Source organism: Streptomyces sp. NPDC015127, assembly GCF_043080095.1.
Classification (GTDB): domain Bacteria; phylum Actinomycetota; class Actinomycetes; order Streptomycetales; family Streptomycetaceae; genus Streptomyces.
This window is the reverse complement of sequence record NZ_JBIBVE010000003.1, coordinates 110,563-167,639: the sequence shown is the minus strand read 5'-3', so window position 1 is coordinate 167,639 and position 57,077 is coordinate 110,563. Positions and strand designations below refer to the sequence as shown.

The 57,077-nt window shown below is 71.8% G+C and carries 49 protein-coding genes and 1 pseudogene (2 of these 50 only partly in view); 19 read left to right on the top strand and 31 right to left on the bottom strand.

Going from position 1 to position 57,077, the window contains the following annotated elements:
- Positions 1-758, top strand: the 3' portion of a protein-coding gene (locus ACF08N_RS07060) for an NlpC/P60 family protein (protein WP_392323556.1). Its footprint begins 391 nt before the window's first position; the window shows 758 of its 1,149 coding nt (coding positions 392-1,149); the start codon falls outside the window, past its left edge; the stop codon is at positions 756-758.
- Positions 759-828: 70 nt separating this feature from the next.
- Here ACF08N_RS07060 and ACF08N_RS07055 read toward each other — a convergent pair whose 3' ends face one another.
- Complete coding sequence (locus tag ACF08N_RS07055; protein WP_392323555.1) at positions 829-1,182, bottom strand: hypothetical protein; 354 nt, start codon at positions 1,180-1,182, stop codon at positions 829-831.
- A gap of 322 nt (positions 1,183-1,504) precedes the next feature.
- Here ACF08N_RS07055 and ACF08N_RS07050 point away from each other — a divergent pair, with 322 nt between their 5' ends.
- Positions 1,505-2,548, top strand: coding sequence for an NlpC/P60 family protein (locus ACF08N_RS07050; protein WP_392323554.1), 1,044 nt, complete (start codon positions 1,505-1,507; stop codon positions 2,546-2,548).
- Between the two features lie 45 nt (positions 2,549-2,593).
- Here ACF08N_RS07050 and ACF08N_RS07045 read toward each other — a convergent pair whose 3' ends face one another.
- Together ACF08N_RS07045 and ACF08N_RS07040 are read right to left on the bottom strand one after the other, a co-directional pair.
- On the bottom strand, positions 2,594-3,283 hold the full coding sequence (locus ACF08N_RS07045) for a LuxR C-terminal-related transcriptional regulator (protein WP_392323553.1): 690 nt from the start codon (positions 3,281-3,283) through the stop codon (positions 2,594-2,596).
- Complete coding sequence (locus tag ACF08N_RS07040; protein ID WP_392323552.1) at positions 3,280-4,557, bottom strand: PspC domain-containing protein; 1,278 nt, start codon at positions 4,555-4,557, stop codon at positions 3,280-3,282. The genes ACF08N_RS07045 and ACF08N_RS07040 overlap by 4 nt, the downstream gene beginning before the upstream one ends.
- A gap of 151 nt (positions 4,558-4,708) precedes the next feature.
- Here ACF08N_RS07040 and ACF08N_RS07035 point away from each other — a divergent pair, with 151 nt between their 5' ends.
- Positions 4,709-6,019 (top strand): PspC domain-containing protein, encoded by a 1,311-nt coding sequence (locus ACF08N_RS07035; protein ID WP_392323551.1) that lies wholly within the window; start codon positions 4,709-4,711, stop codon positions 6,017-6,019.
- 168 nt (positions 6,020-6,187) lie between these two features.
- Here ACF08N_RS07035 and ACF08N_RS07030 read toward each other — a convergent pair whose 3' ends face one another.
- The 4 genes from ACF08N_RS07030 to guaA form a co-directional block, all read right to left on the bottom strand.
- Positions 6,188-6,709, bottom strand: a complete 522-nt coding sequence (locus ACF08N_RS07030) for a DoxX family membrane protein (RefSeq protein WP_392323550.1) — start codon at positions 6,707-6,709, stop codon at positions 6,188-6,190.
- Between the two features lie 114 nt (positions 6,710-6,823).
- A complete protein-coding gene (locus tag ACF08N_RS07025; RefSeq protein WP_392323549.1) occupies positions 6,824-8,116 on the bottom strand; it encodes a hypothetical protein in 1,293 nt (430 codons plus the stop codon).
- 165 nt (positions 8,117-8,281) lie between these two features.
- A complete protein-coding gene (locus ACF08N_RS07020; RefSeq protein ID WP_392323548.1) occupies positions 8,282-9,070 on the bottom strand; it encodes a class II aldolase/adducin family protein in 789 nt (262 codons plus the stop codon).
- Between the two features lie 123 nt (positions 9,071-9,193).
- A complete protein-coding gene (gene guaA, locus ACF08N_RS07015) occupies positions 9,194-10,789 on the bottom strand; it encodes a glutamine-hydrolyzing GMP synthase (protein ID WP_392323547.1) in 1,596 nt (531 codons plus the stop codon).
- 268 nt (positions 10,790-11,057) lie between these two features.
- On the opposite strand from guaA, the gene ACF08N_RS07010 reads away from it, so the two are divergent.
- Positions 11,058-11,381, top strand: a complete 324-nt coding sequence (locus ACF08N_RS07010; protein WP_392323546.1) for a chorismate mutase — start codon at positions 11,058-11,060, stop codon at positions 11,379-11,381.
- A gap of 742 nt (positions 11,382-12,123) precedes the next feature.
- Here the strand turns inward: ACF08N_RS07010 and ACF08N_RS07005 are convergent.
- From ACF08N_RS07005 to ACF08N_RS06980, 6 genes are all read right to left on the bottom strand, one after another.
- On the bottom strand, positions 12,124-13,935 hold the full coding sequence (locus ACF08N_RS07005; RefSeq protein ID WP_392323545.1) for a GMC oxidoreductase: 1,812 nt from the start codon (positions 13,933-13,935) through the stop codon (positions 12,124-12,126).
- Between the two features lie 48 nt (positions 13,936-13,983).
- The gene (locus ACF08N_RS07000) at positions 13,984-15,600 is read right to left on the bottom strand and encodes a succinic semialdehyde dehydrogenase (RefSeq protein ID WP_392323544.1); all 1,617 of its coding nucleotides are present in this window, start codon (positions 15,598-15,600) and stop codon (positions 13,984-13,986) included.
- Positions 15,601-15,783: 183 nt separating this feature from the next.
- Entirely contained in the window at positions 15,784-17,379 is a 1,596-nt protein-coding gene (locus tag ACF08N_RS06995; protein ID WP_392323543.1) for a serine/threonine-protein kinase, read from the bottom strand.
- Positions 17,380-17,571: 192 nt separating this feature from the next.
- Positions 17,572-20,403, bottom strand: coding sequence for a protein kinase (locus tag ACF08N_RS06990; RefSeq protein ID WP_392323542.1), 2,832 nt, complete (start codon positions 20,401-20,403; stop codon positions 17,572-17,574).
- A gap of 140 nt (positions 20,404-20,543) precedes the next feature.
- On the bottom strand, positions 20,544-23,210 hold the full coding sequence (locus tag ACF08N_RS06985) for a protein kinase (protein ID WP_392323541.1): 2,667 nt from the start codon (positions 23,208-23,210) through the stop codon (positions 20,544-20,546).
- 322 nt (positions 23,211-23,532) lie between these two features.
- Positions 23,533-25,239 (bottom strand): glycerol-3-phosphate dehydrogenase/oxidase, encoded by a 1,707-nt coding sequence (locus tag ACF08N_RS06980; protein ID WP_392323540.1) that lies wholly within the window; start codon positions 25,237-25,239, stop codon positions 23,533-23,535.
- Between the two features lie 229 nt (positions 25,240-25,468).
- On the opposite strand from ACF08N_RS06980, the gene ACF08N_RS06975 reads away from it, so the two are divergent.
- Together ACF08N_RS06975 and ACF08N_RS06970 are read left to right on the top strand one after the other, a co-directional pair.
- Positions 25,469-26,698, top strand: coding sequence for a nucleotide sugar dehydrogenase (locus tag ACF08N_RS06975; RefSeq protein WP_392323539.1), 1,230 nt, complete (start codon positions 25,469-25,471; stop codon positions 26,696-26,698).
- A gap of 116 nt (positions 26,699-26,814) precedes the next feature.
- Entirely contained in the window at positions 26,815-27,207 is a 393-nt protein-coding gene (locus tag ACF08N_RS06970) for a hypothetical protein (protein ID WP_392323538.1), read from the top strand.
- A gap of 126 nt (positions 27,208-27,333) precedes the next feature.
- Here ACF08N_RS06970 and ACF08N_RS06965 read toward each other — a convergent pair whose 3' ends face one another.
- From ACF08N_RS06965 to ACF08N_RS06950, 4 genes are all read right to left on the bottom strand, one after another.
- Positions 27,334-28,458 (bottom strand): GuaB3 family IMP dehydrogenase-related protein, encoded by a 1,125-nt coding sequence (locus ACF08N_RS06965; protein ID WP_392323537.1) that lies wholly within the window; start codon positions 28,456-28,458, stop codon positions 27,334-27,336.
- 113 nt (positions 28,459-28,571) lie between these two features.
- Positions 28,572-30,074: an IMP dehydrogenase gene (gene guaB / locus ACF08N_RS06960; RefSeq protein ID WP_392323536.1), complete on the bottom strand. Its 1,503-nt coding sequence runs from the start codon at positions 30,072-30,074 to the stop codon at positions 28,572-28,574.
- A 126-nt stretch (positions 30,075-30,200) separates the two neighbouring features.
- Complete coding sequence (locus tag ACF08N_RS06955; protein WP_215183563.1) at positions 30,201-30,788, bottom strand: sigma-70 family RNA polymerase sigma factor; 588 nt, start codon at positions 30,786-30,788, stop codon at positions 30,201-30,203.
- Between the two features lie 210 nt (positions 30,789-30,998).
- A complete protein-coding gene (locus ACF08N_RS06950) occupies positions 30,999-31,610 on the bottom strand; it encodes a response regulator transcription factor (RefSeq protein WP_003948568.1) in 612 nt (203 codons plus the stop codon).
- A 452-nt stretch (positions 31,611-32,062) separates the two neighbouring features.
- Between ACF08N_RS06950 and ACF08N_RS06945 the strand changes: the two genes are divergently transcribed.
- Positions 32,063-32,386 carry a WhiB family transcriptional regulator gene (locus tag ACF08N_RS06945; protein ID WP_177148662.1) on the top strand — a complete coding sequence of 108 codons (324 nt, stop codon included), beginning with the start codon at positions 32,063-32,065 and terminating at the stop codon, positions 32,384-32,386.
- Between the two features lie 231 nt (positions 32,387-32,617).
- On the opposite strand, the gene ACF08N_RS06940 is transcribed toward ACF08N_RS06945, so the two are convergent.
- Positions 32,618-33,508 carry a LysR family transcriptional regulator gene (locus ACF08N_RS06940; RefSeq protein ID WP_392323535.1) on the bottom strand — a complete coding sequence of 297 codons (891 nt, stop codon included), beginning with the start codon at positions 33,506-33,508 and terminating at the stop codon, positions 32,618-32,620.
- An 82-nt stretch (positions 33,509-33,590) separates the two neighbouring features.
- On the opposite strand from ACF08N_RS06940, the gene ACF08N_RS06935 reads away from it, so the two are divergent.
- The 3 genes from ACF08N_RS06935 (at position 33,591) to ACF08N_RS06925 (ending at position 36,693) form a co-directional block, all read left to right on the top strand.
- Positions 33,591-34,307 (top strand): MOSC domain-containing protein, encoded by a 717-nt coding sequence (locus ACF08N_RS06935; protein WP_392323534.1) that lies wholly within the window; start codon positions 33,591-33,593, stop codon positions 34,305-34,307.
- Between the two features lie 93 nt (positions 34,308-34,400).
- Positions 34,401-35,909, top strand: coding sequence for a multicopper oxidase family protein (locus tag ACF08N_RS06930; RefSeq protein ID WP_392323533.1), 1,509 nt, complete (start codon positions 34,401-34,403; stop codon positions 35,907-35,909).
- Positions 35,910-35,919: 10 nt separating this feature from the next.
- Positions 35,920-36,693 (top strand): SDR family NAD(P)-dependent oxidoreductase, encoded by a 774-nt coding sequence (locus tag ACF08N_RS06925; RefSeq protein ID WP_392323532.1) that lies wholly within the window; start codon positions 35,920-35,922, stop codon positions 36,691-36,693.
- Positions 36,694-36,910: 217 nt separating this feature from the next.
- On the opposite strand, the pseudogene ACF08N_RS06920 reads toward ACF08N_RS06925, so the two are convergent.
- A pseudogene (locus tag ACF08N_RS06920) lies at positions 36,911-38,011 on the bottom strand (RNA-guided endonuclease InsQ/TnpB family protein); the annotation flags it as partial.
- Here ACF08N_RS06920 and ACF08N_RS06915 point away from each other — a divergent pair.
- The gene (locus ACF08N_RS06915; RefSeq protein WP_392323926.1) at positions 37,964-38,203 is read left to right on the top strand and encodes a hypothetical protein; all 240 of its coding nucleotides are present in this window, start codon (positions 37,964-37,966) and stop codon (positions 38,201-38,203) included. The pseudogene ACF08N_RS06920 and the gene ACF08N_RS06915 sit on opposite strands and share 48 nt — an antisense overlap.
- On the opposite strand, the gene ACF08N_RS06910 is transcribed toward ACF08N_RS06915, so the two are convergent.
- Positions 38,171-39,979: a DUF2264 domain-containing protein gene (locus ACF08N_RS06910; RefSeq protein ID WP_392323531.1), complete on the bottom strand. Its 1,809-nt coding sequence runs from the start codon at positions 39,977-39,979 to the stop codon at positions 38,171-38,173. The two genes, ACF08N_RS06915 and ACF08N_RS06910, sit on opposite strands and share 33 nt — an antisense overlap.
- Positions 39,980-40,141: 162 nt before the next feature.
- Here ACF08N_RS06910 and ACF08N_RS06905 point away from each other — a divergent pair, with 162 nt between their 5' ends.
- The 6 genes from ACF08N_RS06905 (at position 40,142) to ACF08N_RS06880 (ending at position 46,308) form a co-directional block, all read left to right on the top strand.
- Positions 40,142-41,299 (top strand): substrate-binding domain-containing protein, encoded by a 1,158-nt coding sequence (locus ACF08N_RS06905; RefSeq protein ID WP_392323530.1) that lies wholly within the window; start codon positions 40,142-40,144, stop codon positions 41,297-41,299.
- Between the two features lie 99 nt (positions 41,300-41,398).
- Entirely contained in the window at positions 41,399-42,739 is a 1,341-nt protein-coding gene (locus ACF08N_RS06900; RefSeq protein ID WP_392323529.1) for an ABC transporter substrate-binding protein, read from the top strand.
- 8 nt (positions 42,740-42,747) lie between these two features.
- Complete coding sequence (locus ACF08N_RS06895; RefSeq protein WP_392323528.1) at positions 42,748-43,644, top strand: carbohydrate ABC transporter permease; 897 nt, start codon at positions 42,748-42,750, stop codon at positions 43,642-43,644.
- A complete protein-coding gene (locus tag ACF08N_RS06890) occupies positions 43,641-44,489 on the top strand; it encodes a carbohydrate ABC transporter permease (RefSeq protein WP_392323527.1) in 849 nt (282 codons plus the stop codon). The genes ACF08N_RS06895 and ACF08N_RS06890 overlap by 4 nt, the downstream gene beginning before the upstream one ends.
- A 33-nt stretch (positions 44,490-44,522) precedes the next feature.
- Positions 44,523-45,551, top strand: a complete 1,029-nt coding sequence (locus ACF08N_RS06885; RefSeq protein ID WP_392323526.1) for a hydroxyacid dehydrogenase — start codon at positions 44,523-44,525, stop codon at positions 45,549-45,551.
- A gap of 64 nt (positions 45,552-45,615) precedes the next feature.
- Complete coding sequence (locus ACF08N_RS06880) at positions 45,616-46,308, top strand: ester cyclase (RefSeq protein WP_392323525.1); 693 nt, start codon at positions 45,616-45,618, stop codon at positions 46,306-46,308.
- Positions 46,309-46,425: 117 nt separating this feature from the next.
- Here ACF08N_RS06880 and groL read toward each other — a convergent pair whose 3' ends face one another.
- From groL to ACF08N_RS06865, 3 genes are all read right to left on the bottom strand, one after another.
- Positions 46,426-48,054, bottom strand: coding sequence for a chaperonin GroEL (gene groL / locus ACF08N_RS06875; RefSeq protein ID WP_392323524.1), 1,629 nt, complete (start codon positions 48,052-48,054; stop codon positions 46,426-46,428).
- Between the two features lie 117 nt (positions 48,055-48,171).
- Positions 48,172-48,480 (bottom strand): co-chaperone GroES, encoded by a 309-nt coding sequence (groES, locus tag ACF08N_RS06870; RefSeq protein WP_177148652.1) that lies wholly within the window; start codon positions 48,478-48,480, stop codon positions 48,172-48,174.
- A 226-nt stretch (positions 48,481-48,706) separates the two neighbouring features.
- Positions 48,707-49,654, bottom strand: coding sequence for a polysaccharide deacetylase family protein (locus tag ACF08N_RS06865; RefSeq protein ID WP_392323523.1), 948 nt, complete (start codon positions 49,652-49,654; stop codon positions 48,707-48,709).
- 48 nt (positions 49,655-49,702) lie between these two features.
- Here ACF08N_RS06865 and ACF08N_RS06860 point away from each other — a divergent pair, with 48 nt between their 5' ends.
- The gene (locus ACF08N_RS06860) at positions 49,703-50,926 is read left to right on the top strand and encodes a methyltransferase domain-containing protein (RefSeq protein ID WP_392323903.1); all 1,224 of its coding nucleotides are present in this window, start codon (positions 49,703-49,705) and stop codon (positions 50,924-50,926) included.
- 60 nt (positions 50,927-50,986) lie between these two features.
- Here ACF08N_RS06860 and ACF08N_RS06855 read toward each other — a convergent pair whose 3' ends face one another.
- The 6 genes from ACF08N_RS06855 to tsaB all read right to left on the bottom strand — a co-directional run bounded on the left by ACF08N_RS06855 (position 50,987) and on the right by tsaB (position 55,546).
- A complete protein-coding gene (locus ACF08N_RS06855) occupies positions 50,987-52,255 on the bottom strand; it encodes an RNA polymerase sigma factor (RefSeq protein WP_392323522.1) in 1,269 nt (422 codons plus the stop codon).
- A 243-nt stretch (positions 52,256-52,498) separates the two neighbouring features.
- Positions 52,499-52,849, bottom strand: coding sequence for a YciI family protein (locus tag ACF08N_RS06850; RefSeq protein ID WP_392323521.1), 351 nt, complete (start codon positions 52,847-52,849; stop codon positions 52,499-52,501).
- 182 nt (positions 52,850-53,031) lie between these two features.
- Entirely contained in the window at positions 53,032-53,298 is a 267-nt protein-coding gene (locus ACF08N_RS06845) for a hypothetical protein (RefSeq protein ID WP_392323520.1), read from the bottom strand.
- Positions 53,295-54,401 (bottom strand): tRNA (adenosine(37)-N6)-threonylcarbamoyltransferase complex transferase subunit TsaD, encoded by a 1,107-nt coding sequence (tsaD, locus tag ACF08N_RS06840; RefSeq protein WP_392323519.1) that lies wholly within the window; start codon positions 54,399-54,401, stop codon positions 53,295-53,297. Before tsaD ends, ACF08N_RS06845 begins: the two co-directional genes overlap by 4 nt.
- A 27-nt stretch (positions 54,402-54,428) precedes the next feature.
- Complete coding sequence (gene rimI / locus ACF08N_RS06835) at positions 54,429-54,896, bottom strand: ribosomal protein S18-alanine N-acetyltransferase (protein ID WP_392323518.1); 468 nt, start codon at positions 54,894-54,896, stop codon at positions 54,429-54,431.
- Positions 54,893-55,546: a tRNA (adenosine(37)-N6)-threonylcarbamoyltransferase complex dimerization subunit type 1 TsaB gene (gene tsaB, locus ACF08N_RS06830; RefSeq protein WP_392323517.1), complete on the bottom strand. Its 654-nt coding sequence runs from the start codon at positions 55,544-55,546 to the stop codon at positions 54,893-54,895. Before tsaB ends, rimI begins: the two co-directional genes overlap by 4 nt.
- A 128-nt stretch (positions 55,547-55,674) precedes the next feature.
- Between tsaB and ACF08N_RS06825 the strand changes: the two genes are divergently transcribed.
- Positions 55,675-56,208 carry a hypothetical protein gene (locus ACF08N_RS06825; protein WP_392323902.1) on the top strand — a complete coding sequence of 178 codons (534 nt, stop codon included), beginning with the start codon at positions 55,675-55,677 and terminating at the stop codon, positions 56,206-56,208.
- A gap of 76 nt (positions 56,209-56,284) precedes the next feature.
- Here the strand turns inward: ACF08N_RS06825 and ACF08N_RS06820 are convergent, their stop codons facing one another.
- Positions 56,285-56,890, bottom strand: a complete 606-nt coding sequence (locus ACF08N_RS06820) for a response regulator (protein WP_392323516.1) — start codon at positions 56,888-56,890, stop codon at positions 56,285-56,287.
- On the bottom strand, positions 56,887-57,077 hold the final stretch of the coding sequence (locus tag ACF08N_RS06815; protein ID WP_392323515.1) for a sensor histidine kinase. The gene runs 1,012 nt beyond the window's last position; only the last 191 of its 1,203 coding nucleotides appear in the window; its start codon lies beyond the right edge, outside the window; it ends in the stop codon at positions 56,887-56,889. Before ACF08N_RS06815 ends, ACF08N_RS06820 begins: the two co-directional genes overlap by 4 nt.

The window sequence follows — 57,077 nt, the reverse complement described above, 5'->3', positions numbered from 1 at the left end:
CTCAGGCGTACTTCGACCAGACGCAGCTGATGGACCGGATGACCGACCAGCAGCGGACGGCCGTCAACGACTACGAGACGCAGCGCGCGGCGGCCGCGAAGCAGCGGGCCCGGGCGACGAAGCGGCTGGAGTCGCTGACCGAGTCCCAGCAGGCCCTGCGCATCAGCAAGCAAAGCGTCCAGACGAAGCTGGCCGAGGCGCGCACCCTCCTGTCGGAGCTGACGGCCGAGGAGAAGGCCCGGCTCGCCGCGATCGAGCGCGAGAAGGAGGCGGAGGCGCGGCGCAAGGCGAAGGCGAAGGCCGAGGAGGAGGCCAGGGCCCGCGCCGAGGCGGAGCGGCAGCGCCAGGAAGGCGACCGGACCTCGCCGGAGACGGGCACCGGGACCGGGACGGACGACGGCACGTACGCGGCCAAGGCCGACAAGGTGCTCGCCTTCGCCCGCGCCCAGATCGGCAAGCCGTACGTGTGGGGGGCGACGGGCCCGTCCTCGTACGACTGCTCGGGGCTCACCCAGGGGGCCTGGAAGGCGGCCGGGGTGGACCTGCCGCGCACCACCTGGGACCAGGTGAAGGTGGGGCAGCGCGTCGCGACGGCGGACCTGCTCCCCGGCGATCTCGTCTTCTTCTACGACGACATCAGCCACGTCGGCATCTACATCGGCGGCGGCAAGATGATCCACGCGCCGAAGCCGGGCGACAGCGTCCGCGAGGAGTCCATCTACTACATGCCGATCTACGGGAGCGTCCGCCCGGTCTGATCCACCCCACCGGCAGGCGCGTGCCCGGACGGTCCCGCCCGTCCGGGCACGCGTGCGTCCGGGACGCGCATCAGGTCCAGAGCGTCGCGATGAAGATGTTCGCGACCGTCAGGCCCCCGACGGCGCCGAAGAGCGCCTTGTCGATCCGCTCCTCGTCCCGCTTGACGTAGACCAGGCCCAGGATCACCACCAGCACCGCCAGCTTGATGCCGATCTTGAGGTTGTTCACGCTCTGATCGTCGGCCTGGTTGAGGCCCACCAGCGCGACGCCGGTGATCAGCATCGTCAGCGCACCGTGCAGCATCGCCGGGGTGAAGCGCGCCGTGCCCGCACCCATCGCCTTCATCTGGGTCAGGAAGCCGCCCAGCAGGGCGGCGATGCCGATGATGTGCAGAGCGACGAAGACATTGATGAGTACGTCCATGGGGCGGAGCCTAATCGGCGCCATACCACCGTCCGGCGGCCGGGGGAGCTCGGTCGCGGGGTTCGGTCGGTGCCGCGCCGCAATGCGGCCGGGCCCGTGCGCCGCGGCGCACAGAAAGCGGACATCACCGTCCAGGTTCGGACACTTACCGTCCTTCCGTCACGTGTCCGTGACCGCCAGGTTTAGCGTCAGCGCCCAGGTGGCCGACTCCCCACCGCCGTCGCAGCCGGACGGCACCGGCCGCCACCGCCGAAAGAGCCGGCGGCGCACCGCTCCCCCTGTGCGGTGCGCCGCCGGACCGCAGGAAGGACGTGTACGCCCCGTGGCAGCGCACCGGAAACCGAAGCAGCATCCGCTCACCGGGCCGGCCGCCCGTACCGCAGCCACCCTGGCGCTCGCAGGCGCGGCGACGTCGACCGCGCTCGACGGCTCGGCCCACGCGGAGCCGCGCCTCACCCCCGCCCAGCTGAAGGCCCGCGTCGACAAGCTGTACCAGGAGGCCGAGGAGGCGACCGAGAAGTACAACGGCGCCAAGGAGCGGACGGAGCGGGCCCGCGCGTCGCTCGACGCGCTGCGCGACGAGGCGGCCCGCAGGACCGAGCGGCTGAACACCGCCCGCAACGCCCTCGGCTCCGTCGCCACCGCGCAGTACCGTTCCGGCAGCCTCGATCCCGGCGTGCAGCTCGCGCTGACCTCGGACCCCGACGAGTTCCTGGCGCGCTCCTCGCTCGCCGAGCGGGTCGGGGAACGGCACGCGGCCGCTGTCGCCGGTGTGCACCGCCGGCTCGTGGAGATCGGCCGGCTCCGGGCACGGGCCGACGAGCGGACGGCCGAACTGGAGCAGCACCGCCGCGCTCTGGAACGGCACAAGACGGCCGTGCGCGGCAAACTGGCCGCCGCCGAGCGGCTGCTGGCCCGGCTGACCGCCGAGGAGCGCGCCGCCTACGACGCCGGACCGGCCGAGCCCGCCCGCGCCGGCCGCTCCACCGCACCGCGAGGCCCGCTCAAGGCCCCCAACGGCCGGGCCGCACAGGCGATCGCCTACGCGTACGGCGCGCTCGGCAAGCCCTACGTGTGGGGCGCGACGGGGCCGTCCTCGTACGACTGCTCCGGGCTCACCCAGGCCGCCTGGCGCTCGGCCGGGGTCTCGCTGCCGCGCACCACGTACACCCAGATCAACGCCGGACAGCGCGTCTCGCGCTCCCAACTCGCCCCCGGGGACCTGGTCTTCTTCTACTCCGGCGTCTCGCACGTCGGCCTCTACATCGGCGGCGGACGCATGATCCACGCACCGCGGCCGGGTGCGCCCGTGCGGATCGCGCCGATCGACGACATGCCCTTCGCCGGGGCGACCCGGGTCTCGTAGCGTCCGCGGGACCCGGGCCGGACCCGGCCGGACAGCCGCCGGACGTCAGACCAGGCGCCGGGCCGTCGCCCACCGTGTGAGCTCGTGGCGGTTGGACAGTTGCAGCTTCCGCAGCACCGCCGAGACATGCGACTCGACCGTCTTCACCGAGATGAACAGCTGCTTGGCGATCTCCTTGTACGCGTACCCGCGCGCGATCAGCCGCAGGACCTCGCGCTCCCGCTGGGTGAGCCGGTCGAGGTCCTCGTCGACCGGCGGCGCGTCCGTCGAGGCGAACGCGTCCAGCACGAAGCCCGCGAGCCGCGGCGAGAACACCGCGTCGCCCTCCTGCACCCGGAAGATCGAGTCGACCAGGTCCGTGCCGGTGATGGTCTTGGTGACATAGCCGCGGGCGCCGCCGCGGATCACGCCGATGACGTCCTCGGCCGCGTCCGACACCGACAACGCCAGGAAGCGCACCGGGTGGTGCGCCGATGCCATCAGCGGCGCGCAGCGGCGCAGCACCTCCACGCCTCCGCCGCCGGGCAGATGCACGTCCAGGAGGACGACCTCCGGCCGGGTCGCCGTGATCACGGTGACCGCCTGGTCCACGTCGGCGGCCTCGCCGACGACCTCGACCCCGGTGCGCTCGGTCTGCCCGATCTCGGCCTGCACACCGGCGCGGAACATCCGGTGGTCGTCGACGAGCACGACCCGCACCCGCCGCTCGACGCTCTCTTCCGCAGACTCGGTCATCCGTCAGCCCTCTCCATCTCGAGCTCCACCTCGGTGCCCCCACCGGGCACCGTGCGCAGCCGTGCCGTGCCGCCGTTGCGCTGCATCCGGCCGATGATCGATTCTCTTACGCCCATTCTGTCGCCGGGGACGGCATCGAGGTCGAAACCCGGCCCCCGGTCCCGCACGGAGACGAAGACCGTGCGCCCCTCGACCTCCGCGAAGACCTGGACCGCCCCTCCCGCGCCACCGTACTTGGCGGCATTGACCATCGCCTCGCGCGCGGCCTGCATCTGTGCGGCCAGTTTCTCGTCGAGCGGGCAGTCGCCGACGACCACGACCTCCAGCGGCACCCCGTGCTTGTCCTCGACCTCGGCCGCGGTCCTCTTGACCGCCTCGGCCAGGGTGTCGGGCTCCTCGTCCTCGTCCTTTCCGTTGCCCTCCGGCCGGTAGAGCCAGTTGCGCAGCTCGCGCTCCTGGGCGCGGGCGAGCCTGCGCACCTCGCCGGGGTCGTCGGCGTTGCGCTGGATCAGGGTGAGGGTGTGCAGGACGGAGTCATGGACGTGGGCGGCGACCTCGGCGCGCTCCTGCGCGCGGATGCGCATGGTCCGCTCCTCGGAGAGGTCCTGGGTCATCCGCACCAGCCAGGGGCCCGCGAGCAGGGCGACACCGGCGATGACGGCGATGGCCGCCGTCAGCACGTTGCCCAGCTGGGCCGCCGAGCCGCGCACCACCATGAACACGGTCAGACCCATGCCGACGAGCGCCACCCCGGCGAGGGCACGCGCCAGTTGGACCAGGCGGCGGCGCCTGCTGTCCGCGAGACTGGCCCAGCGGGCGCGCCGGGCGTTGTCCGCCTGCCGCCACACCAGCACCACACCGGCACCGATCAGCAGGGTCGGCCACACGTAGCGGTTGGCGGCGCCGTTGGTGTCGACGTTGCCGACGAAGATCGCGGCGCCGACGAGCAGCGCGACGAGGGCGAACAGCTGGCCCTTGTCGGGCTTGCGCAGCCGGCGGCGGCCGTCGGGCGTGGTCTCGAAGACGGAGCGCGGCTCGGCGGCCCGGCCGCCGACGCCGAGCGGGACGACGATCCAGAACACCGCGTAGAGCAGGGCGCCGAGGCCGTCCGCCAGGAACAGGGCGAGGAAGACGAGGCGCACCCAGGCGACCGGCAGCCCGAGGTGCCCGGCCAGGCCACGCGCCACACCGCCGAGCAGGCGTCCGTCGGCGCTGCGGTACAGCTTGCGGACGGCAGGCTCTTCGGTCTCGGGCGGACGGGCGGCGACGGGCATGCCCCGATCGTCACACGTCCCGGCCGGGCGGGGCATCAGGGCCGTCCCTTAATCCGACCCTGAGAAGTCCCGGTCCCTCAGGGGCAATATCAGGGGACGGCCAGGGTCGGGGCGGCTGCCACCACGGCGCCGGGCCCGTCACCATGGAGTCATGACCCAGCCGACCACCGCGCCGCCCCAGCCGCCGCAGGAGCCGCCGCCGACTCCGCCGCGGCTGCGCCGCGCGCCGCGCCACAAGGTCGTTGCCGGTGTCTGCGCCGGGCTGGGCCGGCACTGCGACATAGACCCGGTGATCTTCCGGATCGTGATCGGCGTGCTGTCGGTGACCGGCGGCATCGGTCTGATCTTCTACGGCTTCGCCTGGCTGCTGATCCCGGCCGACGACGAGGAGGAGAACGAGTTCCGCAGGATGCTGTCGGGCCGCGTCGACGGCGCCTCGCTGAGTGCCGTGCTGCTCGCCCTGCTCGGCTGCGGCCTCCTCCTGACGATGCTGGGCGACGGGAACATGCTCGGCTTCGTCACCATGCTCTCGATCGCGGTGACCGGTGCGGCCGTGTGGTCCCAGCGGCGTACGCACGCCCCGCCCGGCGGGGCGCACGTGGACACGGCCGCGGCGCAGGCGGCCGCCGAGGCGCCGCCCGAGACGAAGGCCCCGCCCGTCCCGGACAGACCCTCCTGGTGGCGCGACCCGATCGTCAAGGACGGTACGACCGGGCCGGTGCCCACCGGATACCTGTGGGGTCCCGAGTCGGCGCTCGACGAGAGCGCCGTCGCTCCGCCGCGTCCGGACGGGCGCCCGTCCGAGGCCGTGGTGGTGCCGCAGCCGCGCGGCCCGCGCGGTATCGGTGGCGCCGTGTTCCTGCTGGCGCTCGTGGCGGGCGGCCTGGGCACGGGCCTGAGCTGGGACAGCCGTCCGCTCGGGACGGCCCTGCAGATCGGCCTGGTCGCCGCGCTTGCCGTGTTCGGCCTGGGCCTCGTGGTGAGCACCGTGCTGGGGCGCACCGGTTTCGGCACGGTGCTCTTGACGATGGTGACGGCGGCTTCGCTGGCGGGCGCGGCGGCACTGCCCGCGGACATCAGCACGAAGTTCGGCGACAGGACGTGGACGCCGACGTCGGCGGCCGCCGTCCAGCAGCGCTACGAGATGGGCTCGGGGCAGGGCACCCTCGACCTCTCCGCCGTCGACGTGCCGGCCGGGCAGACGCTGTCGACGAGGGCGCAGATGGGACTGGGCCACCTCACCGTCGTCGTGCCGAAGGACGCCGTGGTGCGGCTGGAGGCCGAGGTGGGGGTCGGCGACATCAGACTGCCCGGCGACGCGCCGGACGACGTCGACGTCGGCCCGGGCCAGGACCGGCGCAGGACACTGCCCGCGCCGCCGGGCGCGACACCGGGCGGGACGCTGGTCCTCGACCTGGAGCTGGGCATCGGACAGGTGGAGGTGACCCGTGCCGCGTCGTGAATTCCGGCACCCGTTCCGTCCGGGCAGGCTGATCGCCGGACTGTCCGTCCTGGCCACAGCCCTGCTGTACGGGGGTGATGCGGCGGGCGCCTGGCACACCCCCTGGTTCACGGCGTTCCCGGTCGTCTTCGGCGGTCTGTTCCTCGCCGGTGCCGTCGCCGCCCTGCACTACGGGGTCCGGCGCCGCCGGGCCCGCAGAAGCGCGTCGAGGGAGAACACGGACGCCCCGGCGAGCACGAGCGGCAGCCAGGCCATGAGGTAGGCGAGGTCGTTGCCGTAGTAGTACGGGTCGGTCTGCCAGCTCACGGTCAGCCACAGGCTGAGTGAGATGAGCGCGCCGCCGAGGGCGGCCAGCCGGGCGAGCAGCCCGGCCAGGGTGCCGAGGCCGACGGCGATTTCGCCCATGGCGATGGCGTGGCCGAAGGCCTCCGGGTTCTTCAGCGCCAGGTCGACGAGCCAGGGCGCGGCGGAGCCGTCGCGCACGGAGTTCATCACCTCCCCGATGGAGCCGGTGCCGCTCGCCGCCATGAAGCGGCTGTCGGTGAGTTTGTCGAGGCCCGCGTAGACGAACGTCACGCCGAGGAACAGCCGCAGCGGCAGCAGCGCGTACCGGGTGGTCTGCTCCCTCCAGCTGCGCGGCCGGTCGCCGTCCGTCATGTAGGCCGATGTCGTCCGGTAGGTGTGTGTCATCGCTGGTCCCGCCTTCGGTTGACCCGTCAACCGACCATACGTACGGCGAAGCCGCCTCGCTCACCAGGCATGCGGCACGGACTGTGACACAGCGGTCACAAGCCCGCTAACGGGTCAGTCGGTGACCTCGATGAGGCAGCGGTTGCTCGACACGCCGGCGGCCGTCACCACCTGCACGTCGACCTGGCCGGGCTCGACCTCCACGGGTACGGGCACCGTGAGCACCGTGTCGGCCGGATTGGCGAAGCCGCCGGGCACCGGGATCAGCGGCACGTGCACATGGACCGCACCGAAGCGGACGACCAGCCGCGCGAGCAGGTCCGGCCGGTCCGCGCCCGGCGGCACGAAGCCGGTGCCGCGGATCTCGACGTCGTCACCGGTACGGATGGGCCCGTCCAGGTCACCGGCCTCGCGGGCCCGCACCACCGACATCACGACCGGACGGCCGCCCTCCGCGTACTTCCCGGCGAGATACGTCCCGGCCGACAGCGCCACCAGCAGCACGAGCCCCCACGGGAGGTGGGGCAGCCGCTCCGGGGCGCGGGCGAGTCCGGTCAGGGCGAGGGCGAGGACGGCCGCGTTCACCAGTACGTACTGCGCGTCGGCGAAGGCGGCCCGCCCCGAGTCGTCGCAGAACAGGTCGGCCACGTGCGGGCGGTCGGCGCGCACCTTCTGCAGTCGCAGCCCGGCCACCCGTACGGCCACGATCCTGCGCACCCCGACGGCGATCGCGGACACCAGCGCGAGGACGCACAGCAGGCCGCCTCCGGCGGCGAGGCCCAGCCCGTCGGTGAGCCGGTCGCGCCGGGCGCCCGACGAGGCGCCGGCCAGCAGGAAGGCGAGATGCAGCAGCGTGCCGCACACGACGAGCAGCCAGGCGGCGGCGACCGTACGGGAAGTGGACAGGCGATGGTCCTCGCCGGTCAGGACCGCGAGCAGCCCACCCCGGTTCCGGTGCCCGTAGGCCGCCCCGGTGAGGGCGCCGGCGACGACGAAGGCGGCGAGCAGCCCCGCCGTACGGGTCGCGGTCCAGCCCGCACCGATCGCGGTCGCCGTCTGGGCGACGACGAGCGCCGTGAAGCACCCCCAGACCACGGCCAGGGTGCGCAGGCAGGCCCCGCGCAGCCGGGACGCGGCCACGACCCGGTCGAGACCCGCGACGGTGCGGGCCGACTGGGTCAGCTCGTCGGACACCCACTGCCGCGAGGCGCCCGGTGAGTGGGCGACGCCCGCGGGCAGCCCTTCACCCGCCGCGAACTCGTCCCGCTTGGCGAGGAATTCGGCCACCGCGCGCCGATGACCTTCGCGCGCCCCATGCGCGCATGTGTCGCACTGTCCCGCTTCTTGCACCGCCACGACCGAACGCCACCTCTCCGCATCGCACGGGCCAACCGCCCTGTGATGCATGCGAATTGTGCCGTACGCAAACCGCCGCCACCCCGATGGCCGAGGCCAGGGAGGGTGAACCTGTCGGCGCCCTGTTGACCGCGGCTGGTCCTGTCCGGTCGATCAGGCCGGATCAGTGAGGGGGGACCCCCACTCCCTCATCCGGCCTGATCGACAAGACACCCCCTAGTGCAGGAGGTCCGGTTCGGCGCGGCTGATCTGCTGCCACAGCGGCTGGAAACTGATCCAGGCGACAAGGTCGCCGCCCAGCTGCTCGCGGGTGGCCAGCGCCTCCCGGCGCCCGATGGGCACGGCCTTGCCCGCGGCCCGCGCCGCCAGCTGCACCTGGGCGCAGCGCTCCATGGAGTGGAACCACCAGGCGGCCGCGTCGACCGAGTCGCCGACGGTCAGCAGCCCGTGGTTGCGCAGCACGAGCGCCTTGCGCGGCCCGAGGGCCTCCGCGATCCGCCGCCCCTCGTCCTCGTCCACGTTCACCCCCGTGTACGCGTCGACCACCGCGTGGTCCTCGTAGAAGGCGCACGCCTCCTGGGTGAGGGGCTCGACCGGATCGCCGAGCGCGGCCAGCGCCCGCCCGTGCACGGTGTGGGTGTGGGCGACGGCGACGACGTCGGGGCGGGCCAGGTGCACCTGGGCGTGCACGGTGAACGCGGCCTGGTTGACGCGGTGCCGCCCGACGACGGTCCGGCCCCACCGGTCGGCGAGGACCAGGTCCCCGGCCGAGACATGGGCGAACGGCACGCCGAAGGGGTTCACCCAGAAGCAGTCAGTGAACTCCGGGTCCCGCGCGGTGATGTGCCCCGACACCCCGTCCTCGTACCCGAAGCGCCCGAACAGCCGCAGCGCGCCGGCCAGCCGCTCCTTGCGGTACGCGCGCTCCTCGACCACGGACTCGTGCACGGGCGGCATCGCGAACCGCAACTGCTCCACGGGCAAGGGCTCCGGCGTGTAGGTCATGGCCCGGAAGGTAACGCCGTGGAGGTCAACTGACCAGAGCGGCTCGGCACTTGGCGCGCGCATACGGCGACGCCGCCGCCCGCACCAGGCGGGCGACGGCGTCGCGAAGGGTTGCGGGGAGGCTCACTCCCACTCGATGGTGCCCGGCGGCTTGCTCGTCACGTCGAGGACGACGCGGTTGACGTCGGCGACCTCGTTGGTGATCCGGGTGGAGATCTTCGCGAGCACGTCGTACGGCATGCGCGTCCAGTCGGCCGTCATGGCGTCCTCGGACGAGACGGGACGCAGCACGATCGGGTGGCCGTAGGTGCGGCCGTCGCCCTGGACGCCGACGCTGCGGACGTCGGCGAGCAGCACGACCGGGCACTGCCAGATGTCGCGGTCGAGGCCGGCCGCCGTGAGCTCCTCGCGGGCGATGGCGTCCGCCTCGCGCAGCAGGTCCAGGCGCTCCTTGGTGACCTCGCCGACGATGCGGATGCCGAGGCCGGGGCCGGGGAACGGCTGGCGCTGGACGATCTCGTCGGGCAGGCCGAGCTCCTGGCCGACCATGCGGACCTCGTCCTTGAACAGCTTGCGCAGCGGCTCGATGAGCTCGAACTCGAGGTCCTCGGGCAGGCCGCCCACGTTGTGGTGCGACTTGATGTTGGCGGTGCCGGTGCCGCCGCCGGACTCGACGACGTCCGGGTAGAGCGTGCCCTGCACGAGGAAGGCGACGTCCTCGCCGCCCGCGGCCTCCGCCACGATCTCGGCCTGCGCCTGCTCGAAGACCCGGATGAACTCCCGGCCGATGATCTTGCGCTTCTCCTCGGGGTCGGAGACGCCCGCGAGCGCGTCGAGGAACCGCTTCTCCGCGTCGACGACCTTCAGCTGGACGCCGGTGGCGGCCACGAAGTCCTTCTCGACCTGCTCGGTCTCGCCCTTGCGCATCAGGCCGTGGTCGACGTAGACGCAGGTCAGCTGGGAGCCGATGGCCTTCTGGACGAGGGCGGCGGCGACCGCCGAGTCCACGCCGCCGGACAGACCGCAGATGGCGCGCCTGGTGCCGACCTGCTCGCGGATCGCGGCGATCTGCTCCTCGATCACGTTGCCCGTGGTCCAGCTCGGCTGGATGCCGGCGCCGCGGTAGAGGAAGTGCTCCAGGACCTGCTGGCCGTAGGTGGAGTGCATCACCTCGGGGTGGTGCTGCACGCCGTAGAGCTTCTTCTCGTCGTTCTCGAAGGCGGCGACCGGGACCACGTCGGTGGACGCGGTGACGGTGAAGCCCTCGGGGGCCGCCGAGCAGGCGTCGCCGTGCGACATCCACACCGACTGCTCGTCGGGCGTGCCCTCGAAGAGGGTGGAGCCGGGCTTGGTGACATGCAGCGGCGTACGGCCGTACTCACGCGCGCCGGTGTTGTCGACGGTGCCGCCGAGGGTCGTGGCCATCAGCTGGAAGCCGTAGCACATGCCGAAGACGGGGACACCGGCCTCGAAGATCTCGCGGTCCAGGCGCGGGGCGCTCTCCGCGTACACCGACGAGGGGCCGCCGGAAAGGATGATCGCCTTCGGGTTCTTGGCCAGCATCTCCGCCACGGGCATCGTGGACGGGACGATCTCGCTGTAGACCCGGGCCTCACGGACGCGGCGGGCGATGAGCTGGGCGTACTGGGCGCCGAAATCGACAACCAGGACGACGTCCGGGTTGGATGCGGGCGCGGCAGCGGGGGACGCTGATGACACTGGCGGCCTTCCGGCGGTGGGAGAGGGTCGGTATTTGTCGATTCTACCGGGACGGCCGGCCATACCTTCGTCTCACCATCCGAACCGGGCTTTGGCCCGGGGCGGGGGCGGGGTCCATACTGTCCGCATGCACAAGCAGCTGACCTTCGTCTTTACCTATGGCACCGGCCCGTCCGGCTGCCATGGTCGTGCTGCTTAGCTTCTGACAGCGACTTCCCAGGCGCCCCGGGCCGACAAGGCCCGGGGCGTCTGCCGTTTCCTCCGGGCCATGCCGGTCCGGGGCCCCTCCGAACACCAGGAGAGCCCCATGACCGAGGTACTCGACAAGACCGGCGCCCGCACCGACGACGCCGCGAACGTGATCACCGGCGCCCGTGAGCGCATCGACGCGCTCGACGACCGGATCATCGGCCTGATCCAGGAGCGCATGGCCGTCTCCGCCGTCATCCAGGACGCCCGGATCACCTCCGGCGGGCGCCGGGTGAACCTGGCACGCGAGATGGAGATCCTCGGCCACTACAGGGACGCGCTCGGCAAGCCCGGCACGGCGCTCGCCATGACGATGCTGGAGCTGTGCCGGGGCCGCATCTGAGCCGCGGGCGTACGCCTGCGCACCTGCGTTCGGGCGCATCCTCACCCGTACGGCGCGTGACGCACCCGTCCGGCCTTCGTTGGTCCCGATGTCCGTGCCAGCCAGGGGCGGGCCTCGAAGGAAACCACGCGTGGCTCCGCTGGAGCGTGTGACGCACCCACAGGTGCGTCGTGGGACCTCGCCCCAGCGCGCGTGACCGGTCGGCAGGGGACAGCAGCCCGGTCACCCCAAGGGCGGTCGGCTCCGGGGACGCCCGGCGCCGACCGCATCCGGTCCGACGGCCTGCGGGCCGCGAACCCGTCCCGCAGACACGAGTACGAGCACGTCCCGCTCTGCGCAACCACACTGTCACAGGCCGACCCCTCAGGCGCCCCGAGAGCGCCGGGCCGACGGCCTCCCCTACGCGGCGCAACCCCCGGCGCCGCGCCAAAGGCACCGCCGCCGCCCTGACGCCGGTGCCGACGGCGAAGGGCCCCGCGGACTCCTTGTCCGCGGGGCCCTTCGTCATGCGGTGCGGTCTTCCGGCACACGGAGTTTCAGCCATGAGCGACGGGTGTGATCCACCTCACATAAGGATTCTGCGAAACGAGGACAACCATCCCCACTGGTCACAGGTCATGCATGCGTAACAACGGCCTCACCTGCGCCCCGGCGCGGCGGCCGCGAAAAGCCAGGAGGCCGCTGCACTCGGAGGGGGGTGCAGCGGCCTTCGTCGTGCGGGGGTCGGTTCCGGACAGCGGAGCTACTTCTTGGGCGGGACAGCCGGGATGCCGAGGAACGGCAGCTTCAGCGCGCCGAACGCCTCCGCCGGGACCGCCGGGGACTTCGGGGCCACCGGGGACAGCCGCTCGTAGGCGGCGCCCTGGGCCGGGCGCGGGTCCTCGTCACCGTTGTTGGGCCAGAACGACATCGCGCGCTCGGCCTGGGCCGTGATCGTCAGCGACGGGTTGACTCCCAGGTTCGCCGAGACCGCGGCACCGTCGACGACCGAGATGCCCGGATGACCGTACAGCCGGTGGTACGGGTCGAGCACGCCCTCCTCGGCCGAAGCGCCGATCGGGCAGCCGCCCAGGAAGTGCGCGGTGAGCGGGGTGCCCATCAGTTCACCGATGTTGGACCCGGCGAAGCCGTTGATCTCCTCCGCGAGCAGGGACGCGGCGCGGGTGGCCTCGGGGATCTGGTTCGGGTTCGGGGCGCCGTGGCCCTGGCGGGCGGTGAGCAGTCCCTTCCCGATGCCGCCGGGCTTGCGGTACGTGGTCAGCGAGTTGTCCAGGGACTGCATGACCAGCCCGATGATCGTCCGCTCCGACCAGCGCCGGTTGGACAGCGCGCGGACCGCGAGCCACGGATGGCGGGCCATGTTGCCCAGCCAGCCGGCGACCCGGCCCTTGACCCGGTAGGGCACCTGGAGGACCGTCATGCCGCCCATGGCGTTCGAGCCGCGGCCGTAGCGGACCGGCTCGATGTGGGTGTTCTCGTCCGGGTGGATCGAGGACGTGATCGCGACACCGCGCGTGAAGTCGACCCGGTCCGCGCCGTGGCGCTTGCGGTAGCGGCGGTTGTCGGTCTGGGCGCCGACGAGCGCCTCGGAGTTGGTCCGGGTCAGCTCGCCGAGGCGCGCGGACAGCCGCGGCAGCAGCCCGCTGTCCTTCATCCGGTGCAGCAGGGTCTGCGTGCCGTACGTGCCGGCCGCGACGACGACACGGCGGGCCCGGAACGTACGCCCCTGCCCCTTGCGCTTGTTGTCGCTGGGCAGCGTCTTGACCGCGAAGCCGCCGCGCGAGTCCTCGGTGACCGCGACGACGGACGTCATCGGGTGGACGACCGCGCCCGCCTTCTCGGCCAGGTAGAGGTAGTTCTCGTTGAGGGTGTTCTTCGCGCCGTGCCGGCAGCCCGTCATGCACTCGCCGCACTCGGTGCACGCCTTGCGCGAGGGGCCCACGCCGCCGAAGTACGGGTCGGCGACCTCCTGTCCGGGCCGTGCCCGCACCGATCCGTCGGCGTCCTCGCCGTCCCCGAAGAACACGCCGACCGGGGCCATGTGGAAGGTGTCGCCCACGCCCATCGCCTCGGCGGTCGCCTTCAGGTGGACGTCCGAGGGCGTCATGGTCGGGTTGAGCCGTACGCCGAGCATGCGCCGGGCCTGGTCGTAGTACGGCTCCAGCTCGTCCTGCCAGTCCGTGATGTCCTTCCACTGCGGGTCGTTGAAGAACGGCGCGGGCGGCACGTACAGCGTGTTGGCGTAGTTGAGCGAGCCGCCGCCGACACCCGCCCCCGCGAGCACCATCACGTTGCCGAGCAGGTGGATGCGCTGGATGCCGAACAGGCCGAGCGCGGGCGCCCAGAGGTAGTTGCGCAGGTCCCAGGAGTTCTTCGGCAGCGTCTCCCGGGTGAACCGGCGGCCGGCCTCCAGGACGCCGACCCGGTAACCCTTCTCGGACAGCCGGAGGGCGGAGACCGAGCCGCCGAAGCCGGAGCCCACGACGATCACGTCGTAGTCGTACACGACGCCGTCCGCCGCGTCCTCATTTCGGGCAGGGGGTACCTCGGACATGGCTCTCCTCGTGAAATGTGCGGGCGTACGGGTGCGGGCGGGCGGCGGTCACCGCAGGCGCAGGGTCTTCATCGCCTTCAGGCTGAAGCTCATGAACGCGGCGTACTGCGCGTCGTCCATGCCGAACGACGGGGCGAGCGGCAGCAGCCGCTGCTGGGCGACTGTCTGCGCCTCCGTGTACTTGAGGATGCCCTCGGAGCCGTGCCGCCTGCCGAGCCCGGAGTCCTTCATACCGCCCATGGGCGACTGGACGCTGCCGTACGCCGGGGCGTATCCCTCGTTGATGTTGACCGTGCCGGTGCGCAGCTTCGCGGCGACGGCGTGACCGCGCCTGCCGTCCTTGGTCCACACGCTCGAATTGAGCCCGTACGCGGTCGCGTTGGCCAGCTCGATCACCTTCTCCTCGTCCGAGAAGCGGTAGATCGACACGACCGGGCCGAAGGTCTCCTCGCCGCACACGGCCATCGGCGCGTCGACGCCGTCGAGGATGGTGGGCTCGTAGAAGTACGGGCCGATGTCGGGGCGGGCGACGCCGCCGGCGACGAGCTTCGCGCCCTTGGCGACGGCCTCCTCGACATGGCGGGTGACGGTCTCCAGCTGGCGCGGGCCGACGAGGGAGCCCATGTCGGCGCCGTACGCGAGGGAGTTGCCGAGCCGCATCGCCTTGGTGCGCGCGGCGAAGCGCTCGACGAACTCGTCCGCGACGGACTCGTGCACGTACAGCCGCTCGATGGAGATGCACAGCTGGCCCGCCGAGGAGAAGCAGGCGCGGACGGCACCTGCCGCGGCCTTCTCCACATCGGCGTCGTGCAGCACCAGCATGGCGTTCTTGCCGCCGAGTTCGAGGGAGACGCCGACCAGGCGGGCGGCCGCGCCCTGGGCGACCTCACGGCCGGTGCGCGTCGAACCGGTGAAGGAGACGTAGTCGGCGTGCCGGACGACCTCGGGGCCGACGACCGGGCCCTCGCCGATGACGACCTGGAACACCTCGGCGGGCAGGCCCGCCTCGATCAGCAGGTCGCGCGCCCACAGCGCGGTGAGCGCGGTCTCGGTGTCGGGCTTCATGACGACCGCGTTGCCGGAGACGAAGGCCGGCAGGGCGTCGCCGACGGACAGCTCCAGCGGGTAGTTCCAGGGCGCGATCTGGCCCACGACACCGCGCGGCTGGCGCAGCTCGGTGGTCTTGGTGAGCACGGGCACGACGCCCGTGTGGTGCTTGGGCCTCAGGTACGCGGGGGCCTTGCGCCCGTAGTGGCGGGCCGCGACGGCGACGGCCTGCACCTCCTCGTGCGCGTGCAGCCGGGCCTTGCCGGTCTCCAGCTGGATCAGGTCGAGCACCTCGGCCTGGCGCTCGAGGACCAGGTCGTGGAAGCGCAGCAGCACGGCGGCGCGGGCGCGCACCGGGGTGGCCTCCCACACGCGCTGGGCGGCGCGGGCCCGCTCGAAGGCGGCCGCGACGTCGTCGGGGGTCGACTCGGGCAGGTCCGCCAGCTTCTCGCCGGTGAACGGTGTGTGGTTCACCGTGCGGCCGGAACCCGCCACGCCCTTGGTGAGCTGGGCGACCAGTTCGGGGGTGACCACGTCGGCTGCGGTGCGCACACCGGCCGGCGAGGCGGCGATGGGGTTGGTGCCGAGGGCGGTTGCGGTGGCCTGCGAGTCCGTCATGGGGGCGAGAGTATGCGGCGGCGAGCACTTTGGGTACCCGTCGGTAACAGCTTTTCACCGGGCCCCCACGATTACGCCAGCGATCACTGGCGGATAAGCCCTGATCAGGGGCTTGTCATGGTGCGGCGGCGGCGAGGACTGTGATGAAGCCGTTGCGGATCTCCACCGGCACGCGGCCGGACGTCAGTTCTGGGGCGGCCGCCAGCCTCTGAGCATCGTGTCGAACTGCTCGCGCGTCACGGCCCAGTCCTTCGCAGGACCGGACATGTAGAGGGCGTACTCCGTGCCGTCGTCCTCGTAGTACATCTGGTCGATGGCACGCCGAGGGCCGGGATGCTCCTTGCGCTCGGTCCAGGTGAACTCCCAGAGCGCGGACTGCGTCTGGTCGCGGAACGTGTTCGGCCGCAGCTTCAGCCGCCGGTAGTCCGGCAGCCGCTCCTCCAGCCCCTGCTGCATGTCGAGCATGTGCATGTAGGGGTTCTCGAAGTCCGGGGACGGGTCGACGCTGATCCGGATGCGATGGCGGCCGTTGTCCGGTGTGTAGTCGACCTGGTCGCCGTCCGCCTGGCGCTTCCAGCCCTCCGGCACCCAGAGGCTGAACCCCTTCGGGTCCTGGACACGCCGCCAGCCGTCCGGAACGTCCGACACCTGGCCCGACGTCGTCGGGCGGCTCGCCGTGTCCCTGCCCTGACCGCCGCCCGGGTCCGCGTACCTCATGGCGGCGAGCCCCGCGCCGCCGCCGATCAGGGCCGCGAGGACCACGACGACGGCGAGCGTCCGCAGCCGCGGGCCACGCCGCGGCCGCGCGATGTCCGCGGCGGGCGCCGTGGACAGGAGCGTGCCGGAGTGAGCCGCGCCCGTGGCAGCGCGGGAGTCCGGTACTCCGCCCAGCGGCAGCCGCTGCGTCGCCCGCTCCGCGGGCACCCGCGCCGTCACGGCGGGCTCCCGGCCCTCCATGGCCTCCGTCAGCATGTGCTCGGCCTCGGCCGCCGAGGGGCGGGCCGCCGGGTCCTTGTGGAGCAACGCCATGATCACGGGTGTGAGGCGGCCCGCTCGCCGGGGCACGGGCGGCTCGTCGTCCACCACCGCCTGCATGGTCGCCAGCGGCGACGAACGGCGGAACGGCGACTGCCCCTCCAGCGCCGTGTACAGCGTCGCGCCCAACGACCACAGGTCGGACGCCGGTCCCGGGTCGTGGCCGCGGACCCGTTCGGGCGCCAGGTAGTCGATCGAACCGACGATCTCGCCCGTCCTGGTGATCGTCGAGTCGCCCTCGATCGCGGCGATCCCGAAGTCCGTGATGAGCGCCCGGCCGTCACGGCCCAGCAGGACGTTGGCGGGCTTGATGTCCCGGTGGAGCACCCCGGCGGCGTGCGCGGCACCGAGCGCCCCCAGGACGTGCAGCCCGATCCGGGCCGCCTCCCTCTCGTCGATACGGCCGGGCTCCTTGGCGGCGTCGGCGAGCGCGGGACCGTCGACGTACTGCATGACGATCCACGGCCGGGCGTCGTGCTCCAGCACGTCATGGACCGTGACGACGCCGGGATGGCTGATGCGCGCCGCCGCGCGGGCTTCCTTCTGCGTCCGGGCGTGCAGGACGATCCGGTCGGCCTCGGAGACGTACAGACCCGCCGTCAGTTCCTTGACGGCGACTACTCTGTGCAACACCTCGTCATGGGCGCGCCAGACCTTGCCCATGCCGCCGCGTCCGATGGTCTCGCCGAGCCGGTAGCGCCCGGCGAGCAGCAGACCGACGCCTGTGCTGTGAGTGTGTTCCACGTACCCGCCCCGTTCTTCGGAATGACAGGTTACGGAGCGGATGGACGCACACGGAACCGAGGCTCGCTCAAGTGACCGCACTGTGATGCGTGGTGAGCTGCGGAGCCGCCACGCTCGGTGACACGGCGGCCGCTTCGCGGTGGTTCGGGCGGAACCTGCCTACGGGCCCGTCCCGTTGACGGCTGCCGCGGTTCAGCGCGTGACGCGATACGTGGCCGTGGCCTGCTGGTGGATCTCGGTGACCCGCTCGCGCCGGTCGGCCGGTCCGATCACCTGGATCACGTGGTAGTGGTCGCCGACGATCAGCGCGAGGTTGCGGACGAACACGTCGCGGCCCGTGCTGTCCCGCCACGTGAACTGGCCCTCGGCCATGGACTGCTGGCCCACGTCGATGCGGCGCAGCCCGCTCGCGCCGGCCCACGACGAGTCCCGGAACGGCTGCAGCTCCCGCTCCTTGTCACTCTGGTAGACCAGCGGATCGTCGCCGTTGGTGCTCACCGGGTCCCGGCCCGGCACCACGATCAGCGTGAAGTCGCCATCCGTGTAGCGCACTTGGCCCGCGTCGTTGATGGGCCTGCGCTGCCAGTCCTTGTCGACGGCGAGCCGGAATCCCTCGGGATCCTCGCGCAGCACATAGCCGTCGGGCAGGTTCGCGGCCGGTGCCGACGTCTGCGGCTGCTGCGCACCCGGGCTCCCGCTCGGCGAGGGGTCCTGGCCGCCCGTCCTGCCGGGGCTCGGCCCCGCCCCCGCCGAAGGACCGGCGCCCCGGTCCGGCTGACCGGAGTCGGCCTTGGGCATGAACAGGACCGCGTACGCCACGGCCGCCGACACGGCGAGCAGGATCAGCAGCAGCAAGGTGCGCCCGAGGGCACGCGGCGCGCGCCCCTGACCGCCGTACGACTGCCGCTCCGGACGCACGGGGCGGTCCCGGCGCTCGGTCCGGCCGGGACGGGCGCCGCCCCTGGGCCCCTTGTGCCGGTGCCGGCCGTGCGCCACCTCCCGGGCGCCGGACCGGCGCCTGCGCACCAGCTCGCCCCGCCGCCGTACGACCGGCAGGCGCGACGCGTCCACCGGGCCCGCAGGCAGCGGGACGACGTCCATGCCGGCCTCGGGCTCCGGCGCGGACCGCACGAGGGAGCGCAGCCAGCCGCGCAGCTCCTCGAAGTCGGGGCGCTCCGTGGGGTCCTGACGCAGCAGGGATTCGACGACGGGACGAAGCGGCCCGCACTCTTCCGCGAACGCGGGCGGCTCCGCGCACACGAGCTGGACCAGCTCGGCGGCGCTCTCCTCGGGGTAGGGGGCATGGCCCTGGACGGCGCGGAAGAGCAGCGCGCCGAGCGCCCACAGGTCCGTGGCCGGTCCGACGGGGGCGGCCAGCTGCCAGTTCTCGTGGACCGGTCCGGCCTGCTCGGGCGCCCACCGCTCGGTGACCGCGCCGACGACGGCGATCCGTGCCTGACGCGCACGCTCGGCGGCGAGCGGGGTGGCCGGGCCCCGGAAGACGGGGGCGCCGCCGCCCGCGACGACGTCGTCCCAGCGGCCGGATGCCGCGGCCGGGGAGCCCTCGGCGGGCACGGGACGGCGCTGGGCGTCGGCGCGCAGGGCGTCCCCGCCGCCACCGCCGCGGTTCCAGCTGCCCGTCGCCGCGGCGTCCGGGCGGACGGCCGGCAACGCGGGGCGTGCCCCGTGGCCGCCGGCGCCTGTGCCGCCGTCCGGCCGGCCGTTTCGGGCCGCCGCCTGGCGCACGCCGTACGGGTCGTCCCGGTACGGGTCGTTCCGCAGCGCGTCGGCGGCCGGGCGTGCGGCGGGCAGTGCGGGGCGGCCGCCGCCCGCGGGCAGGGGGCCGGGGCCGTCACGGCCGGGGAGCGGGGCGTCGTGCCAGGTCCCGGCGAGGCGGGCACGGCCGGGGCCCTCGTCGTAGCCGTCGGGATCGGTGTGCTCGTCGTAACCGTCGGGGTCGGCGGGAGTCGTGCCCTCGCCCGGGCGGCGGGCCCACCAGTCGGGGTCCAGGCCGTCCTGCACGGGGCGGTCGCCGCCGCCGCTGCCCGTGTACCGGCCGTCGTCGGGCCGCGGGCTCTCGGGCCCCTGGCCGTCGTGGACGCGGGCCGCCGCCCGGGCGCCCGCGCGGTAGGCCGCGATGGCGCCCGCCCTGGCGGCCCGTACGTCGGGGGCCTGGCCGGCCTCCGTACCGACCGGGCGGGGCAGCGCGGGCCGGGCGGACTCCAGGGCCGCCGGGCCGTCCGGTGCGCCGCCCGCCCGCGGCCGGGGCACGGGATCGGGGTCGGTCCGCCCGGCGACGCGCACGGCGTCGTGACCGGAGTCGCGACCGGAGTCGTGGTCGCCGGGAGCGAAGCCGCGGTCGGAGCCGTGGCCGCCGGGGCCGAAGCCTCGATCGGAGCCGAAGTCGCCGGAACCGAAGTCGGGCGACTCGGGGACCGGCGCGTACCCGCACAGCGCCTCCTCGGCCGCTCCGGAGGCCAGACCGGTGAGCACTACACGGCCGTCGTCGCAGACGAGGACGGTGCGCACGGTGATGTTCCGGTGGGTCCAGCCGTGCGCGTGCAGCACCCGCAGCGCGGTCAGCACGTCGGATGCCACCTCGGCCGCGCGGTACGGGTTGAGCGGCTTCTCGGCGAGGAGGGCGGCGAGCGGACGCGCGCCGACGAGCTCGCTCACGATCCAGAGCGAGCCGTCCTCGGCGAAGACGTCGAAGACCTGGTCGAGGCGCGGATGGTCCGGGATCTGGGCCGCGGCCTGCGCGGCCTCGACGGCCCGGCGCACGGCCGGGTCCGTGGGCCGTCGGGTCGCCCGCCCCGGCACCCGCCGGGGTACGGCGGCGCCTGCGAGACCGTCGCCGTCGACCACCTCCGCGTCCACGACCTCCGGCAACGGCACCTGCCGCACCAGCACTTCATGGCCGCTGTACGTGTCGAACGCGCGCGTCTCGGCCAGCTCGAACTCGTCGGAGGGCGGCAACGGCAGGCGGTAGCGGTCGGCGAGCACCCTTCCCGCATAGTCCTCCACGACGCCTCCCCACGTGCGCGCTGTCCCCCCGGCCGGTCCGGAAACATCGCACACAACCGCGCAAAGCCGTCAAATCCGGTCGCTCAACGGCCCCTTGTCGCTGCATACCGTCCGTGACTTCTCACGATACGTGCCCCTGCTCAGTCCTTGGGGCTGAACGTCGCGAACGCCGTCTTGCGCAGCGTCTCGCACTCCTTGCTCCGCCACTCGCTCGCCTTGCAGGTGATCATGATCGCGTAGCCGTGCGTGGCGTCGACCTTGAAGCCCCTGTTCAGAATGCGTACCCGCTGGCCCTTCTCGATGCGCTCGAACTCCCAGTCGGCGACGGTCGGATAGCCGTTGTAGTCGACCTTCTGGATGTTGAGGTGCTTGTAGCCGGTGCTCGACGACTTGACGGCGAGGACCGCGGCGGACCAGGCGGCGACCGCGTCGTCCTTCGGGGTGGCGGTGAAGTCGACCTGGACACGCGGGACTCCGCCGTCGACGCTGAACTTCGCGCCGGAGTTCTGGCCCGCTATGCCGGTGACCCGGAAGTTCTTCGGCATGGCCATGGTGAAGTGGAACCGGTCGTTGGAGACCATCACGTACCCGTCGGGCAGCGCGTCCTTGCCTCCTTCGCCGCTGCCGTCGCCGGACGGCTGCCCGCCGGACGTGCCGGTGCCGGTGCCGGGCTGGTCCCCCTTGCCGTTGTCCTGGCCGTCGCCCTCGTCCGTGCCCTGACCGCCGTCCGGGGCGGCGTCGCCTCCCGCGGTGGCGTCGCCGTCGCCGCCCGCGGTCGAGCCCGCCGTCGCGGCGGTGTCGTCCTTGCCCTTGCCCTGATTGCCCTGGTCGTCGCCGAGCGCGAAGACGAGCACGGTGGACAGCACCGCGAGCACGGCGACGACTGCGATGACCACCAGGGTGCGGCGGGGCACCACATCGGTGAGCGGCGCGCGGACGGGGGCGGGCCGGCCGGCCGGAGCGGTCTGCGCCGATGCCTTTGCCGTGGCGCTCGACTCGGCCTTGGCCGCCGCTGCCGCGTTCCGCACGGAACGCAGCGCCCCGCGCAGCCGCTCGGCCGCCGGGTCCTTCGGCTTGGCCTCGGGACGGGGTGGGGCAACAGGCGGAACCGGCGGGATCTGTATGGCCCGTGTCTGTTCCGCCGGGGTCTCGGTCGCGGCGGACCGGACTGGTTCCTCGGGGGCGTTGACCACCTGGGTGAGCAGCGCGCGTGCGCCCGCGTCGTCGAGCCGCTGGGCCGGGTCCTTGGCGAGCAGGCCGTAGATGACCTCCTCCAGAGGGCCCGCGTTCTTGGGCGGGTCGAGCGGCTCGGTCATCACGGCGGTCAGCGTCGCGATCGCCGAACCCTTGTCGTACGGGGGGCAGCCCTCGACGCTCGCGTACAGCAGTCCGCCCAGGGACCACAGGTCCGCGGCGGGTCCGGGCTTGTGGCCGCGGGCGCGCTCGGGCGAGATGTACGACGGCGCGCCGACGAGCATGCCGGTCGACGTGATCGACGGGTCGCCCTCGACCTGGGCGATGCCGAAGTCGGTGAGGACGACGCGGCCGTCCTTGCCGATGAGCACGTTCGACGGCTTCACGTCGCGGTGCAGGATGCCCTCGCGGTGCGCGGAACGCAGCACATCGAGGATCGCGAGGCCGACCTCGGCGGCGCGACGGGGCGTCAGGATGCCGTCCTCGCGCACGACCTCGGCGAGCGACTTGCCCTCGACGAGCTCCATGACGATCCACGGGCGGTCGTCCTCGTCGACGACGTCGTAGACGGTGACGGCGCTGGTGTTGCGGATCCGGGCGATGGCCTTGGCCTCGCGGAGCGTACGCGTGATGAGCCTGCGCTTCTCGTCCTCGTCGATGGCGTTGGGGAAGCGCAGCTCCTTGACGGCGACGGTGCGCCCGAGTGTCTCGTCGACGGCACGCCACACGGTGCCCATGCCACCGCGCCCGAGCACGCCACCCAGCCGGTAACGCCCGGCGAGCAACCGCCCCTCGGGCACACCGGAGCGCGCCGCGCCCCTGTCGACGACATCGGCGCCCGCCCCCGAGAGCGCCGCGTCACGGCTACGGGGGCCGCTGCCCTTGGTCGCGCCGCTGTCGGCCACGTCCTTGCCCATGCGGACGGCTGCGGACGCCGGGGAGACCGCCGGGTCGCTCTCGGCGGCGTCCGCGGGAACCGCCGCATCGGCGCTGCGGTCGGGGCCGATGCCGTTGCCCTCACCCTCGGCGGCGGCAGGCTTCGCCCGCCTGTCGACGTCGTCCGCCGCAGCCGCCACGCCGGCGTCACGGGCGTCAACGGCGTCCGCGTCCGTGTCGTCCCCGCTCGCGCCCGCCGCGCTCTGCGCGGCACCGCGGGCCGCATCAGCGTCCACGGGGCCCTCCGAGGAGGCCGTCGTGGGACGACGACCGCCCCCGTCACTGTCCCCGCTCGCGTCCTCCGCGTCCTCCGCGTCCTCCGCGTCCTCCGCAGCAGCCTCGCCCACGACACGGGAGCCCGAGGGCCCAGCCTCGCGGTCCGACTCCTCGCGGTCCGACGCCTCGTGGTCGGACACCCCCCGGCCGGAGACCCCCTCGGCCGATGCCCCCCGGCCGGACGCCTCGTCTGCCGACGCCGTGTCAGCCGACGCGCCGTCCTGAGGCGCCGTCACCGACCCCCCACGCGGCGCTCCCCCCGTCGCGTCGCCCGCGTCCTCCGGCTCCGAGTCGCCGCCGCCACCCCCGGCGGCCACGGCGGAGTCCTCACCCTTGCCGGTGAAGCCGGCCCCCTCGGTCTCGTCCCGCTGGGGCTCCCGCGACTGCTCAGCCTCCGACATGCGTCCCCTCTGCGATCCCTGATCTTCGCCCGCGCCTGCCGCTTCCCGCTCGATGCGGTAACCCGCCCTGGCAGAGGGACCATTGTCCCTCACTCCGGGACCGGAATGTCTCCCGGGTCCACCCACCGAGCGCATGCGAGCGCGCGAATGCGGCTCCTGCCGAGCCGTCACTCGCCGTGATAGCCACCCCTGCGCTGGTCGGGGCGCTGCCCGCCTCCGCCGACCCCCTGGCCGCGACCGCTTCCGCCGTCAGGGCTCGACGGAAACCGGTCGGTGCAACCGGGCCGGGGCCCGCCCGTCGGAGCGAAGCCCGCCGACTCCGTCAGATCGGCACGATGTCCGGCGCGCCCAGCCGGGCCGCGTCCGCCGTCAGGTCGTCCGGCTGGCGCTGCGACTCCCGCTCCGCCTCGACCCGCTTCTCATAGTGCTCGACCTCCTTCTCGACGTGCGCCTTCTCCCACCCCAGCACCGGAGCCATCAGCTCCGCGCACTCCCGCGCGCAGCGCGTCCCCCGGTCGAACGTCTCGATCGAGATCCTGGTGCGCCGCGTCAGCACGTCGTCCAGATGACGCGCGCCCTCGTGCGAGGCCGCGTAGACGATCTCGGCGCGGAGATAGTCGTCGGCGCCGGTGAGCGGCTCGCCGAGCGACGGGTCCTCGGCGATCAGCGCGAGCAGCTCTTCGGTCAGCGAGCCGTACCGGTTCAACAGGTGCTCCACGCGCACGACATGGAGCCCGGTCCGCGCCGCGATCCTCGCGCGGGCGTTCCAGAGGGCGCGGTAGCCCTCGGCGCCGAGCAGGGGGACCTCCTCCGTGACGCATGCGGCCACCCGCTGGTCGAGGCCGTGCACCGCCTCGTCCACCGCGTCCTTCGCCATAACCCGGTACGTCGTGTACTTGCCGCCCGCCACGACCACCAGGCCCGGCACCGGGTGCGCCACCGTGTGCTCGCGGGACAGCTTGCTCGTCGCGTCGGACTCCCCGGCGAGCAGCGGCCGCAGCCCGGCGTACACCCCCTGGACGTCGTCCCGGGTGAGGGGCACGGCGAGCACCGAATTGACGTGCTCCAGCAGGTAGTCGATGTCGGCGCTGGATGCGGCGGGGTGCGCCTTGTCCAGGTCCCAGTCGGTGTCCGTCGTGCCGACGATCCAGTGCCGGCCCCACGGGATGACGAACAGCACGGACTTCTCGGTCCGCAGGATCAGCCCGGTGGTGGAGTGGATGCGGTCCTTCGGCACGACCAGGTGGATGCCCTTGGAAGCCCGCACGTGGAACTGTCCGCGCTCCCCGATCAGCGCCTGCGTGTCGTCCGTCCACACCCCCGTCGCATTGACGATCTGGCGGGCACGGATCTCGTACTCCCCGCCGGCCTCGACGTCGAGCACCCGCGCGCCGACCACGCGCTCACCCTCCCGCAGGAAACCGACCACCCGGGCGCGGCTGGCCACTTGGGCTCCGTAACTCGCGGCCGTGCGCACCAGGGTGGTGACGAAACGGGCGTCGTCCATCTGGGCGTCGTAGTACTGGAGGGCACCCACGAGGGCGTCCTTCTTCAGCGCGGGCGCCACGCGCAGGGCATGACGCCGTGACAGATGGCGGTGGACGGGCAGGCCGCGCCCGTGGCCCGAGGAGACCGACATCGCGTCGTACAGCGCAACGCCCGATCCCGCGTACCACCGCTCCCAGCCCTTGTGCTGCAGGGGATAGAGGAACGGCACCGGCTTGACCAGGTGGGGGGCCAGCCGCTCCAGGAGCAGACCGCGCTCCTTCAGCGCCTCTCTGACCAGGGCGAAGTCGAGCATCTCCAGATAGCGCAGGCCGCCGTGGATGAGCTTGCTCGAACGGCTCGACGTGCCCGAGGCCCAGTCGCGCGCCTCGACGAGCCCGGTCGCGAGACCTCTTGTCGCCGCGTCCAGCGCGGTGCCCGCTCCGACAACGCCGGCGCCGACCACCAGCACGTCCAGTTCACGCTCGGCCATACCGGCGAGCGCTGCGGCGCGCTCCTCGGGTCCCAGTGTCGCTGTCCTCACTGCTGCCTCCCGTCGCCCCCGTGCGTCCCCTGCGGTCGGGCTCACAACGTCGATTCTGTCCGCACTCGCCGACTTCAGCCACCGCCTGTGGATAACACTCCGTTAGCCACACGCGCACAATCCGACAGAACGGTCATATTTACGCCTAGTCTGACATTGCGCACGCTCGTTCCGCCCACAGGGCTTGCGACCTCTGTCCCCTCCGGCTATGGGAAGGACGGCCACCGCCATGCCCGCAGATCTCGCCGTCATCGGACTCGGCCACCTCGGTCTGCCCCTCGCCCAGGCCGCCGTGGCAGCACGCATCGAAACCATCGGCTACGACCCCGACCCGGGCCGGCTCACCGAACCCGCCGCGGGAGTCACCGCCGCCGACATCCGCCGGATGCTCTCGGCCGGCTTCCGCACGGTCAGCGACGTGGCCGAACTGGGACGCGTGCGCACGGCGGTCATCTGCGCCCCCACGCCCCCCGGCCCGGACGGCGCGCCCGACCTCACGGCACTCGCCGACGCGGCCCGCGCCCTCGCGTCCCGGCTGCGCCCGCACACCACCGTGCTGCTCGAATCGGCCGTCCAGCCCGGCACGACCGAGGAGTTCCTCCGGCCGCTGCTGGAACAGGGCTCCGGGCTCCGCGCGGGACGCGACTTCCACCTGGCCTACTCCCCCAGCCGCACCGAACCCGGCAACCGCGCCCACGGCTACGCCAACACGCCCAAGGTCATCGGCGGCCTCACCCCCGCCTGCACCGAATCGGCCGCCGCGTTCTACGGCCGGCTCACCGACAAGGTCGTACGGGCGCGCGGCCTGCGCGAGGCCGAGACCGTCAAGGTCCTGGAGACGAACTTCCGTCACGTCAACATCGCGCTCGTCAACGAGATGGCCGTCCTCTGCCACGACCTCGGGATCGACCTGTGGGACGTCATCCGCTGCGCAGAGACCAAGCCGTTCGGCTTCCAGGCCTTCCGTCCGGGCCCGGGCGTCGGCGGACACGGCGTCGCCCTCGACCCCGGCCACCTCCCGCCCACCGGCCGCACCCTGCGCATGGTCGGACTCGCCCAGGACATCAACACCCGAATGCCGCAGTACGTCATCCAGCGTTGCGCCACGCTCCTCAACGAGCACGGCAAGTCGGCCCGCGGCGCGCGCATCCTGCTCCTCGGCATCACCTACAAGCCCGACCTCGCCGACCTGACCGGGTCCCCCGCCACCGAGATCGCCCGCCGCCTGATGGACCTCGGCGCATCCGTCAGCTACCACGACCCGCACATCCCCGACTGGCAGGTGAACGGCCTGCCCGTCCCCCGCGCCGACTCGCTCTACGAGGCCGCCGCCAACGCGGACCTCACGGTGCTGCTCCAGCACCACCGCACGTACGACCTCCAGGGCCTGGCGGTCAAGGCACAGCTCCTGCTCGACACGCGGGGCGCGACGCCGGCGGGCGCGGCACACCGCCTCTGAGGAGCCGGAAGGCGGCGCTGGACAGATCCGATCCCGGTGGGTGGACAAGGGACCCGCCGGGCCGAAACCGGCTCCGCCTCCCCAGCAACGACGGGTCTTCCATGCGTCGAGCCACCGTGCACCGACTCACTGCGAGAACCGCCGTCCTCCTGCTCGGTCTCCAGGCCGCGTCCGTCGCGTTCATCGCCTTCTGGTTCCTGCCCGGCCGGCTCCAGGGATTCGGACGCGGTGACCGATCGGCCGCAGAGGTGGAGGCCGAGATCCTGCGCGTCGTCGCCGCCGGTGCCGTCGTCGTCGCCGCGAGCGCCTGGGCGTGCTGGACGCTTCGCAGGTCGCAGCGCCGCGAACGCCGGGCGCTCGGAGCGACGGCGGTGTGCCTGGCACTGGAGGCCGGGGTGCTGGCCCTCGGGTTCCACGCGCACGAGCCGTGGCCCCTGGGGCTCGCGGCCGTCACGCTGCTGTGCATCGCCCTGAGCGTTCCGCCCACGCGCACGGGCCGCCAGGGCTGACGCGTACCCCGCGCGCGCCATCCACGCCGTCACCGCCGCCCGCATGCCGACCGCACAGGGGAAGGGCCCGGCACTTCGGTGCCGGGCCCTTCCCCTGTGTACGACTCCCTTGTGTACAGCCGGATGTCAGCGGCTGTGCTGCGAGTCCGCCACCGTGACCTCGACCCGCTGGAACTCCTTGAGCTCGCTGTAACCGGTCGTCGCCATCGCACGGCGCAGGGCGCCGAAGAAGTTCATCGACCCGTCCGGGCTGTGCGAGGGACCGGTCAGGACCTCCTCGGTCGTGCCGACGATGCCCAGGTCGACCAGCTTGCCGCGCGGCACGTCCTCGTGGACCGCCTCCATGCCCCAGTGGCGGCCGTTGCCCGGCGCGTCCGTGGCACGGGCGAGCGGGGAGCCGATCATCACCGCGTCCGCGCCGCACGCGATCGCCTTCGGCAGGTCGCCCGACCAGCCCACACCGCCGTCGGCGATGACGTGCACGTACCGGCCGCCGGACTCGTCCATGTAGTCGCGGCGGGCCGCGGCCACGTCGGCGACGGCGGTCGCCATCGGCACCTGGATGCCCAGCACGTTCCGCGTGGTGTGCGCGGCGCCGCCGCCGAAGCCGACCAGGACGCCCGCCGCGCCCGTGCGCATCAGGTGCAGCGCGGCCGTGTAGGTGGCGCAGCCGCCGACGATGACCGGGACGTCGAGCTCGTAGATGAACTGCTTGAGGTTCAGCGGCTCGGCGGCACCGGAGACGTGCTCGGCGGAGACCGTCGTGCCGCGGATCACGAAGATGTCGACGCCGGCGTCGACGACGGCCTTCGAGAACTGCGCGGTGCGCTGCGGGGAGAGCGCGGCGGCGGTGACGACACCCGAGTCGCGCACCTCCTTGATGCGCTGCCCGATCAGCTCTTCCTTGATCGGGGCCGCGTAGATCTCCTGGAGTCGGCGGGTGGCGCTCTCCGGGTCCAGCTCGGCGATCTCGTCGAGCAGCGGCTGCGGGTCCTCGTAGCGGGTCCACAGGCCCTCGAGGTTCAGCACGCCGAGGCCGCCCATCTCGCCGATGTGGATCGCGGTGCGCGGGGAGACGACCGAGTCCATCGGGGCGGCCAGGAAGGGCAGCTCGAAGCGGTAGGCGTCGATCTGCCAGGCGATCGAGACCTCCTTCGGGTCCCGCGTGCGCCGGCTCGGTACGACGGCGATGTCATCGAACGCGTACGCCCGGCGGCCGCGCTTGCCGCGCCCGATCTCGATCTCAGTCACGATGTGTGGCCTTTCCCTCTTACTTCTGCGCCTGGGGCCCTACCAGTATCCCCGACCCACGCACGAGGGGCGGCCCCCGACGACCCGGGACCGCCCCTCGTGGGTGGTGCGCGCTACTTCCGGCTGTAGTTCGGCGCCTCGACCGTCATCTGGATGTCGTGCGGGTGGCTCTCCTTGAGACCCGCCGAGGTGATCCGGACGAACCGTCCGTTCGCCTGGAGCTCCGGCACCGTGCGGCCGCCGACGTAGAACATCGACTGGCGCAGACCGCCGACGAGCTGGTGGACCACTGCGGAGAGCGGGCCGCGGTAGGGGACCTGGCCCTCGATGCCCTCGGGCACCAGCTTCTCGTCGGAGGCGACGCCCTCCTGGAAGTAGCGGTCCTTGGAGAAGGAGCGCTGCTCGCCGCGGGACTGCATGGCGCCCAGCGAGCCCATGCCGCGGTACGACTTGAACTGCTTGCCGTTGATGAACATCAGCTCGCCCGGGGACTCCTCGCAGCCCGCGAGGAGGGAGCCGAGCATGACCGTGTCGGCGCCCGCGACCAGGGCCTTGGCGATGTCACCGCTGTACTGGAGGCCGCCGTCGCCGATCACCGGCACGCCCGCGTCCTTCGCCGCCAGCGACGCCTCGTAGATCGCGGTGACCTGGGGGACGCCGATTCCGGCGACCACGCGCGTGGTGCAGATGGAGCCCGGGCCGACGCCGACCTTGATGCCGTCGACACCCGCGTCGATCAGCGCCTGGGCGCCGTCCCTGGTGGCGACGTTGCCGCCGATGACATCCACACCGGAGTGGTTCGACTTGATCTTGGCGATCATGTCGCCGACCAGCTTGGAGTGGCCGTGCGCGGTGTCCACGACGATGAAGTCGACACCTGCCTCGATCAGCGCCTGCGCACGCTCGAAGGCGTCGCCCGCGACACCGACGGCCGCGCCGACGAGCAGCCGGCCCTCCGTGTCCTTGGCGGCATTGGGGTACTTCTCGGCCTTGACGAAGTCCTTGACCGTGATCAGGCCCTTGAGGATGCCCGCGTCGTCGACCAGCGGAAGCTTCTCGATCTTGTGACGGCGCAGCAGCTCCATGGCGTCCACGCCCGAGATGCCGACCTTGCCGGTGACCAGCGGCATCGGCGTCATGACGTCGCGCACCTGCTGGCTGCGGTCGGTCTCGAACGCCATGTCACGGTTGGTGACGATGCCGAGGAGCTTGCCGGCCGGGTCGGTCACGGGCACGCCGCTGATGCGGAACTTGCCGCAGATCGCGTCGGCCTCGGCGAGCGTCGCGTCCGGGCGCACGGTGATCGGGTCGGTGACCATGCCGGACTCGGAGCGCTTGACCAGGTCGACCTGGTTGGCCTGGTCGGCGATGGAGAGGTTGCGGTGCAGGACACCCGCGCCGCCCTGGCGGGCCATCGCGATGGCCATGCGCGCCTCGGTCACCTTGTCCATGGCGGCGGACAGCAGCGGGATGTTCACCCGCACGTTCTTCGAGAGGTACGAGGAGGTGTCGATCTGGTCGGGAGCCATGTCGGAGGCACCCGGCAGCAGCAGCACATCGTCGTAGGTCAGCCCGAGTGTCGCGAATTTCTCGGGCACTCCGTCGACGTTGGTCATGACACCTTCCCCAATGGCCTTGATCGGTGCGGATGTCCATGCTAACGGGCTCTGGACCCGTCTCATTCCACGATCAAGATCAGCAAGCAGCTTTGTACGATCCTACGCACGGGGCCGCCGCGCGGTTCACTGCTCGGCCAGCGCCCGCAGACGGCTCAGCGCACGGTGCTGGGCGACGCGCACCGCACCCGGTGACATCCCCAGCATCTGTCCGGTCTCCTCCGCCGTCAGGCCCACGGCGACGCGCAGCACCAGCAGCTCGCGCTGGTTCTCCGGAAGATTGGCGAGGAGCTTCTTGGCCCACTCGGCGTCGTCGCTGAGCAGCGCCCGCTCCTCCGGCCCGAGGGAGTCGTCGGGCCGCTCGGGCATCTCGTCGGACGGCACGGCCGTCGAGCCGGGGTGCCGCATCGCGGCCCGCTGCAGATCGGCGACCTTGTGGGAGGCGATGGCGAAGACGAAGGCCTCGAAGGGCCTTCCGGTGTCCTTGTAACGCGGCAGTGCCATCAGCACCGCGACGCACACCTCCTGGGCGAGGTCGTCGGCGAAGTGCCGAGCATCACCCGGAAGTCTGTTGAGACGGGAACGACAGAAGCGCAGCGCCAGCGGGTGGACGTGCGCGAGCAGGTCGTGCGTGGCCTGCTCGTCGCCGTCGACGGCACGATGGACGAGTGCACCGATGGCCCCCTGGGCGGTCGCCGCCTCGTCGTCACGCATCGGTCCATGGTGCCTTGGCGCCGGAGCGTCCGCGGCACCGCGTCCCATGTTGTGCACCGAAGCGTTATGAGCAGGTGCGCCGGAACTCATCTCCTGCGCCCTCCCCTCCCGCTCGACCGACTCGTCCCCGAGGAACTCCACACCCTCAAGGATGCGGCATCGCGCGGGAAACGGATGCCCTCGGGCATCCGTCACCCCGTGCGGGCCCACTCAGCGGACCAGGCCCCACCGGAATCCGAGCGCCACGGCATGCGCCCGGTCCGAGGCGCCGAGCTTCTTGAACAGGCGCCTGGCGTGCGTCTTCACCGTGTCCTCGGACAGGAACAGCTCGCGCCCGATCTCCGCGTTGGACCGGCCGTGGCTCATCCCTTCGAGAACCTGGATCTCGCGCGCGGTGAGCGTGGGCGCGGCGCCCATCTCCGCCGAGCGGAGCCGGCGCGGGGCGAGCCGCCACGTCGGGTCGGCGAGCGCCTGGGTGACGGTCGCCCGCAGCTCGGCGCGCGAGGCGTCCTTGTGCAGATAGCCGCGGGCGCCGGCGGCGACCGCGAGTGCGACACCGTCGAGGTCCTCGGCGACGGTGAGCATGATGATCCGGGCGCCCGGGTCCGCGGACAGCAGCCGGCGCACGGTCTCGACGCCGCCCAGTCCGGGCATGCGTACGTCCATCAGAATCAGGTCCGAGCGGTCGGCGCCCCAGCGGCGGAGGACTTCCTCGCCGTTGGCCGCGGTCGTCACGCGCTCGACGCCGGGCACGGTCGCGACCGCGCGGCGGAGCGCCTCTCGGGCAAGCGGGGAGTCGTCGCAGACGAGGACGGATGTCATGACTGACCTCCGTGGCTCTCGCAGCATTTGCGCGTCACCTTGAGCCTCCAGGCTGGGTACGTTTCGTCACCTGAGCGGTTGAACGCTCTCGGACATGTGCCCGACAGCTTGTTCTTTCAACCGCCTCCGCCCTCTCAACGATGGTCACTCGAAAGAGTTACGGGTCGGACGAGGCTCTTCGGCACTCTGCGTAAGGGATCGTGCGCGAACCGCAGCGCCGCAGGTCACCGTGTTTTCTTCGGGAAGCAGTGCCCCATTCAGCGGCTTTTCTTCCCATTCGCTGGTGTCTTTGGCTAGATTCGCAATGAGTCATATTTACATCTACTTACACAGTAGATGTACGGTCGTTGGCACAGTGCGGGGTGCCGGATCCGGCACCAGCCGGCCGGTGGTCCCGCCCGTTTCCGACCTGTCCTGTATCCACTCAGCACGGTTTCAAGGGGACATGCGCTATGGCAGATTTCTCTCGCCTTCCCGGACCCAACGCCGATCTGTGGGACTGGCAGCTCCTCGCGGCATGCCGCGGGGTCGACAGCTCGCTCTTCTTCCATCCCGAAGGCGAGCGCGGTGCAGCACGCAGTGCGCGCGAGAACTCGGCGAAAGAGGTCTGCATGAGGTGCCCCGTCCGGGCCGAGTGCGCCGCACACGCGCTGGCGGTGCGCGAACCGTACGGCGTCTGGGGTGGACTCACGGAGGACGAGCGCGAGGAGCTCATGGGCCGCGCGCGCCATCGATTGATCCCCGCGACGAGCGCGGGAGGCGCGGTGGGCGGCTGACGCCCCGGCCAATTACGGAAGAAACGTTCCTTCACCTGAACGAGCGACTGTACGAGCGACGACGAGCAACGACGACCGACCGACATCACCTGTACGAACGCAGCATGACGTGGACGAAACGCGGCACGTGTACGAACGACGACGAGCGACCGGACGAGCCATCCGCCTGCGCCCCCCGCACCCCGAACTCCCCTGCCGGTCCCGGCCCCTGCCGGGACCGGCTTCGTGTGCTCAGCGCCTGGCCGCCAGGGCCAGCCGGTCCAGGGTCGCCGCGACCGCCGGGACCTGGGACAGGTCGGGCAGGGTCAGCGCGACGATCTCGCGCGCGACGGGCGGGTTGACCGCGATCGTCCGTACGCCCTTGGGGCGGACCGACTCCAGCGCCAGTTCCGGCAGAACCGCCACGCCGAGGCCCGCGCCGACCAGCCCGATGACCGCCGGGTAGTCGTCCGTCGCGAAGTCGATCCGGGGCGTGAAGCCCGCCTCCTCGCAGACCTCCACCAGCTGACGGCGGCAGCGCGGGCAGCCGGCGATCCACGGCTCGTCGGTGAGATCGCCGATGGCGACGCTCTCCGCGCCCGCCAGGCGGTGCCCCTCCGGCACGAGCCCGACCAGCCGGTCGGTGAGCAGCGGGCGGACGACGAGGTCGTCCCACTCGGCGCCCGGCGTGCCGTAGCGGAAGGCGAGGGCCACGTCGCAGTCGCCCTCGCGCAGCATCTCGACGGAGCGCGGCGGTTCGGCGTCGACCAGGGAGACCCGGGTGCCGGGGTGTGCCGCGCGCAGGGCGGCGAGCGCGGTCGGCACCAGCGTCGAACTGCCGCTCGGGAACGACACCAGACGGACCCGGCCCGCCCTGAGCCCCGCGATGGCGGCGATCTCCTCCTCTGCCGCGGTGAGCCCCGCGAGGATGCCGGCGGCGTGCCGGACGAGCACCTCGCCGGCCTGGGTCAGGCGCATCTCCCGGCCCGTACGGATCAGGAGCGGCGTGCCGGCCGAGCTTTCGAGCGCTTTCATCTGCTGGCTGACCGCGGGCTGGGTGCAGCCCAGTTCGCGCGCGGCGGCGGAGAAGGAGCCGGTGGCGGCGACGGCGCGCAGGACACGGAGGTGACGGGCTTCGATCACCCCTTGAGCATAAGCGCCCCTTGGAGGCCGAGCGGAAATATCGGCTGGTTGCTTTGAGGAGCACCGGGTTAGCGTGCCGGGTATGAAGCTTCTGAGCGTGAACGTGGGGCGGCTGACGTCGGTGGACTACGCGGACACCGGCACCACCGGGATCGACAAGCGTCCCGCCGAGGGAGCCGTCCGGGTGAGCGATCCGGGCCGCAAGGGCGAGGGCGGCAGCGGGGTGGCGGGGGACGCGATCTCCGACCTGCGCCACCACGGAGGCACCGACCAGGCCGTCTACGCCTTCGCGCGGGAGGATCTGGACCGCTGGGAGGAGGAGCTGGGCATGCCGCTGGCGAGCGGCTCGTTCGGCGAGAACCTCACCACGAGCGGGCTCGACGTCAACGGCGCGTTGATCGGCGAACGCTGGCGGATCGGCGAGGAGCTGGTGCTCGAGGTCACGAGCGGCCGCATCCCGTGCCGCACTTTCGCCCGCTGGCTGGACCGGATGGGGGTCCCCCCAGCGAAGCGAGGGGGAGGCTGGGTCAGGCGCTTCACGCGGGAGGCCGCGCCCGGCGCGTACCTGCGAGTGATCACGCCCGGTGAGATCCGTGCGGGCGATCCGATCGAGATCGTGCACCGGCCGGAGCACGAGGTCACCGTCTCGATGTCGTTCCGGGCCGAGACGACCGAGCGCTCCCTGCTGCCCCGGGTGCTCGCCGCCGGCGACGCCCTCCACCCCGAGCAGCTGCGCGCGGCGCGTGAGTACGTGGCGAAGTACGGGACCGGAGCCGCGGAGCTGCCGATCGTCTCGTAGGGGAAATCCCCGAGGACGCGGGCCAGTTGGATCGGGGGCCGATGGGGGACGGTCCCCGATGTGCCCGCCGGCTGCGGCCGGAACGCTGGAGGCATGTCCCGGCTCAAGCGCGTCCTCGTCGTTCTCACAGCCGTCGCCGTGGCCCTCGTCGCCGCTGTCGGCGGCGGGTTCTTCTGGCTGTACACCGACGCCGAGGTGTCGACCGTCGGCACCTCGTTCAGCCGCGAGATGGCCGTGCCGCCGCTGGCCGAACCGACCGTCGAACGTGACGGCACCAAGGTCTTCGACCTGACGATGCAGGCCGGGCACAAGGAGTTCAGGCGCGGACAGCAGACGCCCACCTGGGGCTTCAACGGGGACTATCTGGGCCCGACCCTGCGTGCCGAGCGCGGCGACAAGGTCGAGGTGCGCATACGCAACACGCTGGGCGAGACCTCCACCGTGCACTGGCACGGCATGCACCTGCCCGCCGCCATGGACGGCGGTCCGCACCAGACCGTGGCACCGGGCGGCACCTGGGCCCCGCGCTGGACGGTCGACCAGCCGGCGGCGTCGCTCTGGTACCACCCGCACCCGCACGGCACGACGGAGGAGCATGTGCGGCGCGGACTGGCCGGCATGTTCCTGCTCGACGACGAGAGGTCCGCGAAGCTGCCGCTGCCGAAGCGGTACGGCGTCGACGACCTGCCCGTCATCGTGCAGGACGTCCGCTTCGACGGCTCGAAGTTCGACCACGGCCACAAGCTGATGGCGGGCAGCGGCTTCCTCGGCGACCGGACGATGGTCAACGGCACCCTCGACCCGTACAAGGAGGTCGGTGACGAGCGGGTACGGCTGCGCCTGCTCAACGCCTCCACCGCCCGCGTCTACCAGTTCGGCTTCGCCGACGACCGGCGCTTCTCGCTCGTCGCGTCGGACGGCGGGCTGCTGGAGAAGGCCGCGGCGACGGACCGCATCCGGCTGTCTCCCGGCGAGCGGGCCGAGATCGTCGTGACGATGCGGCCCGGCGAGCGCGCTGTGCTGCGCAGCCATCCGGAGAACCTGGGCGACTTCTGGCAGACCCGGTTCAACGGCGGCGACGACGCGTTCGACGTGCTGGAGCTGCGCGCCGCGAAGACGCTGCGCCCCTCCCCGGAGCTGCCCGCGGAGCTGGGCGAACCGGAGCTGCCGGACGCCGGGGAGTCGGTGCGGACCCGGTTCTTCGGCCTCCAGCGGTCGGGGATCAACGGCAGGCCGATGTCCATGGACCGGATCGACGAGACCGTCACCCGGGGCACGACCGAGACCTGGGTCCTGCGCAACGACGACGGCATGCCGCACAACTTCCATGTGCACGACGTGCAGTTCCGGGTGCTGGAGGTCGACGGACGGCAGCCGCCGCCGCATCTGCGCGGCGCGAAGGACACCGTCTTCGTACCCGGCAACAGAAGTGTGAAGATCGCCCTGCGGTTCACCGGCCCGGCCGATCCGGACACTCCGTACATGTACCACTGCCATCTGCTGTACCACGAGGACGAGGGCATGATGGGCCAGTTCGTGGTCGTCGAGAAGGGGCAGCGGGCGGGCGACGTCCGTGTGCCGCACTCACACGCGGGGCACTAACGTGCCGCCTATGACGACTGCACTGATCACGGGAGCGACCGCGGGCATCGGCGCCGCCTTCGCGCGGCGGCTGGCGGCCGAGGGACGCAATCTGGTGCTGGTGGCCCGCGACACCGAGCGGCTGCAGGAGCAGGCCACCGAGCTGCACGACCTGCATGGCATCGAGGCTGAGGTGCTGACGGCGGACCTGTCCGGGGAGGACGGGATCGCGGCGGTCGAGAAACGGCTCGCGGACCGCAGGCACCCGGTCGACCTGCTGATCAACAACGCCGGCTTCGGGAACAAGGGGTGCTTCCTGGAAGTGTCCATGGCCGACGAGCTGACGATGCTGAAGGTGCACTGCGAGGCGGTGCTGCGGCTGACGTCCGCGGCCGCCGAGTCGATGCGGGAGCGTGGGCGCGGAGGCGTGGTGAACGTGGCCTCGGTGGCGGCGTTCCTGCCGCGCGGCACGTACGGCGCGTCCAAGGCGTGGGTCGTGCAGTTCACGCAGGGCGTGGCGCGGGATCTGGCGGGCTCGGGTGTGCGGCTGATGGCGCTGTGCCCAGGTTTCGTCCGCACGGAGTTCCACGAGCGGGCCGGGATGGGGACCGACAACATCCCGGGCTGGATGTGGCTGGACGCCGACAAGCTGGTGACGTCGGCGCTGGCGGATCTGGCGAAGGGCAAGACGCTGTCGATCCCCGATCCGCGGTACAAGGCGCTGATGGGCGTGGCGAAGCTGGCGCCGCGCGGCCTGCTCGGAGGGGTGAGCTCGCGAGCAGGCCGCAAGTACGGGCCGCAGTAGCGTCAGTCAGGGCTCGTACACCCGACGCTGGCCGCTTCAGCCGGGTGGTGGGTTGCGGGTGGACCGCTGGAGAAGTCGACTTGAATTGGAGTGCTCCCCGAGATCGGGGACTCTCCCCTGGATCACTCCGGGGAGTTGACAGCACTTGCGTCTGCCCGGCGACTGCCCTCCCGGCAACCGAGGCGAGTACGAGACCCGCCCAATCGATGTTCCGTCCCGCGTTGTGGTCGGCATTGCCTACCCAGCCGCAGGCCTGGTTCTTGCACACGAACGTCGCCTGGGATTCCCGGCTGCCCGGCGTGACGATGCCGCATTCCGAGCAGCGCAGCGACGTGCCGGCCGGGGGTGCTTTGATCAGGAGTCCACCCCGGTCGGCGGTCTTGTAGGCGAGGAGACGCACCGTTCTTCCCCAAGCCTCGCCGGCGATACTGCGGTTGAGTCCAGATTTCGCCGCGACGTTGGTACCGGGCTTGGCAGTCGTGCCCTTTGCTGACTTCGTCATGTTCGTGATGCGAAGGTCTTCCACTGAGACCAGCGCGAACGCGTCCGCAATGGCTGTCGTGGTCTTGTGCTGCCAGTCCAGTGCCCTGCGCTTGGCTCTCGCGCGTAGGCGGCCGATCTGGCCGTAAACGGCGTGCAGTCTCCGCGAAGTCCGCTCGCCATTCGCTCGATACTTCTTGCGGTGTGCCGCCAATTGCTCTGCGCGCAGCAGCTGTTCACTCTCCTGCTCGGTGAGCCACGAACTGTGTGTGCAGGAACCGCCATCAGACAGCGCCAGCGGTACGACGACACCGCAGTCGAGGCCGACATGCGAGTCCGTCCATGGGCGCGGCGTCGGTGCTGCCACCCAGGCATCGGTACGAAGGGCGATGTGCCAGCCAATCGCGTCCTTGACCAGCCGTGCACCTGTGATGCGCCCCTGAGGACCGGTCTTCGACGTACCAGGCAAGTCCTTTGTCCAACGGAATCGAACCCGCCCTATCTTGGGGATGTTGACCATGCCCCAGCGGCGGTTCACTCGCTTGACCTTGAGGTGCGCGCCCTGTGGGGCATCGACAGCCGGCGGAACGCGTGAGCGGGCCTTGAAGGTCGGAGGTTGGGCCCGTCGCTCCCAGCAGTTGATCCACGCGCGGCGGTAGGTCTTCAGCACCGCCTGGGCTGCCTGAGCGGGAAGCACTCCCAGCCACGCAACGTTCTTTCGTGCCCACCGGATCTCGGCGTCCAGGTACGCCAGTGAGGGCCGCCGTTGCCCACACATCAGATGCAGATCATGCAGCAGATTCCACAACGCTCGTGCAGCATGGCCCTGCTCGTCCAACAGAGCCTCCTGCGTGCCGGTGAGAACAAGCCGGGCACGGTGCCCACGCCGCTGCTTGACCGTCCCGTCCACGCTTGGCCCCCTCGCCGAATCAGCATGACGATCAGATCAACGATGCTGCGCCAGTTCGGTCACGCTCACGACGCTCGGAAATTCTTCTCACTGCTGCTGGACTTCTGGCAGAACGTCTGACGTCCTCGGATCGAGCGTCAGTCTGCGGGTGACGTTGCCCGGCCAGGTCACCCGGATGGTGCGGCCGGTGATCTGGACGTCTGCGAGGGTGGCCACGGGCGCCGGGTCCGGCTCCGCGGTCACCGAGGCGAGGGCGACGAAGAGCGACTCGGCCGGCCCGGTGCGTCCTTCGAGGATGTGCGTACGGCTCCGGTCGGCGGCCAGGGTCGGCCCGGTGCCGGACTCCGACGCGATGGCGTAGCCGTGCACGGGATGGAGCTGGCCGGTGACCGTGCCGTCGGTGGCCCAGCCCGTCTGGCGGACCGGCGTGCCGGGCGGCGCACCCACGACGAGATGGGCGCGGACCTCGGCGCGGCCGTGCGCGAGGGTGGCGGACAGGACGCGCACGCCGGGACAGGGGGTGTGGACGGAGGCGGCCCAGCCGGGGCCGTGGCCGCGCGGTTCGGCGGGGCCGCGCCGGGTGGGGACCCCGTCGACGAGCAGGGCGAAGTGGTTGTCGGCGGTCTCGACGGTCGGGCCGGTCCGGGTGGAGTAGGCGAACCGGGCGTATCCGGGGTCCTCCTCCTGCGGGTGCACAGGGTTGCTGCCGTGGTTGTGGAGGCGTACGAGACCGTCGGCGGCGGTGGACTGGATCAGCATGGTGGGCGGGCCGAGCGTGGTGACCGCGTCCTCGGTCTCGGCAGGCAGGGGCTCCTCGGGGTCGGTCCACACGGGGTGGCCGGCGGGGAGGAGCAGGCCGAGGAAGCCCTTGGAGGCCCAGTAGGGGGACGCGGGGCCGGAGTAGCTCTGGACGGCCGGCGGGTAGGGCCCGTACCAGCCGAGGGTGAGCAGTCCCCGCTCGTCCCTGGCGCCCCGGTCGAGGAAGTGGCGCAGGGTGCCGGAGGCGAGCCGGCGGGTGGCGCCGGGGGTCAGCGGGGTGTGGCCCGTCATGGCGCCGAGCCAGGGGGCCGCCGCGGCGGCGAAGCGGTAGGTCAGGGAGCGGCCGTAGGGCATGGGCGCGCCGTTGGCGTCGAAGAGGCGGGTGTAGTCGTCGAGGTGGCGGCGCAGGCGGGGGCCGTAGTGGTCGAGCAGGGCCTTGTCGCCCGCGAGGTGGGCGTGCAGGACGGGGTAGAAGTGCAGGGCCCAGGCGTTGTAGTGGTCGAAGGCGCGGTTCGGGCCGTCGCTGTACCAGCCGTCGCCGAGCCACCACTGCTCGATGCGGTCGAGTGCGCGGTCGATGGTGTGCCGGGCCCGGTCGGTCTCGATGCCGGCGTCCTGGAGGAAGCCGGCGACGGTGAGGCCGAAGAGCCACCAGTTGTTGTCGACCGGGGACGGCGCGAGGGCGGGGAGCAGCCAGTCGACGACCCGCGCGCGGGTCCGGTCGTCGAGGGTGTCCCAGAGCCAGGGGCGGGTGAGGCGCAGTCCGATGGCGACAGAGGCGGATTCGACGACGGCCTGGCGCACATCGGCCATCAGCGGCCAGGCGTCGGGTGCGTGCCCGCTCAATTCTCCTGTGGGGACCGGGTTCTCGGTGCCGGCGGCCAGTCCCTCGGCGTAGTGGGGCAGGTGGCCGTGCGGGTCCTGGCCGTGGGCGCCCGCGACGCGGAGCGCGGCGAGGAGGAACGTACGGGCGTAGCCCTCGAGGCCGTCGGAGCGGGGACCCGACCAGCTCGGGCGGGCGCCGGGGAGGCTGATCAGGCCGTTCCGCGGCGAGGCCCAGGGGCGCACCGCCAGCAGCAGGTCGTCGGCGGCTGTCTCCCAGTGGGCACGGGTCCAGCCGGTGGTCTCGAACGGCATGATGCTCCCCTGGGCAGAGACGACGGCGACGGCGGAAGCATGAACGTGCCGTGATCGAACATCAATGGATTGCGTTTGAATGATCGAAAATTCCGCACGTTCGATCACATGGGCTTAGGGTGGACATCAGCCGGGCCACAGACTGCGAGGGGGACCGTCACCGTGCGCGAGAGTGCCGCCGAACGTCACGAACGACTGCTGGAGCTGGTACGGGACCGCGGCAGCGCACGCGTCTCGGACCTGGCCGCTCTGCTGGGCGTCTCCCCCGTCACCGCCCGCAGGGACGTCGAGCTCCTGGCCGGGGAGGGCAGGCTGGACCGGGTGCACGGATCGGTGTCCTGGCCGGGGCGGCGGCCCGGGGCGGGTCCCGTCACAGGCGCCGCGGCCGGTGGCGGGCAGGGCCCGGTGCTCGGGCTGCTCGCGCCCTCCTCGACGTACTACTTCTCCGAGGTGATCCGCGGCGCCCACGAGGCGGCAGCGCGCGCCGGCTCCCGGCTGATCCTGCGGATCTCCGACTACCGGCCGGAGGAGGACGCGGCGCGCACCGAGGGACTGCTGGCCGCCGGCGCCGAGGGCCTGCTGATCGCGCCCGGCTGGCGCGGCCCGGAGGACCCGGCCGAGCACGGTGCCTGGATCACCGAACTGCCCGTGCCCGCCGTGCTGCTGGAGCGCCGCGCCGCGCCGGGCAGCGCCCTGGACGGGATGGACCGGGTCGCCTCCGACCACCGGCACGGCGCCCTGCTGGCCGTACGCCACCTGGTGGAGCTGGGCCACGGCACACCGCTGCTGGTGGCCCGCTCCGACAGCCCGACGGCGCTCGCGGTGCGCTCGGGGTACGCGGACGCGCTGGACGCGCTCGGCCTGCGCGCTCCCCGGGCCGTGATCGACTCGGTGCCCGCGGAGCGGCAGCCGGAGGAGTTCGAGGCGGCCGTGCGCGCCCTGCGGGAGGCCGTGGGCTCGGGCACGGCGAGCGCGGCCCTGGTGCACAACGACGTGGACGCGATCCAGATGGTGCAGCGGCTGGCAGATCTCGGCGTACGGGTGCCCGAGGACCTGGCCCTGATCGCGTACGACGACGAGGTGGCGGCGCTCGCCGACATCCCGCTGACCGCGGTGGCCCCGCCCAAGCGCGAGGTCGGCCGGGAGGCGACGAGGCTGCTGGTGGAGCGGCTGACGGGCGGGCACGGCGCGGACGAGCCCCGGCGGCACCTCTCGCTGCTGCCGCGCCTGCGGGTGCGGGACTCCTGCGGGGCGCGCGGCACGGGCGGCGGCTCCTCGGCGCGAGGCTCCCGCGACCAAGTCGACAGGAACAGTTTCTGAGCTTTTTTCGATCATTCGATCATTCGTTCTTGACTTCGCTCAGCGCTGCGCCAAGGATCGCGGCCAACGCAATGCCGCCGCTTTGTCAGGAGCTGTGCCGTGAGCCGTACCAGGAATGTCCGGACCCGTCGGACCAGAAACTCCGTCGCCGCGATCGCCGCGGCCTCCGCCCTCGCCGTGCTCACGGCCTGCGGCGGCAGCGGCGCGGACTCCAAGGCCGAGGGGAGCGACGGGAAGCCCGTGACCATCACCTTCTGGGGATGGGCCAAGGGCACCCAGGAGGTCGTGGACGCGTTCAACGCGTCGCAGAGCGACATCCGCGTGAAGTTCGAGGAGACCCCCTCCGGCAACGCCGGCGGCTACGCCAAGATCTCCAATGCGGTGAAGGCCGGGAACGCGCCCGACCTGGTCTCCATCGAGTACCCGATGCTCCCGGAGTTCGTCAGCCAGGGCGCGGTCCAGGACATCAGCTCCCACCTGTCCGACGACGTCAAGAAGGAGTTCCTGCCGCAGGCGGTCGAACTGACCACCCTCGGCGGCAAGAACTGGGCCGTCCCCTTCGACGCCTCGCCGCAGGCCTTCTACTACCGCAAGGACCTCTTCGAGAAGTACGGCGTCGAGGTCCCCACGACATGGGACGACTTCCGCAAGGCCGCCGAGAAGGTGAAGAAGGCCGACAGGAAGGCCCGCATCGGCACCTTCTTCCCCGACGACCCGACCACCTTCCAGGCCATGGTCTGGCAGGCCGGCGCCCAGTGGTTCAAGGCCGAGGGCGACACCTGGAAGCTCGACACCACGGACGCCGCGACCACCAAGGTCTCGGCGTACTGGCAGGGGCTCCTCGACGACGACCTCGTCCGCAGCAACGCCTCCTTCAGCCCGGAGTGGACCAACTCCCTCAAGAGCGGCGGCACCGTCGGCTACCTCGGCGCCTCCTGGGGTGCCGGCGTCCTCAAGGGCACGCTGCCCGAGCAGAGCGGCAAGTGGGCCGTCGCCCCGATGCCCACCTGGGACGGCAAGCCGGCCAGCGGCATGCTGGGCGGCTCCACCTTCGCCGTGACCAAGGACAGCAAGAAGGCCGAGGCCGCGGTCGAGTTCGCGACGTGGATGACGACCACCGAGGACGGCATCAAGGCCCGCATCGAGACCGGCACCTCCAGCGCGTTCCCCGCCGCCGCCGCACTGCGTCCGGCCGCCAGGTCCGCGTTCGACACGGCGTACTACGGCGGTCAGGACATCTACCAGGTCTTCGAGGACGCCGGTGCCTCCATCCGCCCGACGTGGGCATGGGGCCCGACCTCCGGCACCACCAACACGGCCATGAAGGACGCGTTCGGCAAGGTCGCGAACGGCGGCGCGACGATCGCCGACGCCGTGAAGGCCGGACACGACGCGACCGTCTCCGAGCTCACCAAGCGCGGCCTGAAGGTCGAGGGCTGAGGAAGACCATGAAGGCCCGCACCCGTACCAACGCCGCTGCCGGCGTACTGCTGACCCCCTTCTTCGTCCTGTTCGTCCTGGTGATGGTGCTGCCGATCGGTTACGCGGTCTGGCTGAGCCTGTTCACCGAGAAGCAGTCCGGACTGGGCTTCGGCGGCACCGAGACCGTCTTCGGCGGCCTCGACAACTACGCGGCGGCGCTGGGTGATCCGGCCTTCCGCGAGGGCTTCGCCGTACTCCTCGGGTACTGCGTGTTCTACATCCCGCTGATGATCGGCGGAGCCCTCGTCCTCGCCCTGCTCATCGACTCCACGCTCGCCCGCGCCCGCCGTTTCTTCCAGCTCGCCCTCTTCCTGCCGCACGCCGTGCCCGGCATCATCGCCGCCCTGATCTGGGTCTACCTCTACACACCCCAGCTCAGCCCGGTCGTCGAGGCGATGGAGGCCGGCGGCATCGGCTTCGACTTCTTCGCCCCCGAGGGCGCCCTCCCCTCCGTGGTCAACATCGCCCTGTGGGAATGGCTCGGCTACAACGTGGTGATCTTCTACGCCGCCCTCCAGGCCATCGACCGCTCCGTGCTCGAAGCGGCCACCGTGGACGGAGCCGGCGCCTGGCGCACCGCGCTGAACATCAAGGTGCCGCTGATCCGCGCCTCGGTCGTGATGGTCGCGCTCTTCACCGTCATCGGCTCGCTGCAGCTGTTCACCGAGCCGCTGATCCTCAACAAGGGCACCGGCTCCTCCGTCACCTCCACCTGGACACCGAACATGTACGCCTACACCGCGGCCTTCGACCGCAACGACTACGGACTCGCCGCCGCCGCCTCCGTACTCCTCGCGCTCACGGCCGCGCTGCTCTCCTTCGGGGTCACCCGCCTCACCGGCCGGAAGGGGAAGAAGGCATGAGCTCGCCCGCCTCCCGCTGGATGTCGAAGAGCGCCGTCAACGGCGTGCTCCTCCTCGCCACGCTCTACATGCTCTTCCCGCTCGTGTGGCTGGTCACCGCGGCCACCAAGGACACCGGCGACCTCCTCGCCGGCAACGCCTTCTCCTTCGAGGGGTTCAACCTCGGCGCGAACCTCTCCGCCCTGGCCTCGTACGGCGACGGCCTCTACTTCCGCTGGTACGTCAACAGCCTGCTGTACGCGGGCGGCGGAGCCGTGCTCAGCTCGCTGATCAGCGTCGCCGCGGGCTATGCCTTCGACAAGTACCACTTCCGGGGCAAGGAGAAGCTGTTCGGTGTGGTCCTGCTCGGGGTGCTCGTCCCGACCACCGCGCTCGCCCTGCCGATGTATCTGCTCGCCAGCGAGGTGGGCATCGTCAACACCTACTGGGCCGTGCTCGTCCCCGTACTGGTGCACCCCTTCGGCGTGTATCTCTCCCGGGTCTTCAGCGCCGGCTACGTCCCCGACGAGGCCCTGGAAGCCGCCCGTATCGACGGGGCCGGCGAGCTGCGCACCTTCTGGTCCATCGGCCTGCGCATGCTGATGCCGGGCTTCGTGACCGTGTTCCTCTTCCAGTTCACCGCGATCTGGAACAATTTCTTCCTCCCCCTGGTGATGCTCTCGGACCAGAAGCTCTTCCCGCTGAGCCTCGGCCTGTACGCGTGGAACAGCAACTCCCATGCCGAGCCGGAGTTCTACCCGCTCGTCGTCACCGGCTCCCTGCTCGCCGTCATACCCCTGATCGTCGCCTTCGTCTCACTTCAGCGGCACTGGAAGGCCGGCCTGACCGCCGGCAGCGTCAAGTGACCCAAGCGACCTGTGAGGAGCCCGAGTTCCACCATGCACCACGCCACTGACAATCGCCCCGCGCTGCTGCTGGCCATGAGTCCCGGTATCGCCGACCGGCTGCTCGCCGACCGTCACCGCGAACGCCTGACCGCGCTCACCCGCACCGACCCGCACCTCGTCGCCCACGACCTGGCCTCCCCCTCACCGCGCGTCGCCGCCGCGCTCGCCGAGGCCGAGATCCTGCTGACCTGCTGGGGCGCGCCCGCGCTGACCGCCGAGGTACTGGCGGCCGCGCCACGGCTGCGCGCCGTCGTCCACGCCGCGGGCTCGGTCAAGCACCACGTCACCGAGGCGTGCTGGGACCGCGGCATCGCCGTCACCTCGGCGGCGGCCGCGAACGCCCTGCCCGTCGCGGAGTTCACGCTCGCCGCGGTCCTCTTCGCGGGCAAGCGGGTGCTGCGCTCGGCCCACCGGTACGCCCAGGTGCGCGCCGCGCACGACTGGCGCGCCGAGCTCGAAGACGCCGGCAACTACCGCCGTACGGTCGGAGTGGTCGGCGCGTCCCGCATCGGACGCCGGGTGATCGAGCTGATGCGCCCCTTCGACCTGCGGGTCCTGCTGTACGACCCGTATGTGGACGACGCCGGGGCGGCGGCGCTCGGTGTCGAGCGCACCGGCCTGGACGAGCTGTGCGCCCGCGCCGACATCGTCACCGTGCACGCTCCGCAGGTGGCGGCCACGCGCCACATGATCGGCGCGCCCCAGCTGGCGCGGATGCGGGACGGCACCACCCTGATCAACACCTCGCGCGGCTCGCTGGTCGACGAGGAGGCTCTGCTTCCCGAGCTCGTCTCCGGCCGCCTGGATGCCGTGCTGGACGTCACCGACCCCGAACTGCCGCCCGCCGACTCGCCGTTGTACGAGCTGCCGAACGTGCTGCTGACGCCGCACATCGCCGGGTCGCTCGGGGGCGAGCTGTACCGGATGGCCGACCAGGCGCTGGACGAGGTGGAGCGGTTCACGAAGGGGCTGCCGTTCGCCGACCCGGTCCATCCGGGGACGCTGGAGCGCTCGGCCTGAAGCGCCGCGATGTGACCTGCGTCACTAAAATGGAGGCAGGCTCGTCGACAGGCTGGGAGGCGCGATGAAATTCGTACAGATCATCGACTACAAGACCGACCGGTTCGACGGCGTGAACGCGCTCATGGACCAGTGGGTCGAGAAGACCAAGGGCAAGCGGACCACCTCCCACCTCATGATGGGCAAGGACCGCGCGGAGGGTTCGCACTACGTCGAGATCGTCGAGTTCCCCTCGTACGAAGAGGCGATGCAGAACTCCAAGCTCCCGGAAACCGACCGGATCTTCCAGGAAATGGTCGCCCTGTGCGACGGCATGCCCACGTTCACCGACCTCGACGTGGTACGCGAGGAGCAGCTGAACGCGGCGACGGCCCGGCGCTTCTTCCACGAGATCGCCGCCGGCGGGAACCTGGACGCCATCGAGGAGGTGTTCGCCGAGGACTACATCGACCACGACATTGCCAACGAGGAGGACACGGAGGTCGGCTCCGACATCATCCGGCGCGACCTCACGATGTGGCGCAACGCCTTCGACATCACCTTCGAGCTCGACCGGCAGATCACCGAAGGCGACGACGTCGTGCTGCTGTGGACCTTCAACGGACGGCACAAGGGCGAGTTCCAGGGGATCCCGGCCACGGGCGAACAGTGCACGATCACCGGCACGACGGTCTTCCGCTTCGAGGGCGGGAAGATCAAGGAAGGCTGGTGGCACTTCGACCTGATGAAGCTGATGCGGCAGCTCGGCGCGATGTGACCGAACGGCCCCGAGAGACGGAGAAGGCCCCCGTCCCCCGCTGACAGCGGGGGACGGGGGCCTTCTGCTCAGGCGTCTCGGACGCCCTGAGGCTCGTACGGCCGTGAGGCGCGTACGTCAGTGGCTGTGGCCGTGACCGTGGCCGTGGCCCGCCTCGGCCTCCTCCTCGGCCGGCTTCTCGACGACCAGGGTCTCGGTCGTGAGCAGCAGGGAGGCGATGGAGGCGGCGTTCTCCAGGGCGGAGCGCGTGACCTTGACCGGGTCGATGACGCCGGCCTTCACCAGGTCGCCGTACTCGCCGGTGGCGGCGTTGAAGCCCTGCCCGGCCTCGAGCTCCGCGACCTTCGAGGTGATGACGTAGCCCTCGAGGCCGGCGTTCTCCGCGATCCAGCGGAGCGGCTCGACGGCGGCGCGGCGGACGACGGCGACACCGGTGGCCTCGTCGCCCTGCTTGCCCAGGTTGCCCTCGAGCACCTTCACGGCGTGGACGAGCGCGGAGCCACCACCGGAGACGATGCCCTCCTCGACCGCGGCGCGGGTCGCGGAGATGGCGTCCTCCAGACGGTGCTTCTTCTCCTTCAGCTCCACCTCGGTGGCGGCGCCGACCTTGATCACGCACACGCCGCCGGCCAGCTTCGCGAGGCGCTCCTGGAGCTTCTCGCGGTCCCAGTCGGAGTCCGTGGTCTCGATCTCGGCCTTGATCTGGTTGATCCGGCCCTGCACGTCCTCGGAGTTGCCGCCACCGTCGACGATCGTGGTGTCGTCCTTGGTGATGGTGACGCGGCGGGCCGTGCCCAGCACGTCCAGACCGGCCTGGTCGAGCTTGAGGCCGACCTCCTCGGCGATGACGGTGGCACCGGTGAGGGTGGCCATGTCGCCGAGCATCGCCTTGCGGCGGTCGCCGAAGCCGGGGGCCTTGACGGCCACCGCGTTGAAGGTGCCGCGGATCTTGTTGACGACGAGCGTCGACAGGGCCTCGCCCTCGACGTCCTCGGCGATGATCAGCAGCGGCTTGGAGCCACCCGCCTGGATGACCTTCTCCAGCAGCGGGAGCAGGTCCTGGATGGAGGAGATCTTGCCCTGGTGGATCAGGATGTACGGGTCGTCGAGGACGGCCTCCATACGCTCCTGGTCGGTCACCATGTACGGGGACAGGTAGCCCTTGTCGAAGGCCATGCCCTCGGTGAAGTCGAGCTCCAGGCCGAAGGTGTTGGACTCCTCGACGGTGATGACACCGTCCTTGCCGACCTTGTCCATCGCCTCGGCGATGAGCTCGCCGACCTGCTGGTCCTGCGCGGAGAGCGCGGCCACGGCGGCGATGTCGGTCTTGTCCTCGATCGGGCGGGCGGTCGCGAGGAGCTCGTCGGACACGGCCTTGACCGCGGCGTCGATGCCCTTCTTCAGGGCGGCCGGGGAGGCACCCGCGGCGACGTTGCGCAGACCCTCGCGGACCAGGGCCTGGGCCAGCACGGTGGCGGTGGTCGTACCGTCACCCGCGATGTCGTTGGTCTTGGTCGCCACCTCCTTCACCAGCTGGGCACCCAGGTTCTCGTACGGGTCCTCGACCTCGACCTCGCGGGCGATGGTGACACCGTCGTTGGTGATGGTGGGCGCGCCAAACTTCTTGTCGATGACGACGTTGCGGCCGCGGGGGCCGATCGTCACCTTGACCGTGTCGGCAAGCTTGTTGACGCCGCGCTCGAGGGCGCGACGGGCGTCCTCGTCGAACTTCAGGATCTTCGCCATGGGAGCGATTCAGCCCTCTCGGAAATCGTGTTCAAAAGAACCGCGCCCCTCGCCGCCCGGCGTCAGCGGGGTGGCCAGGGGCGCAGCTCAAGGCAATTCTGCCGGGTGAAGCAGGAATTACTTCTCGACGATCGCGAGCACGTCGCGGGCCGAGAGGACGAGGTACTCCTCGCCGCTGTACTTCACTTCGGTGCCGCCGTACTTGCTGTACAGCACGACATCGCCGACGTTCACGTCGAGCGGAAGACGCTCGCCGTTCTCGAAGCGGCCCGGGCCCACGGCCAGGACGACGCCCTCCTGGGGCTTCTCCTTGGCGGTGTCCGGGATAACCAGGCCAGAAGCCGTGGTCTGCTCGGCGTCGAGCGGCTGGACCACAATGCGGTCCTCGAGCGGCTTGATGGCAACCTTGGAGCTGGTGGTCGTCACGATCCGACCTCCCCCTTCGGAGATCTCACGGGGTTAACTGATCTGAGGTGGCGACCAGGTGGATCCGTCGTCGCGGGTGCCGGACCTGCCCGTCGCTGTGTTGGCACTCTCCAATGGGGAGTGCCAGGAGCGAGACTATGACCGGGATTAGCACTCGGTCAAGCGGAGTGCCAACACGGCGCCGCGTGGCGGCCCCGCGCCCGGGCGGGGAGCGGGTGCGCGCGGCTCACACGTAGTCCTCCAGCTTCGCCACGGCGTACCCCTTCGCGGTCACCGTCCGCATCACCCGGCGGATCATGTCCGCCATCGTGCCCTTCCATTCCCCGCGGCCCCTGAAGTGGGTGAGGATGATGTCGCCGGGGTGCAGGTCCCGGTCCCACTCACGCCATTCCATGTGGTCGGGGAACGCCTCGGACGCCCACAGCGGCACGGCCTCGATCCCGCAGGACTTCGCGACGCGCAGCGTGTCCTTGTTGTAGTTGCCGTACGGCGGGCGGAACAGCCGGGGGCGCGTGCCGTACCGCTTCTGGAGCTTGTCCTGCTGACCGCAGATCTCCCGCTTCTGGGCGGAGTACGACAGGCCGGGCAGGTAGCGGTGGTTGAGGGTGTGGTTGTGCAGGGCGACGCCGCGGTCCCGCATCTTCTCGAAGTACGCGTAGTCGTCATCGATCACGTAGTCGCTGAGGAAGGCGCTGTACGGGATCTGCAGTTCGGACATCATCCGCAGCAGTTCCGGGTCCTTCTCCGCGCCGTCGTCGATCGTCAGGAAGACGATCTTCTCCTTGGTCGGGACCGCGGTGAAGACCGGCGGCAGACCGTCGCCGCCCTCGACCTCGAAGCCCTTGCGGGTGGTGATCCTCGGCTTGTCGGCGGGCGGTGGGGGCGCGGCGAGCGGGGTCTGCTTCAGCCCCCACTTCTTCGCGGCCGCGGCGCGCGCGGCCTGGGCCCGCTTGACCTTCTCGACGTACCCGGACAGGGCACCGGCCGGGCCCGCCGCCTTCTTCCGGGCCTCGGGGCCCTGCTGGGCCGGCTGCCCGGAAGCGGACTTCGCCGGGCGGGCGCCCTGCCCGTCCCCGGCGGCACAGCCGGAGCCGACGGCTGCCACGACGAGCGCGGCCAGGCCCACCCCGATCCGATACGCTCGCACTTTTCCCTTTTGTCGTACTAGCTGCATGGCGTCGCATCCTGTCAGCGCGGCGCCCCCTCGCCCGGCCGACACCGCCTGCGCGAGCGGACCATCCCCCGGCTGGCCCACAATGGCCCGGTGAACGACTCCGATCCGCTCGCCGCCTTCCGCGCCCTGCGCACCGAGGAGGGGGCAGCGCTGCTGGCGTCGCTCGCCTCCTACGACCCCGCCGACGAACTGGCCGTGGCCACCCGGCTGCGCCGCGAGCACCCGGCGGAGCTCGTCTCGGCGGCACTCGGGCAGGCGCGGCTGCGGCAGCGCGCGGCCGCGAAGTTCGGCGCGCAGGACGCCGGGCGGATGTTCTTCACCCCCAACGGCGTCGAGCAGTCCACCCGCCGCACGGTCGCCGCCCACCGGGCCGCGCGCTTCGCGGCGCTCGGCGTGCGCAGCGTCGCCGACCTGTGCAGCGGCATCGGCGGGGACGCGCTCGCGCTCGCGCGGGCGGGCATCTCCGTCCTGGCCGTGGACCGGGACCCGCTGACGGCCGAGGCCGCGCGGGCCAACGCCGAGGCGCTGGGGCTCGCGCACCTCGTCGAGGTCCGCTGCGCGGACGTCACGGACATCGACACCTCGTCCTACGACGCGGTGTTCGTGGACCCGGCACGCCGGGGCGGGCGGGGCCGGATCTTCGATCCGGAGGCGTACTCCCCGCCCCTGTCCTGGGCCGTCGCCGCGGCCCGCGCGCGTCCCCACGCCGCGCTCAAGATCGCGCCGGGCATCCCGCACGAGGCCGTCCCCGAGGACGCCGAGGCCGAGTGGATCTCGGACGGCGGCGACGTCAAGGAGGCGGTGCTCTGGTTCGGCACGGCCCCGGCCGCGGTCCGCGCGACCCTGCTGCCGGGCCCGCACACCCTGACCGGCCGCGGCCTGCCGGACCCCGCCGTCCGCGCGGTCGGCCGCTACCTGTACGAGCCCGACGGCGCGGCGATCCGCGCGCACCTGGTCGCCGAGGTCGCCGAGGACGTCTCGGGCGGCCTGATCGACGAGACGATCGCCTACATCACCTCGGACGAGCTGCGCCCGACCCCGTACGCCACGGCGTACGAGATCACCGATGCCCTGCCCTTCAACGTGAAGAAGCTGAAGGCGCTGCTCCGGGAGCGCGAGGTCGGCGTCCTGACGGTCAAGAAGCGCGGCTCGGCGGTCGAACCGGAGGAACTGCGCCGCAAGGTGAAGCCCCAGGGGCCGGCCTCGGCGACGGTGTTCCTGACACGGGTGGCGGGTGCGCCGGCGATGCTGGTGGGGCACCCGGCGCAGTAGCCCCAGCCGCTCGGCCGGCCGGTCGGCACCGTGCACGCGAGGCGCATGCCGGGCGTGAGGCTATCCGGGCCGCCCGGCGGCCCCGGACGCCTCGGCGGCACGGGCCAGCATCAGTTCCCGCTCCCGCGCGTTGCGGGCCAGGGACGCCGCCCGTTCGAACTCCGCCCGCGCCTCCTCGCCGCGGCCCAGCCGGGCCAGCAGGTCGCCGCGGACGCCGGGGAGCAAGTGGTAGTCCTTCAGGGCCGGTTCACCGGCCACCTCGTCCACGAGCGCGAGTCCGGCCGCCGGGCCCTCGGTCATCGAGACCGCGACCGCCCGGTTCAGTTCCACGACCGGGGAGGGCGTGAGACGGACCAACTGCCCGTACAGGGCGGCGATCGTCGCCCAGTCGGTGTCCTCGTAGCGGACCGCGCGCGCATGGCAGGCGGCGATCGCGGCCTGGAGGGCGTACGGGCCGTAGGGGCCGCCGCCCGCGCGGCCGAGCGACTCCATGCCGCGCCGGATCAGCAGCCGGTTCCACTTGGTGCGGTTCTGGTCGGCCAGCAGGACGGGCTCGCCCGACGGGCCCGTACGGGTCGGGATGCGCGACGCCTGGAACTCCAGCAGGGCCGCCAGGCCGTGCACCTCCGGTTCGTCCGGCACGAGGCCGGCGAGGACCCGGGCCAGCCGCAGCGCGTCCTCGCAGAGCGCCGGGCGCACGAGGTCGTCCCCGGCGGTCGCCGCGTATCCCTCGTTGAAGATCAGGTAGACGACGTCGAGCACCGAGCCGAGCCGAGCGGCGCGCTCGGCGCCGTACGGCACCTCGAAGGCCACACCCTCCTTCGCCAGCGTCCGCTTGGCGCGCACGATGCGCTGCGCGACCGTCGGCTCGGGGACGAGGAACGCGCGGGCGATCTCCCCGGTCGTCAGGCCGCCGAGGAGCCTGAGCGTCAGGGCGACCCTGGCCTCGGTGGACAGCACCGGATGGCAGGCGGTGAAGATCAGCCGCAGCAGGTCGTCGTCGATGTCGTCGGCCTCGGCCGGTTCGGGCGGCGGCGGCGCGTCCTGAAGCGTCCGCCCCACCTCGGCCAGCTTGCGGGCGTACGTCTCCTTGCGGCGTACGAGATCGACGGCGCGGTGCCTGGCGGTGGCCATGAGCCAGGCGCCCGGCCTGTCCGGGACGCCCGACTCCGGCCACTGCTCCAGCGCGGCGACCAGAGCGTCCTGCGCGATCTCCTCGGCTATGCCGACGTCCCGCACGATGCGGGCCACGCCGGCGATGATGCGCGCCGACTCGATCCTGAAGACCGCTTCGACCGTGTGCGCTGCGCTTCCTGCCGTCACGGCCACCCATCAGAGCAGCCGTGCCGGAACCGGCGCAAGCGCGGCCGGGTCAGCCCCAGGGGGTGCCCGGCGGATCTTGGCCGGGGCCACGACGCTCCCCCAGGGCTTCGCCTGGGGGTACCCCCAGGCAACGGCACCTCGCCGCGTTGCCGAAGTGCCCGAATAGCTCCGCTATCAGGGCACTCCGGCGCCTTGCGATGCACCGCACCAGACGCCACGTCCTATCCGGCCCTGATCCACCGGACACCCCTAGTCGACCTGACGGACCTCGCAGGTGATGGTCCACCGCTCGGGGTGGATCTCGAGGAAGCGCTTGGCCCATTCCAGGGCCTCGGCCTTGTCCTTGCACTGCATGAGGGCGTAGCCGCCGATGACCTCCTTGGTCTCGGTGAAGGGCCCGTCGGTGTACGACAGCTTCCCGCCGGACCAGGTCACGCGGGTGCCCTCGGAGGTCGGGAGCAGACCGGCGGTGTCCAGCATGACCCCGGCCTTGGTGATCTCTTCGAGCAGCTTGCCCATGCGCTCGTTCAGGTCCTCGGGGAAGTCGTCCTTGGGGATCTCGTTCTCGTTGATACGGATCATCGACAGGAAGCGCGGCACGGTGACTCCTCGGGTCGTGGCGGCGGGGCCGTTCCCCGCCTCTCACCCGTGCGTCGAACGGGAGAGCGCGGGATCGACATCCTCCCGGAAAAATCTTCCCGGAATCTTCCGGACCTTCTGCCGGGCCTTGTTCCGGCGGCTCTCGCGGAAGCTCTCCGGGGAGTCCTCAGGCTCTCCGGGAGTCAGCCGAGCGACTCGAAGCGCCAGCGGTGCACCGGCCGGGTGGTCAGGCCGGCGGCGGGCTCGGGGAGTTCCGGCAGCTCCGCCTCGGCGTGCGCCGCCTCCCACCAGGTGATGACGAGCACTCGGTCCTGCGGAGCCCGGAAGGTCTCGCGGCGCAGCGGAGCGGGCGCGAGCTCCTGTGCGCGGGCCCACTCCAGCAGCTCCGCGCCCCGGCCGTCCGCGGCGCGGGCCTCCCACATCAGGGCGACGACGGTCGGGCCGCTCATGAGTACAGGTTGTCCTGGCTCAGCTCGTGCACGTGGTCGTGGTCGTGGCCGTGGTGGTGCTCTCCGGGCACGTGCGGGTCCGTCACCGGCAGGGACGAGTCCGCGGACAGCTCCCAGTCGGAGGCCGCCCGGTTCCGCGCGACCATCTCCGCGCCCAGCGCGGCGACCATCGCGCCATTATCCGTGCACAGCTTCGGCCGCGGGACGCGCAGCCGGATGCCCGCCCGCTCGCAGCGCTCCTCGGCCAGCGCCCGCAGCCGCGAGTTGGCGGCGACACCGCCGCCGATCATCAGGTGGTCCACGCCCTCGTCCTTGCAGGCGCGCACGGCCTTGCGGGTCAGCACGTCGACGACGGCCTCCTGGAAGGACGCCGCCACGTCCCGCACCGGCACCTCCTCGCCCGCGGCCCGCTTCGCCTCGATCCAGCGGGCGACGGCCGTCTTGAGGCCCGAGAAGGAGAAGTCGTACGCCGGGTCCTTGGCGCCGCTCAGGCCGCGCGGGAACGCGATCGCCTCCGGGTTCCCCTCCTTCGCCAGCCGGTCGATCACCGGGCCGCCGGGAAAGCCGAGGTCGAGTACGCGCGCGATCTTGTCGAACGCCTCGCCGGCCGCATCGTCGATCGTCGCGCCCATCGGACGGACGTCGGCGGTGATGTCGGGGGCGAGCAGCAGCGAGGAGTGACCGCCGGAGACGAGCAGCGCCATGGTCGGCTCGGGCAGCGGGCCGTGCTCCAGCTGGTCGACGCAGATGTGCGAGGCAAGGTGGTTGACCCCGTACAGCGGCTTGTTCAGGGCGTACGCGTACGCCTTCGCCGCCGAGACGCCCACCAGCAGCGCGCCCGCGAGCCCGGGCCCGGCGGTGACGGCGATGCCGTCGAGGTCGCGGGCGGCGACCCCCGCATCCTTCAGCGCGCGCTCGATGGTCGGCACCATCGCCTCCAGGTGCGCGCGCGAGGCGATCTCGGGGACGACGCCGCCGTAGCGGGCGTGGGCGTCCACGCTGGAGGCGACCGCGTCGGCGAGCAGGGTGGTCCCGCGGACGATGCCGACTCCGGTCTCGTCGCAGGAGGTCTCGATGCCGAGTACGAGCGGTTCGTCAGCCATGGGTGTGAGTCTCAGTTCCTTCTGCGGTCAGGCTTGTACGGTCAGGCGCATGACGAGGGCGTCGATGTTGCCGGGCTGGTAGTAGCCGCGGCGGAATCCGATGGGCTCGAAGCCGAAGCGCTCGTACAGCTTCTGGGCCCGGGTGTTGTCCACGCGTACTTCGAGGAGCACCTCGTCGCACTCGAAGGCGGTGGCGTGCTGGAGGAGGTCGGTCAGCAGCCGGGCGCCGAGGCCGGTGCCCCACTGGCCGCGTTCGACGGCGATGGTCTGGACGTCGCCGAGTCCGCCCGCCGCCGCGAGCCCCGCATAGCCGACGATCCTGCCGTCGAGCTCGGCGACGACGTAGCGGCGGGTGGCCTGCGGGCCCCGGGAGTGCGCGAGCTCGGACCAGAACATCCCGGCCGACCAGGCGTCGTCGGGGAACAGCTCGTGTTCGAGTGCGAGCACCGGCCGGATGTCCCACCAGCGCATCTCACGCAGGGCGGCAGGGCTCACTTCGGAGTGACCACCTTGTAGTTCTTGGGCACCTGCGCGTCGGGCCGGCGCAGATACAGCGGCAGCGGGTCGAGGAAGTCCTCGCCGGCCGCCAGCTTCTCGGCCGCGAGCGCGGCGAGTGCGGCGGCGCTCACGTTCTCGGGTCCGCGGGCGTCCGGGAACGTCTCCGGGTACAGCAGGGCCCCCGCGCCGACCGCGGGCAGGCCGGCGACCTGCTCGGCGATGTCGGCGGGCCGGTCGACGGCGGCGTCGGTCACGCGGGCGCGGGCATTGTCGTACCGGGCCCAGTAGACCTCTTTTCGGCGCGCGTCCGTCGCCACCACGAACGGCTCGTCGAGGCCGGCGGCGTAGGCGAGACCGTCGAGGGTGCACACCCCGTGGACGGGGACACCGAGCGCGGACGCGAACGTCGTGGCCGTCACGAGCCCGACGCGCAGTCCTGTGTACGGTCCCGGTCCGACGCCGACCACCAGTCCGGTGACGGCGTCGAGCTTCACCCCGGCCTCGGCGAGCACCCGGTCGACGGCGGGCAGCAGAAGCTCCCCGTGCCTTCGGGCGTCCACCCGGCTGGACTCGGCGACGACGGCGGACCCGTCGTGGAGGGCGGCGGTGACGGCGGGCGTTGCGGTATCCATGGCGAGCAAGAGCACGCAAACAGCCTACGGCTCCCGCGGGCAGGGGACGGCGCCCCGTCGAACGCGGGGCCTGCTGCTAACGTCACCACGACCGGGAAAAGACGCGAAAGGTGGGCACGGTGGCACGGAGCAGCTCGGGACTCGTGGCCGGGCTCACGGCGGCCGCGCTGGCCGTCGTCGGTTTCCTCGCCTATCAGGCGTCGGCGAACGTTCCCGACAGCCTCGGCGCACCCAAGTCCCCGAGCGCGGTCCCGTCGGCGCGGGCCTCCGGCGGCACGCAGGAGAAGGCGAAGGACCCGCTCGCGGTGCCCGCGGACTCCGGCACGGGCGTGCGCGTGGTCTACGCGCTGGGCGACCGGCGGGTGTGGCTGATCGGCGCGAAGGGCAAGCCGCGCACGTTCGAGGTCATGCCGTCGACGGTGAACCCCGCGCCGGGCACGTACACCGTCACCTCGCGCTCGGGCAGCGTCCCCGGGTCGGACGGGGTCCCGGTCGAGCACGTGGTGCGGTTCGCGAAGGTCGGCGACGTGACGATCGGCTTCAGCGCGGCCGTGAACGGCTCGATGGCCAGCCCGGACCCGAACAGGAAGACGGGCGGCGTGCGGATGAAGCGGGCCGACGGGGACGCGATGTGGGTGTTCGCGACGATCGGCTCGAAGGTGATCGTGGTCCCGTAGGGCCACCCGTACGGAACCGCCTGTACGAATCCGTGCGCGGCGGCCCCGGGGCCGCCGCGTGTACCTCCCCTCCGCGTCAGATCCAGCCGCGCTGCCGCGCCATGTGCACGGCCGCGTGGCGGTTCTCCACTCCCAGCTTCGTCGTCACGGACGACAGATAGTTGCGAACGGTCCCCGGCGCCAGTGCCGCCCGCTCGGCGATCTCCTCGATCGGCGCCCCGTCGGCGGCCAGGGAGAGGACATCGGCCTCGCGGGAGCTGAGAGGGGACTCGCCCGCGCTGATGGCGTCCGCGGCAAGGATGGGATCGATGTAGCGGTTGCCCGCGTGGACGGTGCGGATGATGGTGGCGAGTTCCTGGGCGGAGACGGCCTTGGACACGAAACCTCTGACGCCGCAGGCGAGGGCGCGCTTGAGATGGCCGGGCAGACCGTGGCTCGTGACGATCAGCGTCTTGCAGTCCGGCAGGGCCTTGGAGAGCTCCTGGACGACCGAGACCCCGTCCTTGCCGGGCATCTGAAGGTCGAGGACGGCGACATCGGGCTTGCGGCGCAGAGCCATGGCGACGGCCTCGGGTCCGGTGGCGGCCTCGGCGATGACGTCGAGATCGTCCTCGAAGGCGAGGAGAGCGGCGAGTGCGCCGCGGATGAGGTGTTCGTCGTCGGCGAGGAGAACGCGGATCATCGGCTGACCTCATTCGGTAGGTGCACGCTCAGACGGTAGGTGTTCTTGGCCGTGGGGCCGTGCCCGAGGGATCCGCCGAGCGGGAGCAGGCGTTCGGCGAGTCCGGCCAGTCCGCTGCCGGTGCCGCCCGGCGGGTGCTGGCCGGCGCCGTCGTTGGTGATGGTCAGGCGCGTCGCACCGCCCGCGG

Bases quoted from the DNA above. Each gene is read 5' to 3' on its own strand.
- guaB (WP_392323536.1), bottom strand. From the start codon at position 30,074: ATGACCAACGTCGACGGAGTGCCCGAGAAATTCGCGACACTCGGGCTG.
- ACF08N_RS06930 (WP_392323533.1), top strand. From the start codon at position 34,401: ATGTCCCGGCTCAAGCGCGTCCTCGTCGTTCTCACAGCCGTCGCCGTG.
- ACF08N_RS06950 (WP_003948568.1), bottom strand. From the start codon at position 31,610: ATGACATCCGTCCTCGTCTGCGACGACTCCCCGCTTGCCCGAGAGGCG.
- ACF08N_RS06985 (WP_392323541.1), bottom strand. From the start codon at position 23,210: ATGTCGGAGGCTGAGCAGTCGCGGGAGCCCCAGCGGGACGAGACCGAG.
- ACF08N_RS07055 (WP_392323555.1), bottom strand. From the start codon at position 1,182: ATGGACGTACTCATCAATGTCTTCGTCGCTCTGCACATCATCGGCATC.
- ACF08N_RS06975 (WP_392323539.1), top strand. From the start codon at position 25,469: ATGCCCGCAGATCTCGCCGTCATCGGACTCGGCCACCTCGGTCTGCCC.
- ACF08N_RS07005 (WP_392323545.1), bottom strand. From the start codon at position 13,935: ATGTCCGAGGTACCCCCTGCCCGAAATGAGGACGCGGCGGACGGCGTC.
- ACF08N_RS07035 (WP_392323551.1), top strand. From the start codon at position 4,709: ATGACCCAGCCGACCACCGCGCCGCCCCAGCCGCCGCAGGAGCCGCCG.
- ACF08N_RS07040 (WP_392323552.1), bottom strand. From the start codon at position 4,557: ATGCCCGTCGCCGCCCGTCCGCCCGAGACCGAAGAGCCTGCCGTCCGC.
- ACF08N_RS07010 (WP_392323546.1), top strand. From the start codon at position 11,058: ATGCCGGTCCGGGGCCCCTCCGAACACCAGGAGAGCCCCATGACCGAG.
- ACF08N_RS06955 (WP_215183563.1), bottom strand. From the start codon at position 30,788: ATGCGTGACGACGAGGCGGCGACCGCCCAGGGGGCCATCGGTGCACTC.
- tsaD (WP_392323519.1), bottom strand. From the start codon at position 54,401: ATGGCTGACGAACCGCTCGTACTCGGCATCGAGACCTCCTGCGACGAG.
- ACF08N_RS06885 (WP_392323526.1), top strand. From the start codon at position 44,523: ATGCACCACGCCACTGACAATCGCCCCGCGCTGCTGCTGGCCATGAGT.
- ACF08N_RS07030 (WP_392323550.1), bottom strand. From the start codon at position 6,709: ATGACACACACCTACCGGACGACATCGGCCTACATGACGGACGGCGAC.
- ACF08N_RS06880 (WP_392323525.1), top strand. From the start codon at position 45,616: ATGAAATTCGTACAGATCATCGACTACAAGACCGACCGGTTCGACGGC.
- ACF08N_RS07020 (WP_392323548.1), bottom strand. From the start codon at position 9,070: ATGACCTACACGCCGGAGCCCTTGCCCGTGGAGCAGTTGCGGTTCGCG.
- ACF08N_RS07025 (WP_392323549.1), bottom strand. From the start codon at position 8,116: ATGCATCACAGGGCGGTTGGCCCGTGCGATGCGGAGAGGTGGCGTTCG.
- ACF08N_RS06865 (WP_392323523.1), bottom strand. From the start codon at position 49,654: ATGCAGCTAGTACGACAAAAGGGAAAAGTGCGAGCGTATCGGATCGGG.
- ACF08N_RS06910 (WP_392323531.1), bottom strand. From the start codon at position 39,979: ATGCCGTTCGAGACCACCGGCTGGACCCGTGCCCACTGGGAGACAGCC.
- ACF08N_RS06945 (WP_177148662.1), top strand. From the start codon at position 32,063: ATGGCAGATTTCTCTCGCCTTCCCGGACCCAACGCCGATCTGTGGGAC.
- ACF08N_RS06925 (WP_392323532.1), top strand. From the start codon at position 35,920: ATGACGACTGCACTGATCACGGGAGCGACCGCGGGCATCGGCGCCGCC.
- ACF08N_RS06890 (WP_392323527.1), top strand. From the start codon at position 43,641: ATGAGCTCGCCCGCCTCCCGCTGGATGTCGAAGAGCGCCGTCAACGGC.
- ACF08N_RS06820 (WP_392323516.1), bottom strand. From the start codon at position 56,890: ATGATCCGCGTTCTCCTCGCCGACGACGAACACCTCATCCGCGGCGCA.
- ACF08N_RS06845 (WP_392323520.1), bottom strand. From the start codon at position 53,298: ATGAGCGGCCCGACCGTCGTCGCCCTGATGTGGGAGGCCCGCGCCGCG.
- ACF08N_RS07000 (WP_392323544.1), bottom strand. From the start codon at position 15,600: ATGACGGACTCGCAGGCCACCGCAACCGCCCTCGGCACCAACCCCATC.
- ACF08N_RS06895 (WP_392323528.1), top strand. From the start codon at position 42,748: ATGAAGGCCCGCACCCGTACCAACGCCGCTGCCGGCGTACTGCTGACC.
- groL (WP_392323524.1), bottom strand. From the start codon at position 48,054: ATGGCGAAGATCCTGAAGTTCGACGAGGACGCCCGTCGCGCCCTCGAG.
- ACF08N_RS06935 (WP_392323534.1), top strand. From the start codon at position 33,591: ATGAAGCTTCTGAGCGTGAACGTGGGGCGGCTGACGTCGGTGGACTAC.
- ACF08N_RS06915 (WP_392323926.1), top strand. From the start codon at position 37,964: ATGCAGCAGATTCCACAACGCTCGTGCAGCATGGCCCTGCTCGTCCAA.
- ACF08N_RS07045 (WP_392323553.1), bottom strand. From the start codon at position 3,283: ATGACCGAGTCTGCGGAAGAGAGCGTCGAGCGGCGGGTGCGGGTCGTG.